This window comes from Rhodohalobacter sp. SW132 (assembly GCF_003390325.1).
GTDB lineage: Bacteria > Bacteroidota > Rhodothermia > Balneolales > Balneolaceae > SW132.
In genome coordinates, this window is sequence record NZ_QUOK01000002.1 from 288,358 (window position 1) to 346,028 (window position 57,671).

The 57,671-nt window shown below is 44.0% G+C and carries 43 protein-coding genes (1 of these 43 running past the window's edge); 21 read left to right on the forward strand and 22 right to left on the reverse strand.

All coding sequences use genetic code 11. From position 1 onward, the window contains the following. Positions 1-110: 110 nt before the first annotated feature. Positions 111-1,745: a glycoside hydrolase 43 family protein gene (locus DYD21_RS05840; RefSeq protein WP_116034598.1), complete on the reverse strand. Its 1,635-nt coding sequence runs from the start codon at positions 1,743-1,745 to the stop codon at positions 111-113. 403 nt (positions 1,746-2,148) lie between these two features. Here DYD21_RS05840 and DYD21_RS05845 point away from each other — a divergent pair, with 403 nt between their 5' ends. Continuing rightward, complete coding sequence (locus tag DYD21_RS05845; protein ID WP_116033991.1) at positions 2,149-3,786, forward strand: T9SS type A sorting domain-containing protein; 1,638 nt, start codon at positions 2,149-2,151, stop codon at positions 3,784-3,786. A 293-nt stretch (positions 3,787-4,079) separates the two neighbouring features. On the opposite strand, the gene DYD21_RS05850 is transcribed toward DYD21_RS05845, so the two are convergent. The 5 genes from DYD21_RS05850 to DYD21_RS05870 all read right to left on the reverse strand — a co-directional run bounded on the left by DYD21_RS05850 (position 4,080) and on the right by DYD21_RS05870 (position 15,065). Continuing rightward, on the reverse strand, positions 4,080-7,514 hold the full coding sequence (locus DYD21_RS05850) for a CotH kinase family protein (RefSeq protein ID WP_116033994.1): 3,435 nt from the start codon (positions 7,512-7,514) through the stop codon (positions 4,080-4,082). Positions 7,515-7,663: 149 nt separating this feature from the next. Further along, positions 7,664-8,920 carry a hypothetical protein gene (locus DYD21_RS05855; protein WP_116033997.1) on the reverse strand — a complete coding sequence of 419 codons (1,257 nt, stop codon included), beginning with the start codon at positions 8,918-8,920 and terminating at the stop codon, positions 7,664-7,666. A gap of 494 nt (positions 8,921-9,414) precedes the next feature. After that, a complete protein-coding gene (locus DYD21_RS05860; protein WP_116034000.1) occupies positions 9,415-10,029 on the reverse strand; it encodes a hypothetical protein in 615 nt (204 codons plus the stop codon). Between the two features lie 212 nt (positions 10,030-10,241). Further along, a complete protein-coding gene (locus tag DYD21_RS05865) occupies positions 10,242-11,129 on the reverse strand; it encodes a PD40 domain-containing protein (protein ID WP_116034002.1) in 888 nt (295 codons plus the stop codon). A 498-nt stretch (positions 11,130-11,627) separates the two neighbouring features. Further along, positions 11,628-15,065, reverse strand: a complete 3,438-nt coding sequence (locus tag DYD21_RS05870; protein ID WP_116034005.1) for a CotH kinase family protein — start codon at positions 15,063-15,065, stop codon at positions 11,628-11,630. 81 nt (positions 15,066-15,146) lie between these two features. Here DYD21_RS05870 and DYD21_RS20985 point away from each other — a divergent pair, with 81 nt between their 5' ends. After that, positions 15,147-15,305, forward strand: a complete 159-nt coding sequence (locus tag DYD21_RS20985) for a hypothetical protein (protein WP_158551432.1) — start codon at positions 15,147-15,149, stop codon at positions 15,303-15,305. Between the two features lie 183 nt (positions 15,306-15,488). Here the strand turns inward: DYD21_RS20985 and DYD21_RS05875 are convergent, their stop codons facing one another. From DYD21_RS05875 to DYD21_RS05885, 3 genes are all read right to left on the reverse strand, one after another. Continuing rightward, a complete protein-coding gene (locus tag DYD21_RS05875; RefSeq protein WP_116034007.1) occupies positions 15,489-18,545 on the reverse strand; it encodes a glycosyl hydrolase 115 family protein in 3,057 nt (1,018 codons plus the stop codon). A 474-nt stretch (positions 18,546-19,019) separates the two neighbouring features. Beyond that, positions 19,020-19,562, reverse strand: coding sequence for a hypothetical protein (locus DYD21_RS05880; RefSeq protein ID WP_116034009.1), 543 nt, complete (start codon positions 19,560-19,562; stop codon positions 19,020-19,022). 23 nt (positions 19,563-19,585) lie between these two features. After that, positions 19,586-20,539, reverse strand: coding sequence for a hypothetical protein (locus DYD21_RS05885; RefSeq protein ID WP_116034012.1), 954 nt, complete (start codon positions 20,537-20,539; stop codon positions 19,586-19,588). Between the two features lie 541 nt (positions 20,540-21,080). On the opposite strand from DYD21_RS05885, the gene DYD21_RS05890 reads away from it, so the two are divergent. From DYD21_RS05890 to tkt, 10 genes are all read left to right on the forward strand, one after another. After that, on the forward strand, positions 21,081-22,598 hold the full coding sequence (locus DYD21_RS05890) for an alpha-N-arabinofuranosidase (RefSeq protein ID WP_116034601.1): 1,518 nt from the start codon (positions 21,081-21,083) through the stop codon (positions 22,596-22,598). A 102-nt stretch (positions 22,599-22,700) separates the two neighbouring features. Continuing rightward, the gene (locus DYD21_RS05895; RefSeq protein ID WP_116034014.1) at positions 22,701-24,383 is read left to right on the forward strand and encodes a T9SS type A sorting domain-containing protein; all 1,683 of its coding nucleotides are present in this window, start codon (positions 22,701-22,703) and stop codon (positions 24,381-24,383) included. Between the two features lie 541 nt (positions 24,384-24,924). Then, positions 24,925-25,560, forward strand: a complete 636-nt coding sequence (locus DYD21_RS05900) for an RNA polymerase sigma factor (protein ID WP_116034017.1) — start codon at positions 24,925-24,927, stop codon at positions 25,558-25,560. Continuing rightward, positions 25,557-26,144 carry an anti-sigma factor gene (locus DYD21_RS05905; protein WP_116034019.1) on the forward strand — a complete coding sequence of 196 codons (588 nt, stop codon included), beginning with the start codon at positions 25,557-25,559 and terminating at the stop codon, positions 26,142-26,144. The genes DYD21_RS05900 and DYD21_RS05905 overlap by 4 nt, the downstream gene beginning before the upstream one ends. Positions 26,145-26,287: 143 nt before the next feature. Further along, positions 26,288-27,085 carry a ParA family protein gene (locus DYD21_RS05910; RefSeq protein ID WP_116034022.1) on the forward strand — a complete coding sequence of 266 codons (798 nt, stop codon included), beginning with the start codon at positions 26,288-26,290 and terminating at the stop codon, positions 27,083-27,085. 12 nt (positions 27,086-27,097) lie between these two features. Further along, positions 27,098-28,024 (forward strand): ParB/RepB/Spo0J family partition protein, encoded by a 927-nt coding sequence (locus DYD21_RS05915; RefSeq protein WP_116034024.1) that lies wholly within the window; start codon positions 27,098-27,100, stop codon positions 28,022-28,024. Next, positions 28,011-28,631, forward strand: a complete 621-nt coding sequence (locus tag DYD21_RS05920; RefSeq protein ID WP_116034027.1) for a DUF5683 domain-containing protein — start codon at positions 28,011-28,013, stop codon at positions 28,629-28,631. The genes DYD21_RS05915 and DYD21_RS05920 overlap by 14 nt, the downstream gene beginning before the upstream one ends. A 2-nt stretch (positions 28,632-28,633) precedes the next feature. Beyond that, entirely contained in the window at positions 28,634-29,347 is a 714-nt protein-coding gene (locus DYD21_RS05925; RefSeq protein WP_116034029.1) for a TIGR00730 family Rossman fold protein, read from the forward strand. 116 nt (positions 29,348-29,463) lie between these two features. Beyond that, complete coding sequence (locus DYD21_RS05930) at positions 29,464-30,498, forward strand: tetratricopeptide repeat protein (protein ID WP_116034032.1); 1,035 nt, start codon at positions 29,464-29,466, stop codon at positions 30,496-30,498. A gap of 121 nt (positions 30,499-30,619) precedes the next feature. Further along, the gene (gene tkt / locus DYD21_RS05935; RefSeq protein ID WP_116034034.1) at positions 30,620-32,623 is read left to right on the forward strand and encodes a transketolase; all 2,004 of its coding nucleotides are present in this window, start codon (positions 30,620-30,622) and stop codon (positions 32,621-32,623) included. Positions 32,624-32,626: 3 nt separating this feature from the next. Here the strand turns inward: tkt and DYD21_RS05940 are convergent, their stop codons facing one another. The 3 genes from DYD21_RS05940 to DYD21_RS05950 all read right to left on the reverse strand — a co-directional run bounded on the left by DYD21_RS05940 (position 32,627) and on the right by DYD21_RS05950 (position 35,501). Beyond that, on the reverse strand, positions 32,627-33,808 hold the full coding sequence (locus tag DYD21_RS05940) for a PP2C family protein-serine/threonine phosphatase (RefSeq protein ID WP_116034037.1): 1,182 nt from the start codon (positions 33,806-33,808) through the stop codon (positions 32,627-32,629). 90 nt (positions 33,809-33,898) lie between these two features. Next, the gene (locus DYD21_RS05945) at positions 33,899-34,333 is read right to left on the reverse strand and encodes a PaaI family thioesterase (RefSeq protein WP_158551433.1); all 435 of its coding nucleotides are present in this window, start codon (positions 34,331-34,333) and stop codon (positions 33,899-33,901) included. After that, positions 34,326-35,501: a 3-hydroxyacyl-CoA dehydrogenase NAD-binding domain-containing protein gene (locus DYD21_RS05950; RefSeq protein ID WP_116034042.1), complete on the reverse strand. Its 1,176-nt coding sequence runs from the start codon at positions 35,499-35,501 to the stop codon at positions 34,326-34,328. Before DYD21_RS05950 ends, DYD21_RS05945 begins: the two co-directional genes overlap by 8 nt. 252 nt (positions 35,502-35,753) lie before the next feature. On the opposite strand from DYD21_RS05950, the gene DYD21_RS05955 reads away from it, so the two are divergent. After that, on the forward strand, positions 35,754-35,990 hold the full coding sequence (locus tag DYD21_RS05955) for a hypothetical protein (protein WP_116034045.1): 237 nt from the start codon (positions 35,754-35,756) through the stop codon (positions 35,988-35,990). After that, positions 35,987-36,397, forward strand: a complete 411-nt coding sequence (locus tag DYD21_RS05960) for a type II toxin-antitoxin system VapC family toxin (protein WP_116034048.1) — start codon at positions 35,987-35,989, stop codon at positions 36,395-36,397. Before DYD21_RS05955 ends, DYD21_RS05960 begins: the two co-directional genes overlap by 4 nt. Before the next feature lie 180 nt (positions 36,398-36,577). On the opposite strand, the gene DYD21_RS05965 is transcribed toward DYD21_RS05960, so the two are convergent. Both DYD21_RS05965 and paaD read right to left on the reverse strand, forming a co-directional pair. Beyond that, positions 36,578-37,360: an enoyl-CoA hydratase-related protein gene (locus DYD21_RS05965; RefSeq protein WP_116034051.1), complete on the reverse strand. Its 783-nt coding sequence runs from the start codon at positions 37,358-37,360 to the stop codon at positions 36,578-36,580. Positions 37,361-37,454: 94 nt separating this feature from the next. Beyond that, a complete protein-coding gene (gene paaD, locus DYD21_RS05970; RefSeq protein WP_116034054.1) occupies positions 37,455-37,964 on the reverse strand; it encodes a 1,2-phenylacetyl-CoA epoxidase subunit PaaD in 510 nt (169 codons plus the stop codon). 144 nt (positions 37,965-38,108) lie between these two features. On the opposite strand from paaD, the gene DYD21_RS05975 reads away from it, so the two are divergent. Then, complete coding sequence (locus tag DYD21_RS05975; RefSeq protein ID WP_116034056.1) at positions 38,109-38,459, forward strand: four helix bundle protein; 351 nt, start codon at positions 38,109-38,111, stop codon at positions 38,457-38,459. 94 nt (positions 38,460-38,553) lie between these two features. Here the strand turns inward: DYD21_RS05975 and paaC are convergent, their stop codons facing one another. The 6 genes from paaC to DYD21_RS06005 all read right to left on the reverse strand — a co-directional run bounded on the left by paaC (position 38,554) and on the right by DYD21_RS06005 (position 46,073). Then, positions 38,554-39,342, reverse strand: coding sequence for a 1,2-phenylacetyl-CoA epoxidase subunit PaaC (gene paaC, locus DYD21_RS05980; protein ID WP_116034059.1), 789 nt, complete (start codon positions 39,340-39,342; stop codon positions 38,554-38,556). Between the two features lie 89 nt (positions 39,343-39,431). Continuing rightward, entirely contained in the window at positions 39,432-39,734 is a 303-nt protein-coding gene (paaB, locus tag DYD21_RS05985) for a 1,2-phenylacetyl-CoA epoxidase subunit PaaB (protein WP_116034062.1), read from the reverse strand. 525 nt (positions 39,735-40,259) lie between these two features. Then, positions 40,260-41,825 carry a DUF5723 family protein gene (locus DYD21_RS05990; RefSeq protein WP_116034064.1) on the reverse strand — a complete coding sequence of 522 codons (1,566 nt, stop codon included), beginning with the start codon at positions 41,823-41,825 and terminating at the stop codon, positions 40,260-40,262. A gap of 14 nt (positions 41,826-41,839) precedes the next feature. Next, entirely contained in the window at positions 41,840-44,089 is a 2,250-nt protein-coding gene (locus tag DYD21_RS05995) for a hypothetical protein (protein ID WP_116034067.1), read from the reverse strand. Positions 44,090-44,324: 235 nt separating this feature from the next. After that, positions 44,325-45,203 carry a PfkB family carbohydrate kinase gene (locus tag DYD21_RS06000; protein WP_116034070.1) on the reverse strand — a complete coding sequence of 293 codons (879 nt, stop codon included), beginning with the start codon at positions 45,201-45,203 and terminating at the stop codon, positions 44,325-44,327. A gap of 96 nt (positions 45,204-45,299) precedes the next feature. After that, positions 45,300-46,073: a ThuA domain-containing protein gene (locus DYD21_RS06005; protein ID WP_116034072.1), complete on the reverse strand. Its 774-nt coding sequence runs from the start codon at positions 46,071-46,073 to the stop codon at positions 45,300-45,302. Positions 46,074-46,352: 279 nt separating this feature from the next. Between DYD21_RS06005 and DYD21_RS06010 the strand changes: the two genes are divergently transcribed. Together DYD21_RS06010 and DYD21_RS06015 are read left to right on the forward strand one after the other, a co-directional pair. Then, the gene (locus DYD21_RS06010) at positions 46,353-47,594 is read left to right on the forward strand and encodes a glycosyltransferase (protein ID WP_116034074.1); all 1,242 of its coding nucleotides are present in this window, start codon (positions 46,353-46,355) and stop codon (positions 47,592-47,594) included. Positions 47,595-47,802: 208 nt separating this feature from the next. Further along, positions 47,803-48,273: a hypothetical protein gene (locus DYD21_RS06015; protein WP_116034077.1), complete on the forward strand. Its 471-nt coding sequence runs from the start codon at positions 47,803-47,805 to the stop codon at positions 48,271-48,273. Between the two features lie 226 nt (positions 48,274-48,499). On the opposite strand, the gene DYD21_RS06020 is transcribed toward DYD21_RS06015, so the two are convergent. Continuing rightward, on the reverse strand, positions 48,500-49,408 hold the full coding sequence (locus DYD21_RS06020) for a YihY/virulence factor BrkB family protein (protein WP_116034079.1): 909 nt from the start codon (positions 49,406-49,408) through the stop codon (positions 48,500-48,502). 793 nt (positions 49,409-50,201) lie between these two features. On the opposite strand from DYD21_RS06020, the gene DYD21_RS06025 reads away from it, so the two are divergent. The 4 genes from DYD21_RS06025 (at position 50,202) to DYD21_RS06040 (ending at position 57,473) form a co-directional block, all read left to right on the forward strand. Then, positions 50,202-50,960 carry a HAMP domain-containing sensor histidine kinase gene (locus DYD21_RS06025; protein WP_158551434.1) on the forward strand — a complete coding sequence of 253 codons (759 nt, stop codon included), beginning with the start codon at positions 50,202-50,204 and terminating at the stop codon, positions 50,958-50,960. Between the two features lie 818 nt (positions 50,961-51,778). Beyond that, complete coding sequence (locus DYD21_RS06030) at positions 51,779-52,105, forward strand: sensor histidine kinase (RefSeq protein WP_116034084.1); 327 nt, start codon at positions 51,779-51,781, stop codon at positions 52,103-52,105. Positions 52,106-52,172: 67 nt separating this feature from the next. Continuing rightward, positions 52,173-54,083 carry a histidine kinase dimerization/phosphoacceptor domain -containing protein gene (locus DYD21_RS06035; RefSeq protein WP_116034086.1) on the forward strand — a complete coding sequence of 637 codons (1,911 nt, stop codon included), beginning with the start codon at positions 52,173-52,175 and terminating at the stop codon, positions 54,081-54,083. Between the two features lie 597 nt (positions 54,084-54,680). After that, positions 54,681-57,473, forward strand: a complete 2,793-nt coding sequence (locus DYD21_RS06040; RefSeq protein ID WP_116034089.1) for a Tat pathway signal sequence domain protein — start codon at positions 54,681-54,683, stop codon at positions 57,471-57,473. 177 nt (positions 57,474-57,650) lie between these two features. Here the strand turns inward: DYD21_RS06040 and DYD21_RS06045 are convergent, their stop codons facing one another. Continuing rightward, a protein-coding gene (locus DYD21_RS06045) for a GIY-YIG nuclease family protein (RefSeq protein WP_116034091.1) crosses the window boundary here: on the reverse strand, positions 57,651-57,671 show its end. Its footprint extends 249 nt past the window's final position; 21 of the gene's 270 nt are visible here — the last part of the coding sequence; its start codon lies off the right edge, out of view — the gene reads right to left on this strand; the stop codon is at positions 57,651-57,653.

Genomic DNA, 57,671 nt, shown 5'->3' on the forward strand with positions numbered 1-57,671 from the left:
TCATTTTAGTGTTTAAATACTGAAGCGGACAACAGTACCGGATATTTAAAGCTGAGATATTTCTTGCGAGAAAATTGGTGATGTTCTTCGGGTAAAACTAAGACAGTCTGCTATGGCGTAAACAGGGTGTTGTTCACCCTGAAATAGTCAAAATCCACATATCCGCCAGTATTTTCGGTTGCGTAGCTAAAGAGTGCAAAACGGTACCCCATAAAATGGGGCAGAGTGTAAGCCATATTCAGCAGTTCTCCCGCCGGGTTCCAGATATCGCCATCCAGGCTGTAAAAGAAAAATGCTTCGTCAATTCTGTCTTTAAAATTGAATGAAATTTTCAAATACACGTGATCCTCATCTATCAAAATTCGCTCCTTTTCATCATAAGAGTCCGAATCACCTTTAGCCATCACAAGATATTTTTGATCATCGTCCATGGCTATTCCAATAAACCCATAGTTTTCCTGGAGGGCACCGAGGCCTGCATAATCACCATTTTTCATGTTGCTGATATCTATTCGAACGGTGCCTGTACATTCGGGGCCAAAGGTTCGCTGAGTGAGAGTATTCTTAGTGTCAAGGAATCCTGAATCTACAGCACCGTTTGTAAGCCTGAGATAACCGGGCCGGTCGGTCAGTGACCAGTACTCTTCAACCGGGTTGTGATTCCACTGCCAGACCAGGGGAAGCCCGTTTAGAACTGAATCCATCGATCTGTTTTCATTTTCTTCAGCGGGCACAACAAACTCATCGGATGCCACAATCCCTGAAATCCCACGTACTTCCGTATCGATATCAAGATGCAACGGAGCGGTTCCGTTATCGCCAAACAGGGGCCACCCATCATTCCACCGAATAGGCACCAGATAAGGTGTTCGTCCGACTGCTCCGTTATCCTGAAACAAAAAAGCGTACCAATCACCTTCAGGGGTGTCGATTAAGCCACCCTGTGCTATTCCCTGATCCTGTAAGGCAATTTTTCCGTTATATTCTCCGAATAATGAGTCGGAGCGATAAATCAATTGGGTACGCATGCTTTCCTGCGGCCATGTGATGAGCGAGACATAGTACATGCCGTCAATTTTCTGAAGATGAGCACCTTCGGCGGGAACAATAAAATCATCCCCTGCAATTGCATCTGCTTCAGGTATTAATATCTGGTCCATACCATCTTCTTTGATGGCGGTGACATCGGCAGTGAGCTCTATGATTCTAATATCGCTCGTATCGTATATCAGGTAGGCACGCCCATTTTCAAAAAAGAGAGAGGGGTCATGATAAACCGTATCCATTGTATGTCTGTCCCATGAGCCAGATTCAATATCATCCGTTTGAAAGATGTAGGTTTTGTTTGTGGTATAGGAAAACGTGACCAGGTAAAAAGTTCCTTCATGGTATTTAAGACTGCTTGCCCAGGAACCGCGGCCATACGTATTTTCACCATTTAGCAGTTTAGAGGCATCATTTTCAGCTAAAATGTCATAAACGTAATTCACAATTTTCCAATTGACGAGGTCTGTGGATTTCATGATCGGAACACCCGGATTCATGTGCATTGTAGTGCTGCTCATGTAATAGGTATCATCAACACGAATAACGGAAGGGTCCGGTACATCCGCCCAGATTACAGGATTTTGAGGGGCTGATTCGTCAGTTTGTGCATAAATTTCCGGTTGAATAAATAGGGACGCGAGTAGAAAGGAGCATATACTCACTAATGAAATCTCATATACTTTGTTCGTATCTCTCATGGCCATAAAACAAGTGGATTTTAATGGTTCCTTTAGTTCTCTGTTTAAATCAAACCCTGCTCGAAAAAATGTTAAAAAAAGCGCTTCCGTTTTTATATAAAAAAATATTAGAATACCTTAGTGAAAGTGTATTAATAACACTTATTAAAAACAAAAAATATTCCACTAATTTTCGATATTTCTTAAAATAATTTTAGAGAATTGCACTCTTAATTCGATGAACAGATAGTTGGATTAACCGTACTCATAATCTTCTGAATGAATAACTTCCGAAACAAAGCGTGGATACAGTTCAGACCTCTAAAAAAACCTTACCTCAATACTTTTATAATCACTCGGGGTATTTATTAAAAACTGAAACGGGTTGATAGTAATTTATGCCCACAAAATTCAATGGTGAAAAATGAACATACCTGCTACAAACAAAGCCCTCACATTTTTTAAGATGTCCGGCACATTTATAATCTGTCTTCTGATTTCATTTTTGAATCAATCTCCCGCTCAGGCACAAAGTGAACAAAATGTTATTATTTATGCAGACAGTACTGCGCAAATCATTCGCGGTTTTGGTGCCGCAAACATCGTAGGATGGTGGCCGGATATGACGCCCGGGGATGTGGAAAACGCCTTTGGTATGGAAGATGGCCAGCTTGGGATGTCGATCCTTCGGATACGGATCTCGCCAGACGAGAATCAATGGGGAGATAATCTACCCACGGCACAAATGGCCTACGATATGGGCGTTAAAGTAATTGCATCCCCGTGGAGCCCGCCTGCGGAAATGAAAACAAACAACGAGTTGATAGGAGGGAGCCTTCGACCGGATGCCTATGCCGATTATGCGGATCATCTGAACCGTTTTGCAGATTTTATGGAAGAGAACGGGGTACCGCTTTACGGAATTTCGATCCAGAATGAGCCCGATATTCAGGTGAGTTATGAGTCCTGCGACTGGACACCCGAAGAGATGATTACATTTCTGCGTGATCACGGAGATTCGATCGGCCCCAGAATTATCGCGCCTGAATCCTTTCAGTTTCTAAGGGAGATGTCGGATCCTATTCTGAATGATTCCCTTGCTGCCGCACAAGTGGATATTCTGGGCGGCCACATTTATGGAGGCGGAAACTTCCGATATCCGCTTGCTGAGCAAAAAGGCAAAGAGATCTGGATGACAGAATATCTTCTTAACCTCGGAACGGGAAATACGGGCGCTGATCCATGGAGTTCCTACAGTGAAGAGGAAGTATGGGATGAAACCCTAACAATGCTCAGTTCCATGCAGCGATCTATGAGGAATAACTGGAACGCCTACATCTGGTGGTATCTGCAGAGATACTATTCGTTTATCGGTGATGGGGATGAGGGAACGGAAAATGGCGAAATCTTAAAAAGAGGATACGCCTTTGCACACTTCTCTCGCTTTGTTCGTCCGGGATATCATCGTGTACATGCGAGTGTTCCTTTTGATGTTGGATTTACTCAGTTTTCAGCCACTGCGTATAAAGATATGGATTCGTCTCAATTGGTCGTAATTGCGGTAAATGGTGAGAATTCCGACAGGGAGTACACGTTTACGTTCCAGGATTCGGCACCATCACAAATCAGGCAATTTCAAACCAGTTTAACTCAGAACCTGGAACAGCTTGAAAATCCCGATCTTGATCCGGATGGCAGATCCTTTACGGCCACCATACCGGCAAGATCGGTCACCACGTTTGTAGGAGATGAGGTTCAGGCTGTTTCAAATAAGATTGATGAAAACAGGAACCGGCCGAATTCCGTGCAGCTGCGGCAAAACTATCCCAACCCGTTTAACCCGTCCACGACGATTCATTATCGATTAACTGAAGCCGGAAACATAACGCTGAAAGTGTTTGATATGACGGGACGTGAAGTGGCTACATTAACAAACGGAATACAAACCGCAGGTGATCACCGGATCTCTTTTGATGCTACAAATCTATCCAGCGGCATTTATATCTATCGATTGCAGGCCGGTGACAGGGTGCTGACCCGAAAGATGACGCTGATAAAGTAGGAGGTGAAAATTTTTGGTTAAAAACACATCAGATCTGCAATGTCTCAAAAAGACTTTGCAGATCTTTTCTAAGCCTAATTGAACAACCTGGCAGAGTACGAAGCGCAGCGTAGTTCCTGCAAGAGTTGTGTATTTCGAGGCGAGGAACTCGATGCAGCCCTTACAAAACCAGTTGTAACTCTGCCAGCAGCTCTCCGTCAGCCGACGGATCGTGGTCTTGCAGGTCACAGTTAAAGTCCTGCGGGCTCTGCCAGGAACCTCTCTTCGTTCGTTACTCTTGCAGGTCCTTGAACTTATTTCACCAGCACCATCTGCCGGGTTTGGACGTCGTCTCCGGCCGTAAGGCGATAAACGTAAACGCCGCTGGAGAGACCAGAGGCATCGAATGTAGCCTGGTGGTGGCCTGACTGAACCGGGCCATCCATAAGAACGGCAACGCGACGGCCGAGCATATCAAATATTTCAAGGCGCACATCACTTTGAACCGGAAGCTGGTATCCGATTACCGTCACAGGGTTGAATGGATTGGGGTAGTTTTGGTCGAGCTGCACTTCTCGGGGCAGTTCCGTACCCGGCTCGATATCGATTGCAGTTTCACCATCCACGCTGATGGACGTTACCGCCATTTTGGAGCGCTGACCGCTCTCTTCATCCAGCCGCTCCCCGGTGTAGTAATACCGCCACAGAAGTTGTACGTACGCTTTGTTCTCAGCCTCTTGCGGCAGTGTCACCGGCCCGATCCATTCGCTGTGGCCCTCTTCATCGTTTCGTTCATATTCCACCGGATCACCATCTTCAGTCAGTAAATCCTGGAACTCACCCTCGTTTCCGATTCGGTACTGCAGCTGCAGGTTGTACACTCTTGAATTTGGGCGAATGGTGCTGCCCTGCCAGTGTACGGAGATGTTTTTCATCTCCTGCGTGTCAAGAGCCAGTATTGCCCCGCCGAGGGTGGTGCCGGGATAGCCGGGGTTTCCATCCTCGTTTCCGGTGTTGATGAACGCAAATCCGTCTTGACCCAGTCCGTTGATCCGGGTGCGTGAATCTAAATCGTACACGCCATCGGTAAAGCCTGCAACCTGTGCCGTCAGCTCCGGATCGCGCTCATCCATATACACAAACGCCATGTTGTCGGGATAACTTCCAGCCTCGGCATCGGCCGGCCACTCATCAAATTGATAGGAGCTGTCGCTCAGCCGGTGTGCAACAGGGAAGAGGTTGGCGTTGGGGTCTTCTTCAAACACGGCGGTTACCGATAGGGGAGATGTGAGATTATGGCTGAACTCCGTCAGGTGAGATTCGGCGTCGATCCCTTCCCAGTGGGAGAACCGATAGCCGGGCAGGGGCTCGGCTTTCAGCGTGACGGGAATCCCCTCAAAATAGGTTCCGGTCCACGGATACGGCTCCGGGCCGATCCCCGGCGTCTCCCCGCTGATGGCGATCGTGTTCACATGAACAAACCCTTCGGCGGGGTTCGAGATATCAACGGTTATGTCATGCTCGTTTTCAATTTCAAAAAAGTCGAACAGATGCTGGCGAGCGTAGCCCGGACGTTGTTCTGCGTAGTTAACCAGGTTAGCTTCAATCCGGCCTTCCCAATCGCTGAGTCCGCCCCAGGGCCTGCTCCACCGCTCGTGATGCTCTGCAATTTCAGGCTGAATTCGATCCGTCATCTCACGAATAACACGAACGATCCAGTCTGTTCTGAATCCGCTGTTTAACTGATCCAGATACCGCGTGATGAAATCATTCCGGAATCTCTCATTCTCCAGCAAAGATCGAAATATAAATGTTGACCAGGATGGGTTTGGCCATGAATCCCCGTCGGGGTAGGCGGCAAATTCCAGGGTATTATGATGGGCGCCTTCGCCGAAGCGGCTGAATCCAAAATCGGTATCAAATAACAGCCATCGCCATCTTCCGTCGAGCTGACCGGGTGCATCCGGATTGTAACTGTCCGTTCGATATCGCCAGTAGTCGATGTTATTGCCGGGCCAGTCGGTATTCCCAACAAAGATCTGTGCAATTTGATAATCGATAAAGTTATCTGTATCCATCCGGGTTTGAATATCTTCGTAGTGATGGTCTTGGGCTATATCATTCTCTTCCATGTAATTCCACATCTGCGTATAGTGAAGATCATCGCCTTCCTTAATGGTAGAACTGCCGCTGAGCAGGTCGATGTTTTCTGGATCAGCACCGTGAACCCGCTCCAGGTAATGTTTATCATATCGCTCTCTCATGCTCAGAATTCCCCAGTATTCACCGTTAATAAACACGATGTACGGCTGATACGCCTGCGTATCGAAATTCATGTGACCCACCATATTCTGAATCATTGGGTCGCGGATCATCATATTATCCCAGTCGTTTCCACTGTTGCGCAAAATCAGCCGGTTGTACTCGTTGTAGGGGTTGTCGGGGATCATTTGATGATAAAACCGATTATCTCCATACTGATTGCGGGCATAGAGGCGGAATGATTTTATCGGGAATGACCGGCTTGATCCGCCATGCAGCCGAACACCCAAATCCTGGTTGAAAACACGCTCTGTTACACCAGGTTCAAATATCTCCATCGAAGCGGGGCGCTCCCACTCGATTCCACGCTGGTTATAGTTGGCCACCGCATGATGACTATTGTACATCGGGTTCACATCGTCATAAATTTTACCCGGCACATACATTCCCGTTTCATAATCGAACAGGTAATCCTCCTGGATGGATAGAGAGATCACCGGCAGGGTGTAACGTTCTTCGGGTTGATCGGTTACAAAGTAGGTGTGAGTATCCGGTTTCGGTGAGGAATAGCCATTCTTTACCGCGACAGCACGAACAGCCGTACCTTTGAAGATCGGGTCATCAGGAAAATAATAGGGATGTTCATTTGATTCATATGTAGTTTGTTTACGGCTTAGATAATTCGGCTCATCGGATCTGTCATCAATTGTTAAAGTTGAGCCGGGTTCATATATCAGGGTTTCGTAACTGCGTTCTTGCAAATCGCCGGAGGGCCGGTAACGATCCATGTAGGAATAGGTTTGACCGCCCACTTTTTCAGGATCCGGCTCCGACCCGTCCAGTGTATAATAGATAGTTACATCCGGGTCGGGGTGGGAGAGGGTGAGTTCAAAAGGTGTATCATAAAAACCGCCGGTGTGCGAAAATTCAATAGGGTCGAGAATATCCCGGTAGCCGTCATCTCCGTTGGGTTCGCCCGGGGTGGGGTGGTCATAGAAATACCAGTCACCGGTGCCGTCGGGGTAGCGGCCCAGGCTGATGTCAGTGGGGATTTCAGTGGGTTCCAGTTCATCGATCCGCTCGCCATTTGGTGTGGTCAGCAGTACCTCTTCACCGGCTGAAGCGATACTGAAATTTGTATGTAACTCATCTTCTGGATCACTGCGATCTTTTCCGGATGCCCAAACCAGCAGAAACTCCCCCGGCTGGATTGTCAAATCTGGAAATTCCCATCGGAACGGGCGGTCATAATCATCAGACAAGCCAAAACCTTCCAGGTTCAGCGGCTGGTCCCCGGCGTAGTAGAGTTCGATCCAATCTTCGTTATCGCCATCTTCATCAGTAATGCCCCACCCGTTGGAGGCGAGAATTTCATTCAGAAAGAGTTGCTGGGCTGAAACCTGACCGGGTTCCAGAAAAATTGAGGCCACGAACAGGAAAGAGAGGCAGAGTAGCGTTTTATAAATTGCACCGGCAGAGATCTTCATGAAAAATCGTTCATTACATTTGCCCAAAGCATAGGAAACTTTTATTCAATTTGTAAACCCGGTTTGAGGATAGGATATCGATCATTCAATTTCTTTCCTGTTTATATCCAACAAACAGATGAGTCGCTAATTAATTTACAGTTACATTATCAATAACTCACTTCAAACTCACGGCTCCATGCGGGTTCTTCTGCCTCAGTATCCATTTCAAAATATTCAACAAGAAACCGACCGGGATCAAATCGAATTCTGAGATCGGAACTTTTACCCGACTCAAGTGCGACAAACTGCTGAGTATGATCAGAATAATTATATTGCCTTACCTCCCAATTAATGGGCGACATAACATCATAAGCCCACATCCCTTCCGTAGAAATGGGTGTTCCTTCGAGTGTTGAAATCTTTACTCGCAGTGATGTACCTTCAGCCAGGTCGGCAGCCAGGCTGATAAAGTAACTGGTATTAGTGGAGGCTTTATACTCTGAACGGTTTGGATCGAGTATGTTCTCTCCATGGCGGCCTTCGGGTGGGTAGTCAATCAGCCTTTTAGTAACTTCAAAAGGTGTTTTTTTTACAAAACTTTCAATGATATGCTTGAAATCCGGGATCTCAGTTTCACTTCCGATATCAGAATACCTCTGTTCAAGATTCTTTCGAATCGTTTCAGCATTAAGGTATAATGCGTGATTGATCAACTGCGAACCTACCGAGTGATCGTTCAACTCTCCGTCTTCTTTCAGGTCATTGATCATGCCAGATAACAATTCCGAAAGCTCAGCCTCCGTCCGGTAACCCTGCAATATCGAAGAGATGGCTAAAAGAATATCATCGCCTTCTTTCGCCGAAGCAATATTCAATTTTTCAGATGGCGAGATACCGTTATTTTCAATATGGAAAATCGATAAAATTTCCGATTGAGCCTGTTTTTTTGCCGCAGCAAATTCAACTCCCTGAGAAATCAGGTATTCAATTCGGGGTTTCTCCAAATGTGACATTACATTGACATTGATCCCTGAATCTTCACTTACATCGGCAAGTGCCTGTAGGGAAATTTGTGATGACGACTGTTTCCCAAGAATCTCATTAAAGTAGAAACCGTCAGCCCGAAACGTCACATAAGGTGATTCCAGTTCAATATTTTCAATCCGGAATTCACCCTGGTGATTATCAATCTGCGTATTAAATGTTCTTCCGGTTTGTGACAGATCTGATGAACGGAGTTCAAACACCATCACATTGCTGCCGCTGATAAACGGTCCTTTTTGCACAACTCCTGTAATAGATTCTTTGTGAATTGATTCAAGCTCTTCTCCCTCATCTGATGGATCTAATGTACGATCTGAACAACCGGAGATAATGATGAAGAAAACACCAGCGAATAAGAATGCGAATCTGTAAATATTCATCTCGAACCTATATTTACTTAAAATAAACAGCCCTGATTTTTTTGGTTTGCTATTTCTGCATAATCCAAGGTTATGGTACTACACACTTAAATCCTGTTATACCTATCGGGAAGAGACCGGAGAAGCAAAAATCTCATCCGAATGATATACTCGACGATTCAATGAACAGCTAAACGAACGACAAATGACAAATCCTGAATAAAAAGTGGAATCAAATGCAATATATTACCTAAATAATAAACTGTTAACAAATAATCAAAACTGTTTTTGAAAAAGGAGATCATTGGAATACTTTCGATAAAACCAGGCAGAGTACGAAGCGCAGCGTAGTTCCTGCAAGAGTTGTGTGTTTGGAGATGAGGAATTCGAATTTAAGTTTCTTGAACCGCTGGCGATTCTGCCAGGAACCTCACTTCGTTCGGTGCTCCGGCAGGTACTGTAATCTAACTTCAGGCCCAAAATCGAAATGGTCTATAGGCCATTGACCAACTCTTCTAACTATTCCTCAACTGGAGATTGATATCAAAACTGCCGGTTAGTATATCATCCTCTTCATGGAGCGATATAATTCGTTCCGGTTCTGCTTCACGTGCCCATGGATCAACTTCTATATATTCATCTCCCTCAAAATAGAGTTGTGTCACCAGATCCATGTGATTTTCCGCTTTTACCATAAAATGGATATGCCGGGGTCTGAATTGCCCGCCATTTAAATATCGTCCGGGAAGAATGCTCATAAATTCATATTCTCCCTGCTCATTGGTCAGGATTCGGCCCCTGTACTTGAACTCTTCGCTTTCGTTATCATACTCTCCGTCATGATCCGCCTGCCATACATCCACAAGTGCGTCTGCCAGGGGAGAGCCGCATTCTGCGCCACCCATAACTTTTCCGCTTATAACAACAGGCGTTCCCTCTTCACTTAATACATTCAGGGCCTCTCTGAACGGAGCCTCCGCACGATAAAAAGGCCCCAAAATATCCTCACCGGTCTGACAGTGGATATGATCGCCGCCACTACTGGTATTACTTTTGCACCCCGCAATTGTGGTAAACGGTAATCCGGCAAGGGCGATGGATGTTGTGCGTATGAAGGTTTTTCTTTTCATATGTAATTTTGATTAATAAATCCGAACGGGTGACCAACTGGGGTTAGTCCCTTTTGAAAGAAAGGACCAGCTACTCCCATCAGATTTTACTTTATAAATCCCATATTCTTCGGGAAGTGTTTCCATGTTATAACCACACTCAATCATGATATTATCTCCATCAGGACTCCAACTTAAAGAAGTACAGCCATCTACAGTGATGTGATCGGGATTTAGTTTTTCAACCCTTTTCCAGCAATATCTACTACGTATAAGTCATGAACATATAATCTTACATAATGATGAAACGCGATTCTGTTACCATCCGGAGAAACTGCCAAAGCCGTTGGTAAATATTCCGAAGTTAATTCTTGCTGATCTTCTCCATTAGCATTCATAATAGTAATGCTTTTCTCATTCGCCCAATCCCCACCGGTCCATACAATTTCATTACTACCTGGAACCCAGGATGGAAACCTTCCGTTTTTTTCCTTCGCTGTAAGTTCTCTAAGATTTGAACCATCGGCATTTATTACATTAATTACACCCATATTCGACGTTGAATCGTCTGATTGAACGATAGTTGTAAATGAAATCCTCGACCCATCTGGCGACCAACTCAAATCCCATACAGGTTTATCCGTTATCCGCTCCTGACTATCTCCATTATCTTTTAAAATGTAAATTCCTAAGTCAGTAGACACAGCTATCTTGCTCCCATTTGGTGACCAGGCAAATTTATTGGCATATTCATTACCTGAAAAATTTGTCACTTGACTTAATTCTTTCCCATCCGGTGTGATTGTATATAAGTTGGTTTTCCAATTTTGGTGTGATTTGTACAGAATTCTTTTCCCGTCAGGAGACCAAACCGGATTTTCGGACCCATAATATGACTCTTCATCTACATCGGAAGGCCTTTGGGTAAGCTGTATTTTATTGCTCCCATCCGTGTTCATCAGGTAAATATCTTTGACGTTGTTTGATGAATTTCTAATATCAAAAGCAATTTTGTACTCCCCTTTATCTTTTGATTGAAAGGGATTATCGCATCCTGAAAAAATGAGTAGTAAAGGCAAGATGAATATTCCTGATGCTTTTTTTATAGTATCCAGTTTCATAAGAATCCCCCTTATATTTGATCAGATAAGGTTTTAAAGGTTATTTATCCTAAGAAAAGAGTGTTGGTACTCACTGAATATTTACTTCTCTCACTCACTCATTCACACTCTCCATTCCTTTTTTGGAAGAATTACGGCTGTTCATCGTTAAAGCCTTTTTAAATAACTAAAAAAGGAAAAAGAAGCAATTACCTGAAATATTGCCATATAACAGTACGTGTTTTTAGTTCCGGTTTGATAAAGCTTTTTATTTGATGGGTACGGGAGCCCAGGCAACAGTTCCATTTATAGTAGGACAATATCAAACAGAGATTCATCTTATTCGTCTTGTGCATTTTCCATGGTAGAAAAACAGGTGTATTGCATTACTATTAGTGTTTCAAAGTCCGGCGGCGACACTTCCAGAAGCTCATGTCGTTCGTACTCTGGTAGGTCTAAAGTCCGCGGACTCTGCCAGGAACCTCTCTTCCGTTCGGCACTCTGGCAGGTCCTTTAAACCTATTTCACCAACACCATCTGGCGGGTTTGAACAGCGTCCCCGGTTGTGAGGCGATAAACATAAACACCGCTGGAGAGACCAGAGGCATCGAATGTAGCCTGGTGGTGGCCTGACTGAACCGTTCCATCCACTAAAACGGCTACGCGTCGGCCGAGCATGTCAAATACTTCAAGGCGCACATCACTTTGAACCGGAAGCTGGTATCCGATTACCGTCACCGGGTTAAACGGGTTGGGGTAGTTTTGGTCGAGCTGCAATTCCCGGGGCAGTTCCGTTTTCGGTTCGATGTCGGTCGATGTTTCGCCATCCACCTGGATCGACGTTACCGCCATTTTGGAGCGCTGACCGCTCTCTTCATCCAGTCGTTCACCGGTGAAGAAGTAGCGCCAGAGAAGCTGTACGTACGCTTTGTTTTCAGCCTCTTGCGGCAGTGTCACCGGCCCGATCCACTCGCTGTGGCCCTCTTCTTCGTTTCGCTGATACTCCACCGGTTCACCGTTCTCATCCATCAGATCTTCAAATTCTCCATCATTGCCGATTCGGTACTGCAGCCGCAGGTTGTACACTCTTGAGTTGGGGCGAATGGTGCTGCCCTGCCAGTGTACAGAGATGTTTTTCATCTCCCGGGTGTCAAGCGCCAGGATTGCACCGCCGAGAGTAGTGCCGGGATACCCGGGATTACCATCCTCGTTTCCGGTGTTGATAAACGAAAATCCGTCTTGACCCAGCCCGTTGATCCGGGTGCGTGAATCCAGATCGTACACGCCATCAGTAAAACCGGCAACCTGTGCTGTCAGCTCCGGATCGCGCTCATCCATATAGACAAACGCCATATTATTTGGATAACTTCCCGATTCGGCATCGGCAGGCCACTCATCAAATTGATAGGAGCTGTCGCTCAGCCGATGTGCAAGAGGGAAGAGGTTGGCGTTGGGATCTTCCTCAAACACGGCGGTTACCGACAGGGGAGATGTGAGATTATGACTGAATTCCGGCAGGTGAGATTCGGCGTCGATCCCTTCCCAGTGGGAGAACCGATAGCCGGGGAGGGGCTCGGCTTTCAGCGTGACGGGAATCCCCTCAAAATAGGTTCCGGTCCAGGGATACGGCTCCGGGCCGATTCCCGGCGTCTCCCCGCTGATGGCAATTGTGTTTACGTGGACAAATCCTTCAGCGGGATCGGAGACATTCACGGTGATGTCATGTTCGTCTTCAATATCAAAATAGTTTCGAAGATGCTGACGAGAGTAATCCGGGCGCTGTTCTGCAAAGGGGATAAGCTGGTCGGAAATTCTGTTCTCCCAGTTGTTTATGGTACCCAATGGTCTGTTCCATCGCTGAATGTGTTCAGCTATTTCAGGACGTATCCCTGCAGCCATATTCTCAATAATATCTACGGTTCGTTCTGACAGAAATGCGCTGTTTAGCTGATCCAGAAATCGGTTGATAAAGCCATTCTGGAACGACTCGCTTTCCATCAGACCACTGAAAAGTTCAGTAGACCACCCGGGATTACCGTGTGCATGGGATATTTCACCAAGTGCATGACGCAGCGTATTGTGATTCGGACCCTGTCCATAAAGATAGAATCCAAAATCCAGATCAAATGTAAGCCAGCGCCAGCGCCCATCATGCTGAGGGGGCGCATCGGGTTCATAGGAATCGGTTCGGTAACGCCAGAAATCGATATTGTTTCCGGGCCAGTCGGTGTTCCCGACAAAAATCTGAGCGACCTGGTAATCGATATAGTTCTCCATATCGATCCGGGTAAGCGCATAGTTATAATGATTTTCATCCGACATCGAATTGTCACGGATATAGGAGAGCGTTTCATTGTAGTGCTGATTATCACCCTCCTTTACCACAGCATTCCCTTCCAGAATATCTACACGATCCGGGTCAACTCCATGTACACGAGCAAGATAGTGCCGGTCGTATCGCTCGCGCATGTTATGAATTCCCCAATATTCTCCGTTTAGAAAAATGATATAGGGCTGATAGGCCTGGGTGTCAAATTTCATATGGCCTACAATCTCCTGCATCATGGCATCCCGAAACATCGTTTCCGGCCAGTCATTTCCGGAATTCCGGAGCATCAGGCGATTGTATTCGCTATAAGGTTCGTTCGGAAAAACCGGATAGTAGAATCTATTGTCGCCATACTGATTTCTGGCGTACAGTCTCAGTGATTTCATTGGCTCAGCCCGGCTCCATCCTCCATGAATACGTATCCCCATATCCTGCCGGTGAACTCTTTCTCCCGTATGCTCGTCAAAGATCTCCATAGATGCGGGAGATTCCCATTCAATTCCCCGCTGGTGATAATTGGCATTGGCACCACCATCGGCCTGCCAGGGATTGGTATCATTATATATCTTGCCGGGTACATACATTCCACGTTCATAATCGAACAAATTTGCCTCATTGATTCCAAATGAGAGTACGGGCAGGGAATATCTGCCGGCAGGATCGCCTGTAATAAAATAACTGTTTGATTCCGGGGCAGCCGGGGCAAACCCATCTTTTACACCAATAGCCCTTATTACAGTGCCTTTGAATATAGGATCAGAGGGAAAATAATATGGCGTAGTGCTCTGTTCGAATGCCGATTGCAGGCGGCTCAAATCATTCGGCTCATCGGTTCTGTCATCAATGGTGAGGGTTGAGCCGGGTTCATATATCAGGGTTTCGTAACTGCGCTCCTGAAGGTCGCCGGAGGGCCGGTAACGATCCATGTACGGATACGTTTGTCCGCCTACGTTATCGGGTTCCGGCTCCGATCCGTCCAGTGTATAGTAGATGGTCACATCCGGATCGGGATGGGTTAGGGTAAGTTCAAATGATGAGTTATAAAAACCGCCGGTTTGTGAAAATTCAACCGGATCGAGAATATCCTGGTAGCCGCCTTCTCCGTTGGGTTCGCCCGGGGTAGGATTGTTATAGAAATACCAGTTGCCGGTACCATCGGGGTAGCGGCCCAGGCTGATGTCGGTAGGGATTGCGATTGGTTCCAGTTCATCGATTCGATCGCCATCCGGCGTGGTCAGCAGAACCACTTCGCCCGATGCAGAAATACTGAAATTGGTGTGAAGCTCACTTGACGAATCATTGCGATCTTTACCGGATGCCCAAATCACCAGAAACTCTCCCGGCTGAATCGTAACATCAGGAAATTCCCATCGGAAGGGGCGGTCGTAGTCATCAGACAGGCCAAATCCTTCCAGGTTTAGCGGCTCATCCCCGGCATAATAAATTTCAATCCAGTCTTCATTATCACCATCCTCATCCGCAATGCCTGACCCGTTCGAGGCGACAATTTCATTCAGGTAGAGCTGCTGAGCGGTTATTTCTAATGGCAGAAGTGCCATCGTAAATACCAACATCAACAGGGGAATTGCAAAAATAGACGCTTTGATACGATAGTAATGATATTTCAAAATGGCCGGTTTGAGTGGAGAGAATTTTTCAGGGTTTGATCTTGTTTCAAAATCGTAGTTCTGGATGTCTGTTTAAAATGGATGAACAATAAGGAAATTCAAAATCAATTTGGTTACGTCACTCCAGAGCGGGCCATCTCCTCCATCGCCACGGAAACCGGGTGGGAGGGATGCATGGCATGGGGAAGCAGGATTGTTTCTGATGTATCACTACATCGATCATCAGAACAGCAACCCTGAAACAGCACTATGATCAGGCAAATTATCGGTAACCGCATCCACTTCAATGATGTACTTATTTTTAGCATATGTGAACTGCCGGTAATGCCTTTATTTGCCGATCATCAAAGAGGCTGGTCTCAAAGCAATTTTTATGATATTAGAATTATTTTAACTGATTCTTATAAGTTTATGTTATCCAATTTAATTTGCGCGCAAACTCTCCGGCGGACCCAGATACGTTTCTGGAATATCATCGGTTTTCACAACAATTTTTTGCAGCACTACGCCGGTATCCACAAGCCAGAATTTAAGCGTGTTTAACCCGGCCTCTGAAATTTCTATGGTAGTTTCTTTGATAATGGCGTTGTTCCTCGTCCATTCATACCACACATTGGTATCAAAGCCGCCGCCCTCAGGCATTTCATCGTGCATGTTTACCACAGTTGGCTCATCATCGTTAAAGGAAAGCGCATAGCGGATGCCATCCAGGTTCCGGAAGTTTTTGCTGTAATTTTTGGTCGGTGACAGATACACGCGTACGGTCACCTCTCCGGGATTGAAAATATGCATATCATATTCAAGACGAGGTGTATCCGGATTGCCGGGCTCCTGTACGTCGGCTATCACCGGCCAGGGTGACATTGCTGATTGGGTGCGACCAAGCTGCGGGATCTTTTTCCACTGAAGGTCGTCCTTTGTAATATTCCGGTCATAATTTCCGGCTTCCATCGATACATACCCATTGCTCTCAACAAAGCCCTGGATCTCATTGCGTGACGGAGTTTCAGGATTAAACACTTCTATTTTGATCTCAGCGGTATGTTCGTCCCACTCCGCATTGGGGCCGGTCACATAAATCGAAGCTTCTTGTTCGCCATGAGGAACGTTATCCCAGTCGATACTAACCCAGACTTTTTCCTGGGTATCAATAGATCCGGAAGCGCCCGAAAGTGTGACCCAGGGCTCATTCACTTCGATTTCGTAATCAAAAGGTTCACTTCCCTGGTTGAATATTTCAAAGTAGTATTCCTGCTGATTGAATTTATCAAACACCGGAAGTTTTGGCTCATCGGCTGCAGTGGGACCGGGATAGGAAAACGGACCGGGCCACGGTACCAGCGAGTTTTCTGCTGATACGGCCATCACACCACGGTCATACGGTGTATGGATGATATCCACATAGGGCATGCGGTCGGCATACGGCTGAGCCCAGGATGTATAGCCGATGTAGGTTTGATCCGCCTGGTGCTTCCATTTTCCGTCAGCAACACTATGATATCGTCCCCTGATTTCATCGGCCTGGTTGAAAAGCTCTCGTACGCGTTCGGCAACATCGTTGGTTGTATTGCGCACCTGCCGGGCGTAGGCACGGTTTTTTGCTGTTTCCATATACATTTCATGCAGGCTTGAGGCTGCTTCTACTTTGTATTCAACCAGTTGATAGAAGGCGTCGTAGTACTTCTCAGACAGTCCGCTTTTAACTGTTTCGGTAATTTCACGCAATTCTTCCCACTCTTCCAATACCCGTTCTGCTTCCCGGAAGTTCTGCAGGCTGTAGGTATCTTCGTCCAGCAATTCCGGTTTGCGGCGGGAGTTAATTCGGGTGTACTCCGTGAGTATGTGGCCAATCTCTTCGGCATACTGTGGACCGAAATTTTGCCGGGCCCAGTTTACCGGATACGCATCCATATCATCGTGCGTGAACTCATCGGCATTCCATGCAAAATCCAGGAAAAAGGAGATCGGAAATTCGTGCGGTTTGATATCACCCACATTTACCAGCCACAACTCATCTACACCGTGCTGATAGGTCAGATTCATCTGTTCCCAAATCCGGGCAATTTGGGTTGTGTTGAGAGTTTTATAGGTTCGCGGGCCGCCGACATAGTCAAAATGGTAATACAGTCCCCATCCGCCTTCACGTTCGTGGGCGGTTTCCGGATCGGGTAACAACCGGATGTTCCCCCAATTGTCGTTGGCCAGCAGGATCATCACGTCATCCGGCACAGTCATGCCCATTTCATAATATTCCTGTACTTCTTTATAGAGCGCCCAATATTGCGTGATTTTTGAGGTGTCCTGTGCATGTTCACGGATAATTTCACGCTGATCGGCAATGATTTGCTCCATCAGTTCAATGTTGCGGTCGTCACTCAGAGGCATGTCACCGTCGCCGCGCATCCCCAGCGTTACCGTGGTTTCGTAATCGTGAATTCGCTCGATACCCTCGGTCCAGAATTCACGCAGCCGCTCCTCGTTTTGGGAGTAGTCCCATGGGCCTTCACCATAGCGGCTCCACTCGATGTGTGAACGCATCAGGGGCTCGTGGTGGGAGTAACCGATCACCACTCCATATTCATCTGCAAGCTTGGGATTCATCGGGTCATCGTCATGAAACGCTTTCCCCCACATGGCCGGCCAGAGGTAATTCCCTTTTTGCCTGAGGATCAGCTCAAATACGTGCTCATAAAACTCATGATTAAATCCTCCATAGCGGGTGGTAACCCATCCCAGCAGTCCCGGGTTTTCGTTGTTGATGAAAATCCCACGATATTTTACGGCCGGTTCGCCGAGAGAGTGGGGTTCGGGAGAGATATAGAGATCGGATTGCTGAACAACCGGTACATCGGCCCACCAGTACCATGGGGAGACCCCGATCTTTTCTGAGAGTTCATAAATTCCGTAGATTGTGCCTCGTTTATCACTTCCGGCAATCACAAGGGCTTCCTCTGTGCCGGGAAACGGATCTTCCACAACAGTAATCACAAACGTTTCCCATTTACCGTCAACATCAGAGACATCCAGTTTACCCTCCTCAATCAGCCGGTCAATTTCAGGGTTTTGGCCGATTGTACCCGCAATCACGATCCGGTCGGCATCCGGATTTGTGTCAGTATAGAGACCTGGTTCCGAATTTGTAACACGCTCAATATCCGACTGAAGATCACGAAAGGCCCGAATCACGCCGGAATCATCATTCTCGTGAATATAAAGCGGTACAGGTGTGCCATTTGAAGCGAGAGGAAAATGACCCTCCACTGATGAAAAGGAGACAAGTCCACTATCATCGGTGTGTAAGACAGTCTCAGTTTGATCGCTCATATACCCATCATGCTGATCGCCGGTATACTCTTCCCGATCAGAGCACCCGATCAAAATCAGGGGAAGGATCAGTAAAAAAAGGAGTGGTTTGATTAAATCAGAAAATGGGTTGGGTGACGAAGCTGTGTGAGGCAATAGAGGTATGTCTCGTTTCATCGGTAGGGGTTTCAAAATTTTGCGTTGTGATTGTGAATCTATATCACCAAAAGATAGCTGCAAGCGGCTGAAAACGCGGGGTTTATTAAAAAGCGCTTACAGTCATTACGTGGTGTTGAGGTGATTTCTATATAAAAATTGCACGCTGAATTCATTAGAATGAGAGCAACAATTGCCTCAATCTTTTTATGAATGGTTGGAACGATCCATGAAATAAAATGAATTTCGGTTTTAAACGAAAGAAAAGAGATGTAATAATTTGCGCAAATTAGAGCAAATTAAAACAAGAATTAGTGAGATTTTAGAAGGTTGGCATCTAAACAATGCTGAAGTGCACGAGCGTCAGTCAGTTGCTCTAAAGGTTTGAAATATGTTGATGTAACCGGCTGCCTCCGGGGTTGAAAACTTTTTGCTTTGCCATGCTTAAGGGGAGCCTGATGGCGAACACCTGATGGAGGCTTGGTTCCAAATCGGTTACTCTTCTTCCCAGTCTCCCCAGAACAGATCAAACTCAACAGGATAGCGGAGATACTCGCGCGGTACTTTCACGATATATGAAGCAGCAGTCGGTACCAAGCAAGCTGCTTCCCGGATTTCAACTCTGTAAACCAATGTTCCATCTTGCAGGAAAAGACCTTGTCCGTATAGCAGAAGGCACTGGTGGTGACCTTTTGTCCCCGCAAGGAGAAACGAATCGTTGAAATCTACCTGGGTATCTTCATTGCAGATGATGTACGTTTGAAATTCATCCTTACTGGTGATAATCAATTCAGCTTCACCGGCTGAGGTCTCTATATTGGAATAGTTCAGCCTGCATCGCGTAATACTTGTGGACTCTTCGTCTTCATACGGCATTGGACTTCCTCTCAGAATCTCAAACGGCACAGGTTCCGCTTCAGAAAGTTCCTCAATATCGAAAACGGAAGAACAGGAGAGGGGGATAAGGATGAGAAACAGGATGATGAATATTCGAGTTCTTCTATACTGTCGATCAAAGAAGAATATGCAACGGCTCATTTTCCTGGCTTTTATTTGATTCTTTACGATGGCAGGGGAATAGGAGATATCGTAAACAGGTGAAATCCGGGCTGTTTTAAATCTGCAATGGAACGGGTGCTGCTTCCATCATAATTCATGATTTTTAAACTTTTTTCTTCTTCAGATATGTAAACAATCCGGTTTGACCGGGAATCGGGGAGCCATCGCGGTGCCGTCACATCATCAGATAATTTGTGATATCCGGCTCCATCGGAACGGATGATCATGGGTGGGTACATGTGACTCTCTCCGGTAACCGCAGTCATAATCATCGATCCATCGGGCGACCAACCCCGAATCGAGATGATGTTTTCCGAATCGGGACTCAATTGCTGAGAGGTACCGTTTTCAAGATTTGTTTTCCAAAGTTTGTAGTCACTGATATATGCAATATCTGATCCATCGGGAGACCATACAAGGCCACGCGAGGAGACGTCATCTGCAATTTTTTCGGGGTTGGAACCATCTCTGTTCATTACAAATAGCTCATTCTCATTGCGTCTTAAGGCAATTTTGTCTCCGTTTGGAGACACGACCGGAGTTCTTCCCAAAAACCCTTTTTGAAATGATTCAGAATGGATATGATAGGTATACACCGTATCAAAACGGCTGAACAATAACTCCTCTTGTGATAACCAGCCAAACCCATAAGCCGGAAAATTGGGAATATCGATCTCTCTTACATCAGACCCGTCAGGTTTTAAGGTGAAGTAATCGACGTTATATATGTCAGTAAGCAATCGGCCTGCATCCGGTGACCATTCAAGGTTATAGGGAGTGCCTCTCAGTTTATAAATTTCGGTAAGCTCACTTCCATCCAGGTTTACGGTGTTCAGGCTTAATCCGTCCGCAAAAGCAATCTTGTATTGTTCCAGTTCCCCGGGATCAACCGTCTTGCTGCAGCCAGTAAAAAGTAAAAAAATCAGTATCGTAAGGATGGTTGATTGTTTCTCCATGATCGGTTTGTTTTAGGCAGGATGGGTAGAAACCTCGTCAGGACCGTCTCCTGCATTATGATTCGGGTTGTCTAAACTCTGTAAGAATAGAAAGCATTCATTTCCCTGATTTCTGTTATATATACAAAAAATTTAGGTTTAGATGAGTTGAAATGCAATTGAATGGTGCCTGACTTTGACATCTGCACTTTTTAACAGCCATCACCATTCATGAGTGTCTTCTGACACTGTCATCGCAGGTATCATTGTCATTATTCAAAATTTTCAAGTACATTATTTGCTCATTGGTTGAACAAAGTTTGCCTTAAATGGTTGAGGTTTGCTCAAGAACTGCTTGTTGGATTACTGACTTGCTGCAAACCTATACCAATCATTCATCCAACTGAATAATCGGCGGTGCGTGTATTTGGATGTTTGATCATATAGTAGAAATTAGCATCTAATTCAATTCCCGAACACAGAATAACATTAACAAACAGTGAGTGAAAAGATGAGTCAAATCAGAAAAGCGCTTTTGTTCATTTTTATTTTATGCATGCAAATGCATTTTTTTAATAATAATGCAGATGCTCAACAGAATCGTGTTGTCATTAACGCGGACCAGGAACTGAGTGAGATCAGCAAACACATCTACGGTCAGTTTGCCGAACATCTTGGCCGGGGGATTTATGGCGGCATCTGGGTGGGTGAGGATTCCGATATCCCGAATACGGAAGGGTACCGGAATGATGTCCTGCAGGCACTTCGGGACCTCGAAGTTCCCAATGTTCGCTGGCCCGGCGGCTGTTTTGCGGATGAATACCACTGGAAAGATGGTATCGGTCCCGCAGATGAGCGCCCGGTGCGGATCAACACCCACTGGGGAATGGTGGAAGAGGATAACAGTTTTGGCACACACGAATTTCTTCGATTGATGGAGCTGATTGATGCCGAACCGGTTATAGCGATGAATGTAGGAAGCGGAACGCCGAGGGAGATGGCCCGATGGCTGGAATACCTGAATTACGATGGTGAGAGCACGCTTGCGAACATGAGGCGTGAAAACGGCCGCGATGAACCCTGGGGTGTGAAATACATCGGCGTGGGTAATGAAAGCTGGGGCTGCGGCGGTAACATGACTGTAGAATTCTATGCCGATCTGTATCGCCAGTATGCAACCTTTACGAAGGAATTCAGCGGGCACGAACTGTTTCGCGTTGCCAGCGGCCGGTACGACACCGAATATGATTGGACCGAACATATGATGCAGGAAGCCGGCGATATGATGGAAGGTGTTTCACTTCATTATTATGTGATTCCCACTGCAGACTGGGACGCCAAAGGCCCTTCGATCGATTTTGATGAAGATCTTTATTTTGCAGGAATTCAGCGCTCGCTGTTGATGGATGAATATGTTCAGGGTCACTCTAACCGAATGGACAAATTTGACCCTGAAAAAAATGTAGCCATGGTTGTAGATGAATGGGGGATCTGGACCGACCCATACCCCGGAACAAACCCGGGATTCCTGGAGCAGCAAAACTCCCTTCGTGATGCGCTCATCGCCTCCATTACGCTCGATATCCTCAACAAACACAGTGATCGCGTGCGAATGGCGAACATTGCCCAGATGATAAACGTGCTTCAGGCGATGATCCTGACTGACGGGGACAAGATGGTTAAAACACCGACCTATCACGTGTTTGATCTCTACCGGATTCACCATGACACTCAGCTGTTACATACACACATGATGGAGATCAATGAATACTCGTATGAAGATGAGAGCATCCCCGTACTGAGCATGACCCCCTCAAAAAACAGCGACGGACAGATCGGAATAACGATTACAAATAAAAGTCCGAATACTCCACAGAGCGTTGAAATTGAGATTCGGGGCCAGCAAATCGGTAATCTTTCTGAGGGCCGCATTCTGGCCGCAGAACATTTTGCGGATATAAATACATTTGAAGACCCGGACCGGCTGACAATTGAAGAATTCACAAATTACAGCCTGAACGGTAACACAATAACCCTCGAGCTGCCGCCGATGTCTGTGGCGGCTTTGCGGGTTGAATAACAGTACGACCTGTCAGGTTTTTCGCAAACCTGACAGGTCTTTTATTATAAGTTTCAACAAAAACGTCTCTTTGATAAAACCACATATAGATTATAATTACATATGATACGATTCTTACTGGCACTTCTTTTGATTACCTTTTTTCCTGTCCTTCTCTTTTCACAAACTCCGCAAATACTGGATGAAGATCTCACAATTCAGGCAATAACAGAGGTTCCATTTGAGGCCGTTAAACTGTCCTATAATCATCAGGATGAAACACTTTATCTGCTCACACAACCTGGAGATATTTATAGTGTAGATATTGAAAACGGACAGCTCACCGAAGTGCAAAACAGTTCCGATCACGGGCTTGAAGATGTGCAGGGGTTTGATATTTCCTATGACGGACGATTTTTTATCGTAGGGAATATCCGTAACAACTCTGATTTTACGAATATTGGAGTCATTAAGCGGGCAGAGGTTGTCAACGGAGCCTGGGAGTGGAGTACGGTGGCGGAATCGGAGCCGTATCCACTCAGCAACACCTTTTTTGATCATGTGATGAATGGGGTGGTAGTGAGTCCGGACGGGCAGATGCTCTATGTGAACAGCGGCTCGCGAACCGATCACGGGGAAGTTCATTCAGTTGATGGGCGCTATCCCGGTTTGAGAGAAGCACCGCTGACAGCCATCATTCTGCAATTACCCGCAGATGGTGAGGATATAATTCTGGAAAATGACAGGGATATTCTCAGGGATAATGGTTACCTGTATGCAGAAGGCACACGGAACAGTTTTAGCCTGGCATTTAACACCGATGGAAAGCTATTTGCAGCCGACAACGCTGGTGAGCGCGATGATCCAGAGGAGCTGAACTGGCTGCGTGAAGGCCATCACTACGGTTTTCCCTGGGTGATGGGCGGCAATCAAAACCCTATGCAATTCGAAGGGTATGTACCTGAAGAAGATCTGCTGCTGCCGACTGAGACCGGTTCATACCACTACTTTTATGATGATCCCGACTTTCCCGCACCGCCGGAGGGGGTAGAATTTACTGCAGCAATACCTAATTTTGGTCCGGATGCAGTGAACTACCGCGATCCTGAAACCGGGGAGATACTCCGTGCGTTCGACGAGGATACAACAATCACCTCTTTTACAGGCCACAAATCAGTTCTGGGACTGGTATTTGATACCACTTCCACTCTTCAGGGAAACTACAAAGGTGACGCATTTGCACTCGGTTTTACAGGACATAATATTGATGCCTATTTACTGAGTCATATGGATGAAATCGGGGAAGATTTACTGCATTTGCAACTCACAGAAACCGATGGAGAAGCCGGCTATACTTTGACATCCACACGGATTGCTCAGGGGTTTACCAGCCCGGTGGATGCTGAACTGATCGACAACAAACTGTATGTTGTAGAGCACAAAAATCCGCATTGGTTAAACCCAAATGCTACGACCCGAATTTGGGAGATCACCTTTCCTGGCCTTGGAACTTCCGTGGACGACCCTGTAGCTGAAATAGCAACTGATTACAAGCTGAATCAAAACTATCCGAACCCGTTTAATCCGTCTACAACCATCAGCTACAACCTTCCTGAAAACAGCATGGTTCGTCTTGAAGTTTTCGATATGGCAGGTCGCCGGGTAGCCGAGCTTGTAAATGGCCGGCAATCTGCAGGCTCACACCAGGCCGAATTTGATGCATCTAAACTCTCGAGCGGCGTATACCATTATCGCCTGAGAGCAGGTGAGATGATGCTCTCACGCCAAATGGTACTGGTAAAGTAGGTTGCCGGATTGATCAAGCATGAAAGTGAACTCCTGGCAGAGATAGGATGGATAGAAAATCACTATTCTTATCTTATTTTGCCGGGATTCATGTAAAATGAACATCAGCATATGATCAATACAGAACTAAGAATAAACCGTGAATAGGGCAATTCAATACAGCTAAACCGGTCTTTTAGGTTTTTTTTCAATCATTACGAAATTGATTACATTAGTCGTAATTTGAATTCAGGTACATAGCAGCACAAAAAACGATACATTACCAGTTGATTCTAATAGGTATAAGTAAACAATTTTGTGTATTGTAAGCGTATCCAACGGAACTTAATGGAATACTATATGTAAAAAGGGATACAGAACAGAGGCTTTCTGGAAGTCGCATCAATATGTGATAGATTTTTTTCATCGAATGAAGTTAATTTGATGTGAAAGATTTAAATGCGATGTAAGATGTGCTCAATGTTTGATCTTAAGTCAATGAATGCAGAGGTCAGGCAATTTGTTTATAGAGTAGTATTCGTAGAACTTAACCGTTAGAATTATGCGACTGAATAAATCAAAAAATATCCCAGACAATTACGATCAGATGAAAGATCGTGAACTCGTGCATCTTTATCGCAAGAAAAACGATCAGCTTGCGTTTAAAGAATTAATGAACCGCCATCAGGCGAAAGTGTACTCCTACATTTTCAGCATGGTTCATAACCGGGAGATTACCAACGATATTTTCCAGGAAACGTTTACCAAGGTTATCACCAAGATGGATGATACCTATAACGAACAAGGAAAATGGATTGCCTGGGTGATGCGAATTGCACATAATGCAACAATTGATCACATTCGAAAACAAAAACGATTTGTTGACGTTAGTGGATCATACGATGATGATTCGAAAACAGATTTCTATGAGCGGCTGCCGGACGAAGGTGCCAGAGGCCAGGATGAGAAACTTGAACTTGATGAATCAACATCTGAATTGTTGAAACATATTGGCAATTTGCCTGAAGAGCAGCGCACCGTTGTAATGCTGAGGCATTATTACGAGATGCCTTTTAAAGAAATTGCTGAACTAACGGATGTTTCCATCAATACTGCACTTGGACGAATGCGCTATGCATTAATCAATCTAAGGAAAATGTTTGATGAGGAGCATGAGAAAGAAGCGAATAGTGTATGAGCAGAAGAGATACGAAAAGCATTAAGTATATACTTAATGAACTGGATCCGGCTGAAAAAGTTGAGTTCGAACGCGAACTCAATGCAAATCCGGATCTTATTATTGAAGTAGAATCCATCAGGCGGATGCAAAACAAAATAGAGGATCTGCCTGAAATTTCACCGCCAGCTGAATTATCTGATTCTATCATAAAATTGGCAGCTGAACACTCCGCTAAACAATCAAAAAGTAATTTTCGATTGTATCTATCAGCGGCTGTACTACTATTTGGCCTAACAACCGGGTCACTATTAATGGATAACCCATTCAGTTCTGATGAAGCCCAGTCTCAGGCATCGATGCAGTTGAATCAATCTGTTATAGAATCTGAGCCACAACAAATTGCACCCAATCACACTGCACACTCTCCATGGGTAGACCGAAATGATGTTCTGCGATTGGGTGTATTGGATAACGGATTGAATCAATCCAGGTTATCTGATATGAATGAAAGTCTAAACAGACTCAGACCAGCTGAAAATACATTTCAGCGTGAATCTGTTACCCGATCACTTCAATTAACGGGCAGTAGCCCTCGTCGATAAACATTCTGAAACGCTCTGTAGAGGGCTAAAACTCCACTTTTTAAAAGATATTCACATTTTGATGTGAATAACTTCTTTTGGTTAGGGGACAGACGAGGGTTATATTCTACTGTAATTAATCGAAATATTGCCTCTTATTCTGAATGGGAAAAGTAATTTCTATCGCAAATCAAAAAGGTGGTGTGGGAAAAACCACAACTGCCATTAATCTTGCGGCAAGTCTTGCCGCTATTGAACATCCGACACTTCTTGTAGATATCGATCCTCAAAGCAATTCCACCAGTGGACTTGGCATTGAGTCTGCAAACGTAACAAATTCCATTTATGAAGTGATGGTGGGTGGAGTTCGTATGGGTGATGCCGTGCGTGAAACCGAGCTGGATTACCTCGATTTGGTTCCTTCTCATATCAATTTGGTAGGGGCGGAAATTGAGATGGTAGACCGCAGCGAACGGGAAAGGATTCTGTATAAGGCAGTAGAAGATGTAAAAGATTCATACGATTTCATTATTATCGACTGTCCGCCTTCACTTGGACTGCTAACGATTAATGCATTAACCTCTTCTGATTCTGTACTGATTCCGGTACAGTGTGAATATTTTGCACTTGAAGGTCTTGGTCAGCTGTTGAATACCATTAAAATTGTGCGTCAGCATCTCAATCCAGACCTGGACATTGAGGGTGTTTTGCTAACTATGTACGATACCCGGACAAGATTATCAAACCAGGTTGCTGATGAAGTTAAACGTTATTTTGACGAAAAGGTTTTCTCGTCGGTCATTACAAGAAATGTGCGGTTGGCAGAAGCACCCAGTTTTGGAAAGCCGGCAATATTATATGATGCAACAAGTACCGGGTCGAAAAATTATCTCTCCCTTGCCAGGGAAATCATTCAGAAAAATAAAAAAATGTTTAAAGACAGCCCCGTAGTTGCGGGGTAAGGAGTTCAGTCCATGACAAAAAAAGTACTCGGCAGAGGTTTAGGCGCTTTTTTTCCTGAATATGATAAAGAAGAGGGAGAAGATGAAAAAGGAGAACGCAGGCAGAAAACAAAAACTGCTGTTCCCATTGAACCGGCAGAAAAGGTAAATGTGGTGCTTGATATCCCGGTTGATCACATCCGGGCAAATCCGCATCAGCCACGAACAGATTTTAAAGAGGAAGCCCTTGAAGAGCTCGCCGATTCGATCAAAAAACATGGTCTGATTCAACCTATTACGGTTCGATATCTCGGTGAAAAACGCTTTGAACTGATTAGTGGTGAACGTCGTTTGCGGGCCTCTAAACTGGCAGGTTTATCGGAAATTCCATCCTATATCCGGGAGGTGAATGATGAACAGATGATCGCTTTTGCGCTGATTGAAAATATACAGCGTGAACAGCTAAACCCTCTCGAAATCGCTATGGGATATCAGCGGCTGATGGAAGAGTGCAGCTATACGCAAGGTGAAGTTGCCGAACGTGTAGGTAAGAACCGTACTACGGTGACCAATATGTTGCGGCTTCTGCAATTGCCTGACTTTATTCAGGCTGCCCTGCGGGACGAAAAAATTTCTACCGGTCACGCACGTTCTCTTATTAATCTTGATAAAGAAAAAGACCAGCGGGATATCCTGAAGAAAATACTGTCAAAAAACCTTTCGGTTCGGCAGACGGAGGATCTTGTACGGTCTCTTGATAAAAAGAACGAACAGAAAAAAACGTCACCTGCAACTAAAGCCCGGTCACCTTTTGTTGAATCGATCGAAAAACGCCTGAGAAACAATCTCAGTACGAAAGTGAATATAAAACAGAAGGCAAAAGGCGGCGAAATACGTATCGAATATTACTCGAATGATGATCTTGAACGTCTGCTTCAAATTCTCGATGAAGATCGGTAGCGGTTTTTTTCTTCTTCTTATCTGTTCCAATGCTGTAATGGGGCAGCAGACTTTCATTCAAAAGGATTATACGCTTTTTGAATACAGGGTTTCAGAAAAATTAAGTCCGGCTGATACTGCTCAGCCGGAACGTGAGGAGTACCCTGATCCTACATCAGTGCTATATAAATCATTAATGGTACCTGGCTGGGGGCAACTTGTAAACCGGCAGGCGTGGAAAATTCCTATTGTTTACGGGATTTTTGCCGGAATCGGATATTATACGTATACGATTCACACCGATTACAGGGATTATAAAGCAGCATATTATAATGCTCAGCGAGGTGCTGATACCGACTTCAGGTTTGGCCCCACTCCAGATTACTTGCAGGGAGTGAGTAACAACCAGCTTTTACAAAACAGAAATGATCTTCGAAACCGACGCGATCTAATGTTTCTTGTAATGTTCTTAGCTTACGGTTTGAATGCACTCGATGCCTATGTGTTCGCACATATGCGTAGTTTTGACGTATCAGATGACCTTTCTGCAACCACAACGATAAGTCCGGATTTTCTGGCAGATCGAGCACCCGGTTTAAAATTATCCATACAACTTAATAGAAAATAATAATGTCAGCACCTGAACATTTTTCCAAAGAGAATATGCCGCCTGATCATTTTGAAAAGAAAGGAAGTGATGACCTTTGGAGTGTTTTCAAAATAATGGGAGAATTTGTTGATGGATATGATAAAATGATGGAAGTGGGTCCGTGTATTTCCATTTTTGGCTCAGCAAGACTCAAAGATGACAATAACTACTACTTAAAAGCAATGAAAGCCGCAGAACTAATTGCTGAAAATGGCTTTGGTGTAATTACCGGCGGCGGCCCCGGAATCATGGAAGCCGGGAACAGAGGAGCTAAAAATGCTGGCGGGAAATCTGTTGGACTTGGCATCGATTTGCAGCATGAACAAGGTATCAATGAGTATGTTCATGCGAAATATGAGATTAATTTTAAATATTTCTTTGTCCGGAAGGTAATGTTTGTTAAATATGCCCAGGGGTTTATTGTATTTCCGGGCGGATTTGGCACGCTTGATGAACTGTTTGAAACACTGACACTCATCCAAACAAACAAAATTGAAAAAATTCCAATTGTTTTAGTTGGCACTGAATACTGGGAAGGGTTAGGCGACTGGATAGAAAACCGGCTTGTTCATGACGGTTACATTTCCAAAGAAGATACAGACCTTTTTATGATAACAGACAGCGAGGAAGAAGCCGTAAAACATGTCTGTGAATTCTATAAAATTAGGAAGCCAAGTCCAAACTTCTCATTCTAAGAAACTTTTTAGTACGACTATGGTTAATAATAATGGAATACTTACTGAACCATTGCTAAAATTTTAGTATGTTAATCCCGTTTTTACTACGAAATCACAATTAAACGACAACTATTATGAAATCTTACAGTCAAATTTTGTCCGCCCTGATTGCCCTGGCGTTAGTTATTGGGGTTGTTCAAACAGCCGATGCACAGGAAGATGCCAGAGCTGAAGCTGTTACCCTTTATAACGAGGCACAGGATTTAGCCGGAGCCAATCAGTTAGAAGATGCGATAGAAACGTATCGTGCAGCTCTTGACGTCGCAAATGACAATGAACTGGAAGATATTTCAGAACGGATTGTTCGGCAACTCCCAAGAGTTTATTACAGCCGTGCAACACGTGCTTTCCAGCAATACCAAAGCGAACGTACAATTGAAGCCGCTGACAGAGCTATTGAGCGATTTACAGAAGCCAGGGAAGCCGGAGAAGAGTTTAATGATGACCAGGTTGTACAGCAATCAACCCGTGCGCTGCCACAGCTTCACTACCTTAAATCAACGATTCAGTTTAGAAACGAAGATTTAGATGATGCCATGGCAAGTCTGGATGAAGCACTTGAACTTAATCCAAACTACGCTACTGCATACTATCAGCGCGCGATAGTTTATAAAAAGCAAAATCCGGAAGATATCGACCAAACACTTGCATACTACGACCGGGCGATTGAACTCGCAGAGCAAACTGGCGATGACCGAACACTGGGGAATGCACGTTCCAGTGCTGCTGAGGAATTAATTTACCGTGCTGTAAATCTAAAGGATGAAAGCCGGTATTCCAGAGCGATTGAGTTGTTGGAAAAAGTTGATAATTATGATTCCGACAACCCCAATGCTCATTATCGTCTTGCTGAAATCAGCAATACCCGCGGTAATTTCGAACGTGCGATAGAACATGCCAACCGGGCACTCGATCTTGAAACAGGCGGTGTAACCGACAGAGCGAAGATTTACTTTGAACTGGGAACAGCATATAAAGGTCTAAACCAGCAAAGTAACGCTTGCAGCGCATTTGAAAATGCAAACTATGGCGACTTCTCAGAACCTGCATCACACGAACTTCAGTTCGAGCTCGAGTGTGAAGGACACTCAGCCAGCGGGCGACGATAAATCTATCTATTTACAAAAAGCCGCATTTAACCAATGCGGCTTTTTTTTTGTCTTTTGATTTTTCTAAAGTTAGCATCTTCTCTATCTTCTTACGGATAAAATTAAACATCAAATCAATATTATGACTACTGCTCCAAAACTTGATACTCTGTGTGTAAACACAATCCGAACACTTTCAATGGATGCTGTTCAGGCCGCTAATTCCGGACACCCCGGAATGCCAATGGGAATGGCCGATGTCGCCTATGTATTGTGGACAAAATTTCTGAAGCATAATCCAAAAAACCCGAAATGGTTCGACCGCGACCGATTCGTCCTTTCCGCCGGACACGGTTCTATGCTGCTCTATTCGCTGCTTCATCTTACCGGTTATGAGGTATCATTAAAAGAGATCAAAAACTTCAGGCAGCTGGGCAGTATCACACCGGGGCACCCTGAGTATGGAATGACACCCGGCGTAGAAACCACAACAGGACCACTCGGTCAGGGATTTGGTACCGGAGTGGGAATGGCGATGGCGGAACGGTTTATGGCAAAAACATTCAACAAAGAGGATCATGAACTGATTGATCATTTCACCTACGCAATTGTGAGTGATGGTGATTTGATGGAAGGCATCTCACACGAAAGTGCATCCATGGCGGGCCATTTAAAACTGAACAAGCTGATTTACCTTTACGATTCCAATAAAATATCGATTGACGGCTCTACAGACCTGGCGTTTACTGATGACAGCAAGAAAAGATTCGAAGCTTACGGCTGGGATGTTCAGCAGATTGATGGCCACAATCATGAAGAGATTGAACAGGCAATAAAAAAGGCGCAAAAAACAGATACTCCATCACTGATTGAGTGTAAAACAACCATCGGTTTCGGAAGTCCAAATAAGGAAGGTACGGCTGGTTCTCATGGTTCACCTCTGGGAGACGATGAAATAAAACTCACGAAAGAAAGACTTGGCTGGCCATACGATGAACCTTTTTTCATTCCCGATGAAGCAAAAAACCAGATGCGCAAGGCTGTTGACAACGGAAAAGAATGGGAAGAAGAATGGAAATCATCTCTAAAGGAGTATGAGAATAAGTATCCGGCTGATGGGGTATTGTTCAAGAAATTTGTTAGCCGTGATATGCCCGAAGATTGGTCGGAAGTGATCCCTGAGTTTGAAGCGGACCCCAAAGGTTTGGCTACACGCAATGCTTCAAAAAAAGTGCTGGATCAGATGTCTGATCATATTTTTAACCTCGTTGGCGGCTCAGCGGATCTGACCGGGAGCACCAAAACCGATATGGATAACAAAGGCATTTACAGTGCCGAAGACTACAGCGGCAGAAACCTGCATTACGGTGTTCGGGAGCACGGCATGGCGGCCGCGCTGAACGGCCTTGCATTGCACGGCGGGATTATTCCTTTTGGAGCCACATTCCTGGTTTTTTCTGATTACAATAAACCATCAATCAGAATTGCGGCGCTCTCTCACATTCCATCGATCTTTGTATTTACTCACGATAGCATCGGACTGGGTGAAGATGGCCCGACTCACCAGCCAATTGAACATCTGGCGGCACTTCGCGCAACACCGAACGTGGCGGTATTCCGGCCGGCAGATGCAAATGAAACTTCATATAGCTGGAAAGCCGCTATTGAAAATACCGATGGACCTTCTGTCCTGGTACTAACCCGTCAAAATCTTCCAACAGTTGACAGAAATACGTACGGTAAGGCTTCAGGAACTGAAAAAGGCGCATATATTTTAAAAGAGGCTTCATCAGGAACTCCTGATCTTATTCTGATGGCCTCCGGTTCAGAAGTAGAAATCATCGTAAAGGCGGCTGAACAGCTTGAAGAAAAAGGCGTGGCAACACGTGTGGTAAGTATGCCGTGCTGGGAGCTTTTTGATAAGCAGGATGATGCCTACAAAAGCGAAGTCTTTCCTGCTGATGTAAAAGCACGGATATCAATCGAAGCGGCATCACCGATGGGCTGGCTCAAATATACCGGAAGCGAAGGTATCGTGATAGGGATTGACCGTTTCGGCGAGTCTGCCCCATACGAAGAAGTTTACGAGGAGCTTGGCCTGACGGCTGAGAAAGTGGTAGAAAACGGATTATCACTCACAAAATAGAATCTACTTCTGATTCATTACCGCCGCAGTTGCCGGATTCCGGTGAACTGCGGTGAATGTGATATCATCCAGATTCTTTTCATTTCCAATAAACGACTCTAAAGAGGATTGTACCTTTTTAGAGATCGTTTTGGAATGAAGAGATCCATAAATCGACATGATCCCATCTATACGTTCAAATCCGTACTCTTCTCCTTTTTCATTTCGCGCTTCTGAAAGTCCATCCGTGTAAAAAAGAATACTGTCCTGCGCTTCAAAGCGAAATTTCTTTTCAATCAGGTTATTTTTCAAAATTTTGGTAGATGTCATTCCCAACGCAAGCCCTTCGGTTCTGAGATCGAATGTCGTTTCATGTTTGTGGCTGTAAAGCACCGGTGGATTGTGGCCTGCCCGGGCAAATGTAAAGGAGTTGTCATCATTCGGGAAAAATGCGGCACATCCTGTAACAAAAGTTTTATCTGTTTTATTGGATTTTATGTAGTCGTTCAGTTCAAGCAGCAACTCTTTTGGTGATGGGTGATATTTGTTAATCAGAAGGTGTACGAGGGCCTGTATCCGAACCATATAAAGCGCAGCGCTCATTCCTTTACCAGACACATCGGCAATTAAAACATAGGTACCGGTTGGTGTTTTGACCACATCCACATAATCACCGCCCACTTCTCGTGCTGTAGCGGCAAATGAGTACACTTCAAGATCGTTGTTGGTAATGCCGGAAGGAGGGAGCAGACTCAACTGAATATCCCGGGCAAAATTAAGCTCTTGCTGCACATCAGACTTTTCGAGAAGTTCAATCAGAAGTATTGCAAGAACAGCAATAAAGGAGACCGGCATCAGCAGCGGTTTCAATCCGCTAAAAAAAGTGTAAACGCCAATCACTTCAAAAAGTGAGATGAGAAAATAGAGTAGAAAACCTACGAGAGCTACACCAAAAATAAGGCGGCGCACGGGGTTTAGCCGTTTGGTAAGCGCAGAAAGCAGTGTGAGTACTTTCTGCATGAACGGAATTTCTTCCGGCTTCACGGATGGATTATTTTCTTTTAAAGCATCATCATACAACTTTTTCAGGCGCTCAGAATCAGACTGAAACTCCTTACCGAGTTGATGAGAGTTCATCCCGCTAACATATTCCTTGTAGAAGGTTTTGGTATCGTATACCGATTTGGCTTCGTTTTTAAGTCCCATAGTTTTTATGATGAAACATTTTGATATATGAAAGCTTACGCATTGCCGGGGGAAAAGTTTTGTTTTTCATCATATCAGCAAAACCAGAAATTATTCACTGATTTTAATTATCTCACCGGTACGATATACGGTGCCTTTCATAAGTGCAATTAATTCCTCGTTCGAGTTTTTTACGTTCACTTCAAAAACTCCCGTTTTGTGTGTGATATGAATGACATCAGAGATTACGATAATTTTATCACCATTCGTGCTTTTCTTCAGGAAAGAAATAGAGTTGTCAATTGCCAATGAAACACGGCCGTATGTTGCAGCGGAGAAGGCGAGTGCAGTATCGGCCAGAGAGAAGATGATTCCGCCGTGAGTAACGCTAAAACCGTTCAGCATCGATTCGGTTACGGTGCAGCTGATCCTGCAATAGCCTGTTCTGGCCTCTTCCACTTCAACTCCCATCCAGAGACTGAACGGATCGTCTTTGAGCAGATAATGAACAATTTTCAGTGGATCTGGAACATCGTTCTCACTCATAGAATGACTCACCATTTCTGACTTTCCGTTTGAGCAGCGGATTCGGCCGATACCGGTCTTCGCGATATTCCACCTGCAGGGCGCTCATCCAGTCGAGCACAGTTGAGAGCCCAATTTCATCCGCCCACTGGAATAAACCTTTTGGATAATTTACGCCGTTTGTCATCGCCAGATCCACATCTTCCATCGTGGCAACATTCATAAAAACGGCATCACACGCCTCATTGATCAGCATAGCAAGAATGCGGTACAGGATTTTTTCACCCAGCTCACGGTTTTTCACTGGATCAGGATTCCTGGCATTTTCACCATATTTATAAAACCCGATACCTGATTTTCTTCCAAGCCTGCCCGCTTCAACCAGCCGTTTTTGAGCAAAAGAGGGCTTGAACCGGGGATCGTAATAAAACTCCCTGAAAACGGTTTCGGTTACTTTATAATTGATATCATTTCCGATCAGGTCCATCAGTTCAAAGGGACCCATTTTGAAACCTCCAATCTCTTTCATCGCCCAATCGATTGTGGCCGCATCGGCGATTCCCTCTTCGTAGATGCGCAACGCTTCCCCATAAAATGGGCGCGCAACACGATTTACGATAAATCCGGGTGTATCTGAAGCAAGGACAGTGGTTTTTTCCCAGCTGTCAATCAAATTTCGTGCAGTTGTTAGTACGGTTTCACCTGTAGAAATTCCGGGAATAATTTCTACAAGCTTCATCAGGGGGGCCGGGTTAAAAAAGTGGATTCCCAGTAAGCGCTCTGGTCGATCCAGGCTTGAGGAGATGGAGGCTATGGAAAGGGAGGAGGTATTAGTTGCTAAAACACATTTTTTCGATACAATTGCTTCCAGGCGAGAAAACTGATCCTGTTTGATCTGCAAATCTTCAACAATCGCTTCAAACACGATACCGCATGAACTGAAGTCGTTCAGGTGATCCACGAAATGAATCCGTTTGAGGATTCCGTTTACTTCATCCTGTGTCATTCTCTCTTTTTCAACCTGACGATTCAGGATTTTGATCAAACCCTCTTCCGATTTTTTTAACTGTTCGGGAAAAGCATCATAAAGGTAAACATCATGACCGTTTGTGGAAGCGATCTGGGCAATTCCGCTTCCCATTGTCCCTGCTCCAACAACTCCGACTGTGGTGTTTTTATCTAAACTCATATTCTGGCTTTATTTAAAATTTGTGAGCTTTGGAAAACTAACTTTGGAATACTATTGATGCTGAATTCAGCTATAAGTTTCAATTATATGGAGATCCCGATAGTAGTGCAGGATGATTTTAAAGCATTGGTTTTTCAAAGTTCACTATTAACGTGCTGAAAATAAGCAATCGGCAGGCAAAACCAAGGTATTGAAACTCTTATAAAAAAATGATATCATAATGATATCTTAAAATAATAAAAGTGTGCAACTATGGCTGATGTACTTATTAGAAATATCGACAAGGAAACTTTAAAACGGTTAAAAGAAAGAGCGAAAAACAATAACAGGTCGCTGCAAGAAGAATTGAAAGACTTGGTAGATAGTTATGCGAAGCCTGATATTGATGAAACCAGGAACAGAGTAAACGAAATACTTACAAAATATAAAGCATCCGGAACATCATTTCCAGACAGCGGTGAAGAGCTTTCCGGAGACAGAAGCCGATGAGTATACCGGTCATTGATGCCTGCGTTGCTATTAAATGGTTTTTACCGGAAAAGGATTATCAGAAGGCTGGTGAAATTCTTTCAAGCCACAACCGGCTATTTGCACCTGATCTGTTTCAGGTAGAAATGGACTCGATTATAACCAAAAAAGTACGTCAGAAGTTAATTGAAACAGAAGATGCTTATCGTATCTATGATGAAATACGCAAAATCCCGATTCAGATTATTCCCTATTCTCTGATTGGAAAACTGGCGTTTGATCTATCAGCTGCGCTTCCCATAACTCAGTATGATGCGTGTTACCTGGCCTCTGCCATTGAGTACGATGAAAAAGTAATCAGTGCCGACATGCGATTCGTAAGAGGGATGAAGGGAACACCATTTGAGCACTATGTGGATGCACTTTGAATGATGGCATGTAAATGAATAGAACAACTGCTGATACAGGAACTTTTCAGTTTGTTTTGAGACAGCTTATCTAAGTGCAATCTATCTAACATAATGGGCTTTACAACATGAACCACTTCAACTGGAATTATCCATACCGCTATTCCAGGAACCCGAGACTGAATTTATTGGGGTAATCTTCTATTCACCTGTATAATTGGGCTTTCTCTTCTCTAAAAATGCTGAAACTCCCTCTTTATAATCAGACGATTTACCGGCTTCCGACTGAAGTTTTGCCTCCAGGTCCAATTGCTGTGATAAGCTGTTTTCAAAGGTTTGATTGATCGCTTTTTTATAGAGGCCAAATCCTTTTGTAGGCATGGAGGCCAGTTTACCGGCAATTTGATGTGCTTCTTTCTCAAGTTGTGCATGGGTTACGGCTTTGTAGATCAACCCGATATTCACCGCCTGGTCAGCGGTCATTTTCTCATCAAGCAGGTACATTGCGTTGGTTCTTGCAAATCCCGCAATTCTCGGCAGAAAAAATGTTCCGCCGCTGTCAGGTATCAACCCGATTTTACTGAACGCCTGCACGAACATTGCTTCGTGAGATGCAATCACGATATCGCAGGCAAAGGCGATATTGGCTCCGGCCCCTGCAGCCGTTCCCTGAACGGCACAGATCACCGGTTTTTCCAGGTTTCGAATGGCACGGATAATTGGATTGTACGTAGTTTGAACCGTATCAGATAGTTCATATTTACTATCTTTGGCGCGTTCCACCACTTCGGGAAGATCCTGACCGGCACAAAACGCTTTTCCTTTCGCATTGATCAGCACACACCGGATCTCTTTTGATGACGCTTCCTTTAGCCCTGATTGTAATTCAAGCGCCATCGGTTCGGTGAAACTGTTGTACTTCTCTGGTCGGTTAAGTGTTAGTGTAAGGATATTACCGGATCGGGAGGAGATAATAAAAGCCATTCTATATGATGCGTATCATTAATGATTTGAACTAAAAATCGATTCTATACAAAAACAGGAGTGGACTGAAAAGAAGGATTATTTTCATGCCGGTTCAGATACATTTAAAGTGTTCGAACGGCTGACTACATCCATCGCAAAAATATAGAGATTTACAGGCGGTGGATCCAAATTCACTCTGCAATTCTGTATCCATCGAATCGCAGTAAGGGCATGGTATAATTTTCTGGGAATTTTTCAATCCGGTGAGAAAGTCGTCGTCCCCGGTGGTTCTATCTGGTGGGGCGATACCGTACTCTTTAAGCTTTTTTTTGGCGTGATCGGTCATCCAGTCGGTTGTCCATGGTTCTTTAAAGTCAGTAATCACTTTAAATTCTTCAATTCCTTTTTCACGAAGTTTTTTACGGATCTCCATTTCGATCGCATTCATCGCCGGGCAACCGGAATAGGTGGGGGTGATTTTCACGATCACTTCACTATTCTCAAGCAAAATATTTCGAACAATTCCCATCTCAACCACATTAAGCACAGGAATTTCCGGGTCAATGACTTCTTCGAGCCATGTCCAGAGCTTCTCTTTTGACAGGGTTTTTGTTTCGTTCATGGTACTGAAATTGGAAATTTGGTATCAGGTATTAAGTATCAGGTAATGGGTAGTGAGATAATTTTATTTTCAAAAAATGTAAGGAGTTGTGATTTATTGGATCATATGTAAAACAGTTTTTTTTTAAAATAATGGAGAATAAATATGCATAACTATAAAGAATTGTCGGTTTGGAATAAATCTGTTTCACTTGCAACAGATATTTACGCAAGTACTAAAACGTTTCCAGGAATTGAAAAATTTGGAATTACTTCCCAGATAAGACGTAGCACAGTATCGATCAGTTCGAATATTGCCGAAGGTGCTGGTCGTTTTGGAAAAAAAGAGTTCCGACATTTTTTAAATATCGCTTATGGTTCGTCATTTGAATTGGAAACTCAACTCATCATTTCAAAAAACCTTGATTATCTGTCAGAATTACAATTTAATCAGCTAACAGAAGATTTAATCACAATTCAAAAAATGCTTTACAAACTGATAAAAAGTCTCAATTAAAAATCATGGGTGTTGAGTATTCAAGCGAATCAAATATCTACTTGCTGCCAACTACCTGATACCTGATACTCAATACCCTGGCATACCTACAAAATTATTTCCATTCCGCATCCGGGTAGGACCTGCGAAGAAACTGCATTTGGGCCAGAAGGGGGCCGAGGTGTTCTGTGTGACGTCCCCGCCGTGCACCCGTGAACATGTATTGTTCGTAATCAGGTACACTCAATGTCGCTTCTTCCAGCACGGAGTTAACCAAATTTCTCCAATCATCTTGAAATTCAGTAACGTTCACATAGAAATTATGTTTGATCGCTTCCCGGTCGGCATCATCCAGTTCAAACATCTCGCCTGTATACATCCAGATCTCATCAAATGCTTCCTGGATTCTGCGATGACTCTCATCTGTACCATCACCCAGACGTAAAACCCACTCGCGGCTATGGCGAAGATGATATTTTATCTCCTTAAAATGTTTCTGTATCATCCCGTTAAACTGTTCATCTTCAACGTTATCCTGTAATTCCTTGTAGAGGAAATAACTAAATGAGCTAAAGAGAAACTGCCGTGCAATGGTAAATGCAAAATCACCTCTGGGTAACTCAACCATGGCGATATTTTTAAAATCGATATCATCCCTAAAGTACGCGTAATGATCTTCATCCGGTTTGTCTTCAAGTTCTGCAGCGTAAGAATAAAGGGATGATGCGTGACCAATCATATCAAGAGCCACATTAGCCAGCGCCAGGTCCTCTTCAAGTTCAGGTCCGTGGCCGGCCCATTCCGACAGTCGGTGGCCGTGTATCAGGCGGTCATCTGCAAGGCGCAGTAAAACTTCAACCAGTGATTCCTCTTTTGTTTGCGGTATGGTGTCGAAAGTGCTCATTTTGGGAGTATTGAGTCGTGAGTATGGAGTAGTGAGTATATGAGTTATGAGTGCCTAAAATACCCTATACTCACTACTCAAATCTATTATCAATTCCTTTTTTTTACGGATCGCGGAACGCTGTAAAATTGCGGATGCCGGTATGGTTTATCATCTGCGGGATCGAAAAAAGGTCCGCGATCTTCAGGTGAAGATGCCGTTATCTGATCAGAAGGGACAACCCAAATGCTGATTCCTTCATTACGTCTCGCATAGGTGTCTCGCGCATTTTGAAGCGCCATTTCTGCATCCGGAGCGTGTACATTACCTGCATGCTCATACGGTTTACCATCTTTGGGCTGATAAAAAACTTCCCATAGCGGCCATTCGGTGTTATTTCTGTCTTTCGTCATTCCTGAAGTATAGGTTTTGAATGTTTTTCTTATTCTCAGAAGATAGCAATAATAGCGCTTTTCTGTGAAAAAGAAGCTACATCATCAAAACAGTTTTAACCGGGGAAATCGTTTGGAGGATTTATCGGATGAGCCGTGATGGAAATTGATGAGGGTATCGGAATTGTTGTTTTTTCAAAATTAACTCATCCGATGAAGGTTTTGGGATTAGCTTAGTGGTGGAAGATTCATCGGATGAGCCGTGATAAAAATTGAGGAGGGTATCGAGATTGTTGTTTTTCAAAATTAACTCATCCGATGAAGGTTTGAGGATTAGCTTCGATGTGAAAGATTCATCGGATGAGGTGTGATGGACATTGAAGAGGGTGTTGGAATTGTTGGTTTTTCAAAATTAACTCATCCGATGAAGGTTTGAGAATTAACTTAGCGGTAAAAAATTCATCGGATGAGCCATGATAGAAATTGAAGAGGGTATCGGAATTTTTGGGTTATTCCGGGTTTACTCATCCGATGAAGGTTTGGGGATTAAAAATGGAAAACCAGTCCTGACCAGGCGGCGCCGATTCCTGCTCCGTGTTTTTCGGAAACAGCCGACGATGCAACTCCTACACTAAACTCAAAATTCCTGAACTCCAGTCCGGTTCCGGCATGGTAGGTTGTGCTGGTATGTCCGCCGGTTTTCACACCAACGCGAAGTGGAATTCTGTTGATCAGGCGATATTCACTGCCCAGGGCAACATAAGCCCGCCGGGAGTTTGTTCCGCGTTCAACGAACCCGGTACCGGCATCCACCATCAGGCTGAATTTACCGAGCAAAAGATGCGTACCGAAGTTCAGCATTGTTGGAAGTCCTTTACTGTATGATGAATGTTCGGTTGAAACCAGGTTTCCATAAATATCGTTACCAACGCTGTCTTTCAATACAGATTCAAAATATTTCCCGTCGTCACCACCAAACTCATTATCCACCATCTTCTGATCGTAATGAATTCCATTCCAGATAAAATTTTCGCCTGCTGAGAAAGAACGGTTACGATCATCAATGGCTACAGACCCTAAATCGGTGAGTGATAAACCAACGCGAACCTTTTTATCCCCGTTGAAGAAACCAAAATTAAAGATGGAGAGATTATCGATGTCCATCTCAAGCGTCAATCCAAGGTCGAGACCGAGAGACGTTCCTTTTATGCCGGTGAAATCGCTGCCTGTTGGTTCGATAAAATCTCCAAACTCCGGTTCAGCACCACTTTCACGTAGCGTATTATACTCTTCAAGCTGATCTGAAAGTTCGCCGGCAGTCTCAATCGTATATCTGAAATCGTGGTTAATTTGTGCGTTCGTTTCAGACGTTGCTTCCTGTATTCGCAGGGTTGAATTTAGATTGAAACGTGTGTAGTTAACTCCCATCACCAGTTTCGGGGCAGCTCCAACGTGCAGACGAACATTTTCAGCAAAACCGAACATCCGGTCGCGCTGCAAAACGGTTGTTGCATAGCCGACTGATATTTCGTTATAAACAAGGAATTCCTGGTTCATGTTTACCGCCCGGGCTTCGTTAAAATAGTCCGAATCGAGGCCACGGAATACCAGGTCCGCAAAACCACGTGAATATCCTGAGCTGCCAAGTACGCGGACCCTTGAGGCACCGCTTAAAGACCAGCTGTCGCTTCGATAAGCAAAACCAACCGGCACAATGCCAACGTCGATATTTGCACTTCGCATGTCCGTTGACTGAGTTCCGAACCATTGATCGAGCATCTGGTCGGCGACGGTTCCTTCAATCACCCGGCCGTTTGTCAGGTAGTCGTTATAGGTTGTGATGTTAACCAGATTTCCACCTGCATTGGTATAAATACCGCCAGCCAGCCCGAATGATACTTTCGGCCGGTTGCTGTGGTTTATCATCAGGTTAGCCGGGTTAATAAAGTTGGCATGATAGAGATCCTGATAAGCCGTTCCGCCTCCGCCAAGGCCAATATTTTGTGCTGTAAGGTGCCGTGATTGCGCCTCAGCACTGTTTATACCGGCTGCAAGGATAAGAACAGCTGAAATAAAAAACAGTGTAATGATTTGATTCAATTTACTTTTCATATGAACAAAGGTTATCAGTCAATTTTATTTTGGATCACAAATTTACCACTTACCGATACTCCCACATCGTCTGAGGTTCGTACACGCACCTCTTTGAAATCGGTAGTATTCAATCCGGCTATCAATCGCACATTTCTTGTTCGGTTTATTTCATCAAGCTGTGCGCGGGTTAGGCTGATTACGGTATAATCTTCATTTGGATCAACGGAAAATCCACTGCCGTTCACTGCTGCCGGAAGAAATTCAAGGGCAGACTGGTCATGCAGGGGGAGTGTAGTGATCAACTCACCATTTTCAGTCAGGAATTCCATTTCCAGATTGATGCCGAGCGGAATCCGGTTGCTGTATCGTACGGTAATTGCCCCTTCCTCAAGAAACTGTTCGTCATCCGCTCCGGGAAGATCTTCCAGATTAACTGCAGTAGTATCCACATAAGTGGCATTTTCTGCACGAAGTGCAAGCGGTATGTTCAACGAAATAGAAGGGTCGAAAATCACCGGGTTTCGGATTATTCCAGCCGTTTGTTCCGGGTTGATATCCGCAAGGCCGATAAATCGGATACTTGTAGGCAATCGGTTCAGGAATTGTGTGATCGATGAATTCTCCCTGTCGAATACATTGGAGAGGAGTTCGTCTGATGATTGGCCCGGATCCAGCTTAAACTTAATGAGATTGGAAGGAGCGATAGGGCTCCCATCTTTTAGAAGCATTTGCGTAGGATCAGCTGCAGTTACTTCTGTTTCGGTTCCCGGTTCACCCTGGAGGAAAAATTCATTGCCATCTGCATCAACTCCCAGAAATGCACCGATAATTGTTGTGGGCACTCCAACGTTTGTCAGGTAGTTGATATCCAGACTTGCTCGGGTAAACTCAATCCCTTCGACTTTTTTTGAAAGATCATCAATCCCATCAATTTCGATCCGTTCGGCTTCGAGGTCATTCATAATATCAACACCGGTGCCGTCAGCAGAAATTTCAGTATTCAGCAGAACCTGGCGGTTTACAATCACGCCAAACACCTCACGGATTTCAAGATCCGTAAGTTCAACCTCGGCGGAAATTTCATCCGATTCGTGAAGGGTGCGGGAATCTGATCCTTCTGAGGCTTGGGTATCTTCCGTTTGTGCGAATATATTGTACTTTACAAGGTTATCATCTGCATAGATGCGGACATCGTTGAGGTCAAATGACCGGCTGACGGGAGTTGTATTATTTCGCGGAATACGATTTTCTCCGTCAAAGCGGATCGTGAGCGAGTCAGCCACGCCGTAAGGAGGGAGGCGAAGGCCGGGAAACGAAATTTCCAACAGATCAATATCCACATCAATAGAATTGACGATGTGTTGTACAGATAGTGTTCCTGATGAGAGTTCTACATAATGATCTGTACTGTTAAACTGAAACTCTTCATCAGAAAACTCTGCCGATCCATCCGATGAAAACTCCTGTGAAGAAATCACCGCATTTACTGAAGTAGCAATTAGATTTTCACCGCGAATATCATCTATAATCATACTGCCCGCATCACCCGACATATCCTGCTCTTCCCAGGTAATTTCTATATCGGCGTTCAGATCTTCGAGTAATTGGTCAGGTTCAGTTTCCGGATTCTCCACTATTGCCAGAAGATCAGATCGTGTAGATCCGTGTTCAAAATTGGGTATCAAAATGGTTCCCAGTGATTCATTTCCGCTGAACACTTCAAGCGACAACTCAAGCAGATCAAACCCAAGTTCATTTCGCAGTGAAATGTCCAGGCTGCCCTGTCGGATCGTTGCACTAACAAAAAAGTCAGTTTCAAGTTCAATATTTACAGGGAATGGGGAAGAGGCTCCCGGCAAGGTTTGCCCTTCACTGAGCTCGGCAGTCTGACCGGTCAAATCAGTAAAGGAGGCCTCTCCGACATTTCCATTTTCATTCTGAGAAGAGAAGGCTTCAAGTTCAATTTCACCAACTGAAGATTGAAACATTGTCGGATTAACCCGAACGACCGGAATCGCGCCATCCAGATCGCCAAAATCAAAATCTTCTTCTTGTGATATGGTGATCAGATCATCACCATCAATTGTGAAGAGATTCTTGAAATTTTCATTGGTGGTATCGATCAGTGCGTTACTGTCACCCAAAAACCTAAATGTGCTTTCAGCAATCAGGGGCGAATCGATTTTATTGGAAAGTGTGAAATCCGGGCTTCCGGGTGTTTCGCACTGTACAAGTGCAAAGACTGCGATGACCGGCAGAAGCAGGTATAATTTTTTGAACATGTTGACCTAATTCATTTAATGATAAGCTGAAAGATAATTTTCCTGTGGCCTTCTGATGTTTCAAAGCCTTACGGATTTCTCTAAAGCCCGTTGTTTCTTATAAATGAATTATCGGTCTGACGGCAAATATGTTAAATAACTTATTTACACTGATTTTCGATTTTGGGATGTGATGTGGAAGTCAGGAAAGAGAAGGGGTTGAATCGTGTTTCCGATGAAATTGTATGATGGGTTCTTACCGAACAGATTGCAAAACCTCTTCATCCGGTTCAGGTATCCCGCCTTTCTGTTCAGCTACCCAACCGGCATACAGATTGGACTTTTGGACGGCTTCCTGCCAGGGTGTCTTTTTCAAAGTATGATAGATAAAACATGCCCAGAACGCATCACCTACTCCAACAAAATCGCCACCTTTTTCCGGGTTTATATTTGCGGCAGATTCCACGAAATGACTACCATCTTTGTTGAAATAAATTGCACCTTCACTGCCGAGCGTTAAAATCATCCCGTCTAAATCGAATTTTTCAATCAGCTGCATCTCGGATTTGGTTTCAAACAGATTCCCGATCTTATTCCATTCACTTTGATTCATTTTCACGTAGTTGCATTTTTTTAGCGAAAATTCAATTACGGGGGTTTTTACGTAAGGAGGTCGCAGGTTTACATCCAGGAATTTCAAACACCGGTCCGGCAGCAGGGAAAATATTTTTTGAAGGGTGATTCTGTTTGTTGAACTGCGCTGGGCAAGCGTTGCAAATGAAAATGCATCTACAGAGGAGGATATCTGCTGAAGCTCATCCGGCGGTTGAATAAAATCCCAGGCTACTCGCTCATGAATGGTATAACTGGGTTCATTTTCTTTATCAAATTCAACGGAAACTGTTCCCGTTGGATATTCAATACGCTGAATAAACCGTTTTGGGGCATCCTGCTGAACCAATATATCAAGCAGCCGGCTACCCGCTTCATCCAGTCCAACAGCGCTAATCAGCAAGGAGGTCTGCTTCAAATAGTGGAGGTGAACGGTTACATTAAATGGTGATCCGCCGGGACGCTCGTAATCCGGGAAATGATCCCAAAGCATTTCGCCAAAATTCAGAATGGTTTTGTTCATGGCCGGTTTTCAGGTGAATGAAGCACGTTAGGTAAAATGGCACAGTTCCAGCTGGTGAGCCTGCAGGAATCTGTGCCAGTACGTAAAGATGAAAAGTTATTCGCCCATTGCGTAAATAATGCCGCCCCACAAGTGATCCAAAAACAGATCTTCTGCGTAAGATTCATGGGTGTGACCTAAGCCTGTGTAGAAAGCCCGACCACCGTCGAATTCATGATACCAGGCGATAGGATGGTGCCCCGGGTGGTCACTTCCTTCATAGCTCTCGGTATCGAGTGTTAAAAGCACATTGATGTGATCGGCAAATCCCTGAAAGTTATACCATTCATCATCACGGTTCCAAGTGGTGGGAAGCATTCGGGTAGACGGATGGTTGTGATCTTCTACCTGGATATCGGCGTTGATAATTCCTGGAGGATGGTTATCAAAATAGGCACCAACAAGGTCGCCGTACCACGGCCAGTCATACTCCGTATCTGAAGCTGAATGCACGCCCACATAGCCACCACCATTCTGAATATACTCCTTAAAAGCTTCACGGTGCTCATCCTCAAATACGGTTTCTGTTGTATTTAAGAATACCACAACATCAAAACGGGAAAGGGTGTCGGGATTGAACATATCCGCAAGTTCAGTTACGGTCACGCCCACATTGTGTTCCATTCCGAGCTGACGAATGGCTTCCTGGCCGGTCTCAATAGATTCGTGGCGCCAGCCATCGGTTTTTGAGAAAACAAGGATATGCTGATCGGGGTGATCTATTACAGAATCAGCCGAAGCCTGTTGTTGGTCTGCATTATCACCACAAGATGATAACAGAAGCAGGGAACTGAAAAAGATCGATAGGAGTGCTATTAGTCTAAAGTTCATCAGAGAGATTTTATATCGGTTTAAATTTGATTGATTGTATTAAGGAAAGAGGAAAGCGGTAATTAGTCAAATCTATTTACATGGAAATAACATCATTTGGAACATTAATTTTGGCTCATCGTTCAAGTTAAACTTTGGTTGGTGATTGCGTGTGATTCAATAATTTAATGGTATATTTGGATTAAGAAAATACAGCTTATCTAAAGGTCCAAAGCGAAAAAAGTTATAAAAGCAGTAAATGAAGTACCAGAAATTTTCAGAATTGGAATGGGGGGATGAATGGGGCAAAAAAAGCAATTATTGATTGTAGGTTTTGTTTGGCCAGAACCTAAATCGTCTGCTGCCGGAAGCAGGATGATGCAGCTGATTCGATTTTTTAAAAAACATGGGTGGGACATTACGTTCGCCAGTACCGCTAATACAAATCGTCATACGACTGATCTGGATGAATATGTAATTGAAACCCGATCTATAATTATTAATGACGGAAGTTTTGATGCATTCGTAAAAGAACTGAGTCCTGATGCGGTTTTATTTGATCGTTTTATGACCGAAGAGCAGTTTGGCTGGCGCGTGCACGTTTCGTGTCCTGATGCAATTCGAATCCTGGATATGGAAGATCTGCACTGCCTGCGATTTGGCCGTCAGCTTGCGGTAAATGAAGGCCGGGAATGCGCAAACAGTGATTTGTTTACGGATATCGCAAAACGGGAAATTGCATCGATTTATCGTTGTGATTTATCTCTCGTGATATCAGAGCCGGAAATGGAACTGTTACGTACTTCTTTTGGTGTTCAGCCAGAGTTGCTTCTTTATTTACCGTATATGTTCGAGGCTATCAGCGAGGTTGACCGGCTTTCCTGGCCTGCATTCGAGCAGCGTTCCGATTTTGTTTCGATTGGAAATTTTCGGCATAAACCAAATTTCGATTCCATCGAATATCTGAAAGAAAAGATCTGGCCGATTATCCGGGATTCACTTCCGGATGTGAGTATTCATATTTATGGTGCGTACCCATCCCAAAAAATTAAGCAGCTTGATTCTGCGGAAGAGGGTTTCAGGATTATGGGCCGTGCTGAGGACGCCCGCGAAGTGATGAGAAATTCAAGGATTTGCCTGGCTCCACTTCGGTTTGGGGCGGGATTGAAAGGAAAACTGACCGAAGCGATGCAGTGCGGCACGCCAAGTATAACCACAACGATAGGTGCTGAAGGAATTCACGGCGATCTGCCCTGGGCGGGACAAATTGAAGATGATCCATTGATGTTTGCTCAGGCTGCTATCCGGTACTATACTGATCATGAAGCCTGGAGTGAAGCTCAGCAACACGGAATCAGAATCATCAATACACGATTCTCACCGGCTGAATTTTCACAAGTTCTGGCAGAACGCCTGGATTTGATTATAAATGATACTGATTCACATCGCGAGAATAATTTCACCGGAGCTATGCTGATGCACCACACGATGGCAAGTACCCGGTTTATGTCCCGCTGGATTGAAGAGAAGAATAAGAAGTAAAAAGATTCCTAAGAGATAAGAATTTTACGCGATGATCGGCGTAATCTTTGTAATAGTCGGCATGATAGATAATTCCTTGTTACAAAAACCTTCTTAAAATTGTATGTGACAGCCTTTTTTTATGCTTTCTGGTTAGGAGACTAAAATACCAGAATGATAAAGCACTTTAAGAATCAATTATTCAGCAACATTTGAAATTACACACAAAATGAGCTTGACCTTTGATATCAAAAACTCCCAAGATCTCTTTAAAGTATTACTTGAAAACTATGAAAAATATAAAGAAGACGAATTATCAGTAAGAAAAGCCCTGAATTGTGTTACAGTAGGTTGGCATCTTACAGAGTGGGCATGCTGGCACGAAAAAAAGTGGGAGGAAAAAACCAATCGTCAAGTTCTGGGTGATTTCAGAAAGACTCTTTATGATAATTGTCCAGAATTGAAGGTCATGCATGATATCTGTACAGGGTATAAGCATTACAAGATAACAAGTCCGAAATCTAATATCAGTGACAGTGATCTTCATGAAGGAACATTTGGTAAAACATTTGGTCCCACATTTAACAAATCTCGTCTGGTAATTGTTAGTATTGGTGGTGATAAACAAGATTTCAGTATTGTAATCGAAAAAGTTGTTGATTTCTGGACTGATTATTTTCAGAAATTTCCCGAAAAATAAAATACAGCCAGCAAATACCTTTATATCTTACAGGCTAATGGGGAAAACACACCATGTAAATACTTTAACCAGAAATTAAAAAAGCTACCTAAAATTCATTTAAAGGGGTTTCTTGTGCTCTTTAGGTATTCCGGATGGTTTCGGGAGAACCTACGCATTATGATGAAGTTTTTATTGCAAATAGATCCATCAAATCAATTATTAATCTTCGGTAAAAAGAAGTGTGCTATTCAACGATGTTTATTTCATATCGCACTGCAAATTTTGTCGTTTTTATCTTCTCATCTTTATAAACTGCATAATTTTTGACAAATGTGGCACCGAAATAGAGTATAAACGAAGAATAAAAAATAAAAAGTAACAAGAGCACCAGTGATCCTGAAGCACCGTAGATAGTACTGATATTTCCGGAAACCAGCACCAGCCCCATGATATGCTGACCTATCAAAAATAAAATAGCGGTGAGAAGTGAGCCGGGCCAGACGTTCTTCCAGGTTAATTTCACATCAGGTAAGAATTTAAACATGGATGCAAACCATAAGGTGAAAATTACGAGTGATAAAGCGATATAAAGTAGCTTTATCAGCCACTGATTTATTCCCGGAATCAGATTTAAAATATTGTCTCCTAAAAAGCCGATAAGCAAATCGAGGAACAACGTAGTAAGGAATAAAAGGCCGGTAACCAATATAATCAACAGTGATATTCCCCTGTTTTTTACGATGAATCTATAGGTTACATCTTCTTTGGGCTGCACCTTCCATATTTGATTGAACGAACTTTGAACCACAATAAAGAGGGTTGTAGCCACAAACATTAAAAAGATGATGATTCCAACAGTAAGCCAAATTCCCTGCTGCATTTGCTGAATATTTTCAAGGACGGTGGATAAATGTTCGGTTGTTTCTTCACCCACCATGCCCTGCAAGGCATTTAAAAATTCTCCGGTTAATAATTGTTCGCTGAAGATGATACCGAATAGAGTCAGAAGAAGAATGATTATCGGAATAATAGAAAAGGTTGCAAAAAAAGCTGTAGATGAACTAAGCCTGAGAGGGTCATTTTCATTGAATTCCTTATAACTATCTTTTAAGAGAGACCAGAATTGTAATACGTTTTCCTTTTTTAGAATCATCCTCTTCAGCTGTGAATCTGTTTCTTTACCGGATATATGTTCGTTTGTAAAGAAAATACCATTATAAAGTGATTATATAACATCAGGATTTTTTGATTAATCAATCTATCTGCTGTTTTAAAAACTGCCTGGTATTTTGTCAAGAAATGTTATAACTGCATCCAAATCTGTCCATGTCCAGGCAAGTAATCAGATCATATAAATCACTTATTTCCCTATTATTAAAACAGATGTATACACATTGAAAAAATACCCCGGCTCTGTTGTTATGGGGAAGACGCTGATATGGATCACGAAGGTGTTTTCATCTTAGTTTCCTCCATTATCGTCTGGGCCATAAAATCCAATACCTGCTTCTCATCAAGTGGATAAAGCCTGAATTTGAAAATCTCATAAATTAGAAAGCTGTTTTTTGCGATAAGGATGTAGATCCCTGTGCCGACAATTGATCAGAACTGCAATACTGGGGTCGTATACGGGTAAGTTTTCTCTAAAAATGTTCAGGATAACGATTATGGGAAAACAAAAAATAATAGATATGTATAACAGTATCAGTTTTTATTACAAAGTTTAGCTGTTCGATATCCCATATTTTAAAAACAGCCCTGTCAATGATTTATATGATAATGATTTAGTAAGTAGGCTCTTTATGGATAAGCATGAAAACGATTGGTCTAAAGAATCTGACCAGAAAAGACAGGCGCATAATATTGCCCGGCTTGTTGACGATCATTATGAGCTTGAAAAAAGATATCTGCAGGTTTTATCAGAAGTAGAAAAACTGAAAAACCGAATGAAAAATCTTAAGTGTGATCTCCGAAGTCCGCTCTGGGGTATTACAGGGTTGCTTGATCTGCTTATTACTGAAGATAAGGATCGGCTTGAAGTGCAATCCAGTGATCTGAGTATAATTAAAGAATCTGTTCAATCTATTTTAGATCTTTTGAATGGTAGTATGTATGCTGAAGAAACTGAGAAAAGCCTGGAAGAAATTACGGCTACCGACAGACTACTTACTTCTGCTATGATGGAGATAAATCGTTTATATCTTCCGATGGCACAGGCTAAAGGCATTTCACTATCGCTAAGAACTCAAATTGATACAGAGGTACAACTCCTACCCAAATTTTTTATACATCTGATAAAGATCACAGGGCATTTAGTCGGAAACGCCATTAAATTTACCCCATCGAAGGGATTAGTTGACGTGGTTTTTACATTGAATGACTATGAAGATGAAAGCATTTTGAATATGACCGTTACTGATTCCGGTATAACTATGTCACATAACCAGATATCAGTATTTAACCAGGGTAAGCCGGTTCCAAGATCGGCGGAGACTAATGGGAAGGAGGGGTTTGGTAACGGCCTTCAGCACGTTAAAAAAATGGTTTCAGACACCCATGGTCATATTATTGTGATGAGCGAAAAAGATAAAGGAACACTGTTTTCATTATCATTTCCGCTTCCCGGTAATCATTCGCCCCGAATAGATACATCTCATTTTATTGTTAATGACGGTACAATCTCATATAACGGTCATCATAGATAATGTGCGTAAATAATCATATTGAAATGATCGGTTTTTGTTTTTTTATTTCAAGTCCCATATCGGCTGTATGTTTTTAACTCCAACACTTTTTTCTGTGTGATTGACCTGAGGTGCTACATGTCCTGATCACCGGGAATCATTTCAACGTCCATGGAATCCACTTCCATCGAAGCTGTTATACCTCCGGATCAGAAGCGGTCAGTCCCCGGAGGATTTGATTTCTTATCTCTGCTCGTTGTTTGATAGATGAATCGTAGATTATGGTAATAATCTGCTCAATATCCATAGAGATTAATTATACAAATAATTTCCTTTGTGCAATTCCAATGGAGTGAGGTACCACTCGCTTATGAACTGGATAGAAAGGAATTTCATACGGCTGAAGCAAGCTATTTGTCCGGGCAATCGAGTCAAAAAGTAACGAAGAGATATACTCATCTGCCGGCATAGAGTTTTAAGGAGAGAGATGGATAGATTAACTTCACAATAAATTCTGATAGAGTTTCAGCCGTGATATGACCGGTTGGAATGATGGTTGATCAACAACAGTCTGTAAAAGTCATTTGCCAGCAGAGATAGTCTATTCAACAAAAACGAATGAAGGAACATTAGGAGGGGAATTACATATATGTTGGATACATGAATTAATTCAAGTCTGAGACAATAACCCTACCAGTAGAGTTTACGGTACATTATTAGCAGCATTCAGTACCTCATAGAAAGAGCTATCAACCAAACTTTACTTATTTTTTTATGGAGAAATAAACGCTGATATTCCCTCTTCTGAATTAAGTTTGAACGGACTGAAAGACAGGATGATGTCAATCCTGAAACCAGCCACCGATATCTGCGAAGCGACTAAATGCCAGATTTACAGTTTGTTGGAAGTTTTCCTTATCCACCATGAAGAAACAGTGACGCTGAAAATCCGGGATGATGGAAAAGGATTACCTGATAATTTTGAAGAGTCAGATAATAAAAGTTCTCTCGGGATGGAACTGATTCAAACTCTCACAAAACAACTTAATGGCACATACTCATATAGGTCACTGGAAAGTGGTGTGGAATTCGAACTTGTTTTCAACAAATCAGACAGAAAAGGTGTTGGGTTTAATTTTAAAGTAAGTCCGGATGTGCAGTCTTGAAACTCAATACATGTTTCGTACCCATGCAGCATCTAAAAAAAGAGACAACTAAAATGTTATACACATTATGATTGAAGAAAATGAAATTATAACTGATGCGACACTTGATGAAACGGGTATGAATGGACTGAGGGACCGGATCATGCCGATCCTGGAAACGACGTCAAAAATATGTGAAGCGACGGCATCCCTGGTTTACAAGCATGAGGATTCAGAAATCAGTATTGTGACAACTTATGAAGGGAGTGATGAACCTGTCGTTTCTGCTATTAATAAGATATCGGGTATGTTGGATCCAGGCGATGGTCTGTCGATCATACAAAATATTCGGGACCATGAGCAAGCAAGCTCCCTGTTGTCTGATGTGGAAATCGAGAAGGTTCAATTCTATGCCGGGGCATCACTTAAAAGTGAGACCGGGAATAACATTGGAGTGTTGTGTATTCACGATTCAAAACCACGTGAGCTCTCGGAGGATCAGAAACAGCTGCTTCGGGTAATGATCGACGGAGCCAAGGCCCAGCTTTTGCTCTATAAACAACCAGAATTGTCGAAAGATAGCGGCAAAAAGCTGAAAACCTATACTGCCCTTCTCAAAAATTCAGCAGATCTTACATTCCTCCTGGAGCCTGAACAGGGGAAAATTACTCACGTAAGCGAAGGGGTAGAAAAGGAGTTGGGGTACTCACTTGATATGCTGCTGGGGAAACCGTTTACCGATATTTTATTAAAGGAAGAGCTTGACGGGGATACTATAGATCAATGGTTTTTAATAGCAAAACAACACAAGGGGCGTTATACAGCAGCGGTTCGGTTTATGGACCATCAAAAACGGAAAAGAAGCTATATGTGTGAGTTTTCCGCTGACGAGAACCATTGGTACGTGACAGCCAGGGACATCAGCGATAGAAAAGAGGCAGAACTGGGGGTTTATGAGCTTAAAGATAAACTTCAGAAAATTGTATCTGTGGCCACGGACCTAATCTATCAACTGGATTGGGAGTCGGGAGACTTTTACTGGGGAGATGAGTTAACCGATATACTCGGTTATCCGCATACAGAAAAATTTGTGAATTACGACTGGTGGCTCGATAAGATTCATCCCGATGATCTTAAACGGGTAACTCATAATATGGAAAACACGGTGCAAGGGGATAAACAGAAGTCGAAGCTTGTATACCAAATCCGAACGTTTGATGGATCCTATAAATATGTTATGAATCGCATCTACGTGAATCGCAATAAAGATGGTATGACGGAAAATATCATCGGAGCCATTGTGGACGTTAGCGATTTGGTGGAATTAGAAGAGCACTCAAAAAGAAATGAGAAATCGCTGGAAGAGAAAGAAACGTTACTGGCTGAGATTCATCACCGGGTAAAAAATAACCTTGCTGTGGTGTCTGGTATGCTGCAGCTGCAGGCATATAATGAAACAGATGAACGGGTACAGCAAAAACTAATAGCCAGTACCGAACGCATTGGGACAATGGCTAAGATCCATGAACTGCTTTATAAGTCTTCGGGCTTTGAAAAACTGAGAATTGATGAAAATATCGAACAGCTCATCTCCAGTTTAGTGAGTACTCACGACGAATCTCTTGATTTGAATGTCTCCTTCGATATGGAGCCTGTTGAATTGAATATCGATTATGCGCTGCCATGTTCACTCATTGTAAACGAAGTTATTACAAATGTGCTTAAATATGCATATGATGACGGCGATTCCGGCTCCCTGGAAGTTTGTCTTTACCAACATGAAGAAACAGTGACGCTGAAAATTCGGGATGATGGAAAGGGCTTACCGGAGGATTTCAACGTCGAAGGGAAGGGCAGCTCTCTTGGGTTGGTGCTGATTGAAACACTCACAAAGCAGCTTAAAGGTACATATTCCTACACATCCCTGGATCGTGGAGTGGAATTTAAACTTGTCTTCGATAAATCGGATAACAAAGTTGAAGAATCAAATTCAGAGTAAGAACCGATAATTAGAGTTAAAAAATTGTTCAGATTCATCAATACAGGTCGATATTACTAAGCACTCTTAAGAAACTCCCGATTGCTCTGCCAAACTGGACGTGAATTACAAGTAATCCTCCAGTTTGATAGTCCCATCGGTCAGTGGTTCGTATACTTTTTCACATCTTTCGTATTTAATAAAGGTTTTATCAGAATAAGGGTTATTTAAGCGGGACACTGAAATTTTGGTAAGCCTGAGCCTGTACCCTCATAGAGAGTATATATTCCGTTTGGATGCCTCTTTAAAATACAGGTATGGTCCGTGTTTCCTGTTTACCGGATTATAGATTGAATATTATCTTCGATTTACTGGCCATACCTTTTCCGGACAGAAACCGTCCGGTTTGGAATGATTTGGACCCGTTGGTTGCACAATGTGTATACGCTGAAATTGGCTAACACCAAAAGCGGCACCATAGACGGCCAAAGGTTTCACGAAAAAGACCCTGTCACTCCGCCGATGTCTACTTTGGCAGAGAGGAGGAAGTCTTGAAGAAAGAAAATCAGTACCTAACTGCTATTTTGAGATCACCCCGATAAACAAATAATTTTCACTATGAGTAAATATCTATCCCGTCGCGATTTCGTCAAAAACACCGTTCTGGCGGCAGCAAGTTTACCGTTAATACAATCAAGCTTTGCAGAAGGCCAACAGGACACGCCTTCCAAGCCTAAATTCATGCCCACCAAACCCAATACTCTGACATGGCTGGACGGGAGCACGCCGGCCCTGCAAAACGGGACGGCCTTTGGAGTACCCTGGCCAAAGGGTAAACATGCCAAAGAAACAGAGTTTCAAATGATTGATTCGCAAAAAAAGAATATTCCGGTTCAGACATGGGTCACCGCCACGTGGCCGGATGGATCCATCAAATGGACGGGGCACGCAGTTTCGGGTGCTGAAGCCGCGAGTGATTATTATCAAATTCGTCCTGGAAAACCGGCTTCTCCTCAAACAAAAGTTCAGGTTAGGCAAGCAAATGGGGACGTGCATGTGGATACCGGGAAAATGAAATGCTTGATTTCCGGTAAAGGCGAAAATCTCATAGCCTCGATCGAACGGGATGGCAGTAAGGTACTTGAAAATGGTCGGTTAAAAGGTTCTAAACAGGATTCACCGGAAGCGGGGAGCCCCCGGACTCCTTTCACTTCAGATATATCAGATATCGAGGTGGAACAGGACGGACCGATCCGGGCGGTGATCAAAATCGAAGGCACCCACATGGAAACAGATGGACGAAGATGGCTTCCATTTTCAGTACGTCTCTACTTCCATTCGAACAGTGACGCGATACGGATGGTTCACACCTTTGTGTTCGATGGCGATGAGAATCAGGAATTCATCTCCAGCCTCGGGGTAAATTTCGAGGTACCAATGCATGATGAACTTTATAATCGACACGTTCGCTTGTCCGGTCAGGGAAATGGAATTTGGGCTGAAGCCATACAGGGACTCACCGGCTTGCGTCGCGACCCGGGTGAGGAGGTTCGTAAAGCACAAATCGAAGGTAAGGCAGTTCCATCACCAAGTACCTGGGATAGGCGTGTCAGTTCCCGTATTCACTGGATTCCCCGGTGGAGCGACTACAAACTTTCGCAGCTCTCGGCAAATGGTTTCAAGGTTGAAAAGCGAACGAAGAAAGGACACTCATGGATTCCTGCCGGTCAGGGTCCCCGTTCCAGCGGTACCGGTTATATTGGAGGAGCCTCAGGGGGAGTTGCCTTTGGTATGCGGGATTTCTGGAAACTTCACCCAACTCAAATTGATATTCGAAATGCCGCAACCGATAAAGCAGAAGTAACTATGTGGATGTGGTCACCCGATGCACAGCCCATGGATATCCGGTTTTATCATGATGGAATGGGCCAGGAAGTCGAGGGACCTCTTTCAGATGTTGAGCCGGTGGACGGTGTTGAGCCCAGTGTTCCTGATTCTCCTTATGCTAAACAGCTGGATGCGCTCAATATCACATACGAAGATTATGAACCCGGTTTCGGAACGCCTTATGGCGTGGCCCGGTCTACAGATCTATTTTTTGTGGCTTGTGGAGAAACTCCTTCCAAGAGTTTTCTTGGAAATTTTGCGGAATCAGTTGAGCAGCCGCCGCAATTAACCGTACAGCCAAAGGATTTCCATAACGCGGGGGTATTCAGCAATATGTGGGGGCTCCCTGATCGTTCCACGAAAAAACTAAGTGATCTCGAAGAACGACTGGATTGGTCCATCCAATATTACAACGATCAGGTGGATCAGCATCATTGGTATGGCTTCTGGGATTATGGAGATTTTATGCATACCTATGACACCGATCGTCACATGTGGCGATACGATGTAGGTGGCTATGCCTGGGATAATTCCGAGTTGTCCACAGATATGTGGCTATGGTATACCTTTTTGCGATCGGGTGACGTCAAGGCCTATCGCCTGGCTGAAGCCATGAATCGGCATAATCGCGACGTAGACATCTACCATCTGGGGCGATTTGCCAGACTGGGCACCCGTCACAATGTGCAGCATTGGGGATGCAGTGCAAAACAACTGCGTATTAGTACGAACATGAATCGCCGCTTCCACTATTTCCTGACAACCGATGAACGGACAGGAGATGTCCTTCATGAGATGCTTGAAGCAGACCGGCAACTGGCTAATATTAATCCGGTCCGAAAACTGCCGGGTCAACCGTTCAATGTTGAGGATAGCCGAATGAGTGTCGGCACCGATTTTGGATCCGCTGCCGCGAACTGGCTAACCGAATGGGAGCGAACCGGTGATCCGAAAGTCAGGGGATGGATTGAACAGGCCATGCGGTCGATCGGGGAATCCAAGTGGGGATTCTTCACTGGAAGCTTTGCCTATGATGTAGATACTAAAAAAATGACGGAGCCTGAGAACCCGCAACCAAGTGCTTCGCATTTGAACACCATGTTCGGTTTACCCGAGCTTTGCGCAGAATTGATTGAACTGATTGACGTTCCGGAATTCAAGGAAGCATGGCTGAACTATTGCCGCCTCTACAACGCTCCACAGGAAGTACAACAAGCCGAACTTGGAAATCAATACCGCGATCCTGGTTTTGTGCAATCTCATTCCAGAATCACAGCGTATGCTGCGGCCATGACGAATGATGAACAACTGGCGAAACGAGCAGTTCCGGAGTTGCTTGGCGATGAATGGGGCGTTCATGCTAATGCACCCAGAATGGAAAAGACCCTTTCTACCACCCGTATTGAGGGACCAGAAGTTCTCAACCCGGTTGATGAAGCTCCCTGGGTTAGCACCAATGATTCCGCCCAGTTTGGACTGGCTGCGATCCAGGTCTCCGCACTCGTCGGAGAGTACGTTAAATAACGACATTACGCATAAGAGGCGTGAAAATAGCAAACCGTGTTCATAAACAAAAAAAGGACAAACCATTTGAGCAGGATTTGTCCTTTTTTCTAAAAGACGGCTAACCGGGTATCCCGAAGTATTTTTGGAATCTATTTCAGTATAAAACCATATTGCTCCACAGAAACTCACTAAAATTTACATATAATCTTCCAGATT

Excerpts from the sequence above, each read along its gene's own strand:
- DYD21_RS05875 (WP_116034007.1), bottom strand. The coding sequence starts at position 18,545 with ATGAAACGAGACATACCTCTATTGCCTCACACAGCTTCGTCACCCAAC.
- DYD21_RS20985 (WP_158551432.1), top strand. The coding sequence starts at position 15,147 with ATGAACAATAAGGAAATTCAAAATCAATTTGGTTACGTCACTCCAGAG.
- DYD21_RS05895 (WP_116034014.1), top strand. The coding sequence starts at position 22,701 with ATGATACGATTCTTACTGGCACTTCTTTTGATTACCTTTTTTCCTGTC.
- DYD21_RS05940 (WP_116034037.1), bottom strand. The coding sequence starts at position 33,808 with ATGGGACTTAAAAACGAAGCCAAATCGGTATACGATACCAAAACCTTC.
- DYD21_RS05950 (WP_116034042.1), bottom strand. The coding sequence starts at position 35,501 with ATGAGTTTAGATAAAAACACCACAGTCGGAGTTGTTGGAGCAGGGACA.
- DYD21_RS06030 (WP_116034084.1), top strand. The coding sequence starts at position 51,779 with ATGTCAATCCTGAAACCAGCCACCGATATCTGCGAAGCGACTAAATGC.
- DYD21_RS06025 (WP_158551434.1), top strand. The coding sequence starts at position 50,202 with ATGAAAAATCTTAAGTGTGATCTCCGAAGTCCGCTCTGGGGTATTACA.
- DYD21_RS05855 (WP_116033997.1), bottom strand. The coding sequence starts at position 8,920 with ATGAATATTTACAGATTCGCATTCTTATTCGCTGGTGTTTTCTTCATC.
- DYD21_RS05995 (WP_116034067.1), bottom strand. The coding sequence starts at position 44,089 with ATGTTCAAAAAATTATACCTGCTTCTGCCGGTCATCGCAGTCTTTGCA.
- DYD21_RS06010 (WP_116034074.1), top strand. The coding sequence starts at position 46,353 with ATGGGGCAAAAAAAGCAATTATTGATTGTAGGTTTTGTTTGGCCAGAA.
- DYD21_RS06040 (WP_116034089.1), top strand. The coding sequence starts at position 54,681 with ATGAGTAAATATCTATCCCGTCGCGATTTCGTCAAAAACACCGTTCTG.
- DYD21_RS05850 (WP_116033994.1), bottom strand. The coding sequence starts at position 7,514 with ATGAAGATCTCTGCCGGTGCAATTTATAAAACGCTACTCTGCCTCTCT.
- DYD21_RS05840 (WP_116034598.1), bottom strand. The coding sequence starts at position 1,745 with ATGAGAGATACGAACAAAGTATATGAGATTTCATTAGTGAGTATATGC.
- DYD21_RS05915 (WP_116034024.1), top strand. The coding sequence starts at position 27,098 with ATGACAAAAAAAGTACTCGGCAGAGGTTTAGGCGCTTTTTTTCCTGAA.
- DYD21_RS05905 (WP_116034019.1), top strand. The coding sequence starts at position 25,557 with ATGAGCAGAAGAGATACGAAAAGCATTAAGTATATACTTAATGAACTG.
- DYD21_RS05900 (WP_116034017.1), top strand. The coding sequence starts at position 24,925 with ATGCGACTGAATAAATCAAAAAATATCCCAGACAATTACGATCAGATG.
- DYD21_RS05860 (WP_116034000.1), bottom strand. The coding sequence starts at position 10,029 with ATGAAAAGAAAAACCTTCATACGCACAACATCCATCGCCCTTGCCGGA.
- DYD21_RS06015 (WP_116034077.1), top strand. The coding sequence starts at position 47,803 with ATGAGCTTGACCTTTGATATCAAAAACTCCCAAGATCTCTTTAAAGTA.
- paaB (WP_116034062.1), bottom strand. The coding sequence starts at position 39,734 with ATGACGAAAGACAGAAATAACACCGAATGGCCGCTATGGGAAGTTTTT.
- paaD (WP_116034054.1), bottom strand. The coding sequence starts at position 37,964 with ATGAACGAAACAAAAACCCTGTCAAAAGAGAAGCTCTGGACATGGCTC.
- DYD21_RS06035 (WP_116034086.1), top strand. The coding sequence starts at position 52,173 with ATGATTGAAGAAAATGAAATTATAACTGATGCGACACTTGATGAAACG.
- DYD21_RS06005 (WP_116034072.1), bottom strand. The coding sequence starts at position 46,073 with ATGAACTTTAGACTAATAGCACTCCTATCGATCTTTTTCAGTTCCCTG.
- DYD21_RS05890 (WP_116034601.1), top strand. The coding sequence starts at position 21,081 with ATGCATTTTTTTAATAATAATGCAGATGCTCAACAGAATCGTGTTGTC.
- DYD21_RS06020 (WP_116034079.1), bottom strand. The coding sequence starts at position 49,408 with ATGATTCTAAAAAAGGAAAACGTATTACAATTCTGGTCTCTCTTAAAA.
- DYD21_RS05930 (WP_116034032.1), top strand. The coding sequence starts at position 29,464 with ATGAAATCTTACAGTCAAATTTTGTCCGCCCTGATTGCCCTGGCGTTA.
- DYD21_RS06000 (WP_116034070.1), bottom strand. The coding sequence starts at position 45,203 with ATGAACAAAACCATTCTGAATTTTGGCGAAATGCTTTGGGATCATTTC.
- DYD21_RS05990 (WP_116034064.1), bottom strand. The coding sequence starts at position 41,825 with ATGAAAAGTAAATTGAATCAAATCATTACACTGTTTTTTATTTCAGCT.
- DYD21_RS05925 (WP_116034029.1), top strand. The coding sequence starts at position 28,634 with ATGTCAGCACCTGAACATTTTTCCAAAGAGAATATGCCGCCTGATCAT.
- DYD21_RS05920 (WP_116034027.1), top strand. The coding sequence starts at position 28,011 with ATGAAGATCGGTAGCGGTTTTTTTCTTCTTCTTATCTGTTCCAATGCT.
- DYD21_RS05955 (WP_116034045.1), top strand. The coding sequence starts at position 35,754 with ATGGCTGATGTACTTATTAGAAATATCGACAAGGAAACTTTAAAACGG.
- DYD21_RS05945 (WP_158551433.1), bottom strand. The coding sequence starts at position 34,333 with ATGAGTGAGAACGATGTTCCAGATCCACTGAAAATTGTTCATTATCTG.
- DYD21_RS05910 (WP_116034022.1), top strand. The coding sequence starts at position 26,288 with ATGGGAAAAGTAATTTCTATCGCAAATCAAAAAGGTGGTGTGGGAAAA.
- paaC (WP_116034059.1), bottom strand. The coding sequence starts at position 39,342 with ATGAGCACTTTCGACACCATACCGCAAACAAAAGAGGAATCACTGGTT.
- DYD21_RS05865 (WP_116034002.1), bottom strand. The coding sequence starts at position 11,129 with ATGAAACTGGATACTATAAAAAAAGCATCAGGAATATTCATCTTGCCT.
- DYD21_RS05965 (WP_116034051.1), bottom strand. The coding sequence starts at position 37,360 with ATGGCTTTTATTATCTCCTCCCGATCCGGTAATATCCTTACACTAACA.
- DYD21_RS05845 (WP_116033991.1), top strand. The coding sequence starts at position 2,149 with ATGAACATACCTGCTACAAACAAAGCCCTCACATTTTTTAAGATGTCC.
- DYD21_RS05960 (WP_116034048.1), top strand. The coding sequence starts at position 35,987 with ATGAGTATACCGGTCATTGATGCCTGCGTTGCTATTAAATGGTTTTTA.
- DYD21_RS05880 (WP_116034009.1), bottom strand. The coding sequence starts at position 19,562 with ATGAGCCGTTGCATATTCTTCTTTGATCGACAGTATAGAAGAACTCGA.
- tkt (WP_116034034.1), top strand. The coding sequence starts at position 30,620 with ATGACTACTGCTCCAAAACTTGATACTCTGTGTGTAAACACAATCCGA.
- DYD21_RS05975 (WP_116034056.1), top strand. The coding sequence starts at position 38,109 with ATGCATAACTATAAAGAATTGTCGGTTTGGAATAAATCTGTTTCACTT.
- DYD21_RS05885 (WP_116034012.1), bottom strand. The coding sequence starts at position 20,539 with ATGGAGAAACAATCAACCATCCTTACGATACTGATTTTTTTACTTTTT.